Origin of the sequence: Mucilaginibacter sp. PAMC 26640 (assembly GCA_001596135.1) — a bacterium.
In the GTDB taxonomy this organism is placed as follows: domain Bacteria; phylum Bacteroidota; class Bacteroidia; order Sphingobacteriales; family Sphingobacteriaceae; genus Mucilaginibacter.
Genome location: CP014773.1, coordinates 5,534,284 through 5,591,954 on the forward strand (window position 1 = coordinate 5,534,284; position 57,671 = coordinate 5,591,954).

General features: G+C 43.6%; 49 protein-coding genes, 1 tRNA gene and 1 pseudogene (1 of these 51 running past the window's edge). 23 read left to right on the forward strand and 28 right to left on the reverse strand.

Annotated elements, in window-relative coordinates:
• The 5 genes and pseudogenes from A0256_24170 to A0256_24190 form a co-directional block, all read right to left on the reverse strand.
• Positions 1-1,963 carry the 5' portion of a hypothetical protein gene (locus tag A0256_24170; GenBank protein ID AMR34327.1) on the reverse strand. It extends 137 nt beyond the left edge of the window, so the window shows 1,963 of its 2,100 coding nt (coding positions 1-1,963); its start codon is at positions 1,961-1,963; its stop codon lies beyond the left edge, outside the window.
• Entirely contained in the window at positions 1,963-2,778 is an 816-nt protein-coding gene (locus tag A0256_24175) for a purine-nucleoside phosphorylase (protein ID AMR34328.1), read from the reverse strand. The genes A0256_24170 and A0256_24175 overlap by 1 nt, the downstream gene beginning before the upstream one ends.
• Positions 2,756-3,805 carry a tetraacyldisaccharide 4'-kinase gene (locus A0256_24180; GenBank protein AMR34329.1) on the reverse strand — a complete coding sequence of 350 codons (1,050 nt, stop codon included), beginning with the start codon at positions 3,803-3,805 and terminating at the stop codon, positions 2,756-2,758. Before A0256_24180 ends, A0256_24175 begins: the two co-directional genes overlap by 23 nt.
• Positions 3,806-3,838: 33 nt before the next feature.
• Positions 3,839-4,225: pseudogene (locus A0256_24185) on the reverse strand (PIN domain-containing protein).
• A complete protein-coding gene (locus A0256_24190) occupies positions 4,210-4,455 on the reverse strand; it encodes a hypothetical protein (protein ID AMR34330.1) in 246 nt (81 codons plus the stop codon). The pseudogene A0256_24185 and the gene A0256_24190 overlap by 16 nt, the downstream one beginning before the upstream one ends.
• Positions 4,456-4,510: 55 nt before the next feature.
• On the opposite strand from A0256_24190, the gene A0256_24195 reads away from it, so the two are divergent.
• Positions 4,511-5,422, forward strand: coding sequence for a serine hydrolase (locus tag A0256_24195; protein ID AMR34331.1), 912 nt, complete (start codon positions 4,511-4,513; stop codon positions 5,420-5,422).
• On the opposite strand, the gene A0256_24200 is transcribed toward A0256_24195, so the two are convergent.
• Complete coding sequence (locus A0256_24200; protein AMR34332.1) at positions 5,423-5,911, reverse strand: glyoxalase; 489 nt, start codon at positions 5,909-5,911, stop codon at positions 5,423-5,425. It abuts the gene before it with no gap.
• 156 nt (positions 5,912-6,067) lie between these two features.
• On the opposite strand from A0256_24200, the gene A0256_24205 reads away from it, so the two are divergent.
• The 4 genes from A0256_24205 to A0256_24220 all read left to right on the forward strand — a co-directional run bounded on the left by A0256_24205 (position 6,068) and on the right by A0256_24220 (position 8,971).
• On the forward strand, positions 6,068-6,712 hold the full coding sequence (locus tag A0256_24205) for a YihA family ribosome biogenesis GTP-binding protein (GenBank protein ID AMR34333.1): 645 nt from the start codon (positions 6,068-6,070) through the stop codon (positions 6,710-6,712).
• Between the two features lie 194 nt (positions 6,713-6,906).
• Positions 6,907-7,761, forward strand: coding sequence for a 4-hydroxybenzoate octaprenyltransferase (locus tag A0256_24210; GenBank protein AMR34334.1), 855 nt, complete (start codon positions 6,907-6,909; stop codon positions 7,759-7,761).
• Between the two features lie 148 nt (positions 7,762-7,909).
• The gene (locus A0256_24215) at positions 7,910-8,347 is read left to right on the forward strand and encodes a cyclophilin (protein ID AMR34335.1); all 438 of its coding nucleotides are present in this window, start codon (positions 7,910-7,912) and stop codon (positions 8,345-8,347) included.
• Between the two features lie 108 nt (positions 8,348-8,455).
• Positions 8,456-8,971 carry a hypothetical protein gene (locus A0256_24220; GenBank protein AMR34336.1) on the forward strand — a complete coding sequence of 172 codons (516 nt, stop codon included), beginning with the start codon at positions 8,456-8,458 and terminating at the stop codon, positions 8,969-8,971.
• A 175-nt stretch (positions 8,972-9,146) separates the two neighbouring features.
• Here the strand turns inward: A0256_24220 and A0256_24225 are convergent, their stop codons facing one another.
• The 5 genes from A0256_24225 to A0256_24245 form a co-directional block, all read right to left on the reverse strand.
• Complete coding sequence (locus tag A0256_24225) at positions 9,147-9,554, reverse strand: stress responsive alpha-beta barrel domain-containing protein (GenBank protein ID AMR34337.1); 408 nt, start codon at positions 9,552-9,554, stop codon at positions 9,147-9,149.
• 18 nt (positions 9,555-9,572) lie between these two features.
• Positions 9,573-10,496, reverse strand: coding sequence for a cation transporter (locus tag A0256_24230; protein AMR34338.1), 924 nt, complete (start codon positions 10,494-10,496; stop codon positions 9,573-9,575).
• An 84-nt stretch (positions 10,497-10,580) separates the two neighbouring features.
• On the reverse strand, positions 10,581-11,696 hold the full coding sequence (locus A0256_24235) for a UDP-galactopyranose mutase (GenBank protein ID AMR34666.1): 1,116 nt from the start codon (positions 11,694-11,696) through the stop codon (positions 10,581-10,583).
• Between the two features lie 14 nt (positions 11,697-11,710).
• Positions 11,711-12,622, reverse strand: coding sequence for a hypothetical protein (locus tag A0256_24240; protein AMR34339.1), 912 nt, complete (start codon positions 12,620-12,622; stop codon positions 11,711-11,713).
• A gap of 70 nt (positions 12,623-12,692) precedes the next feature.
• Positions 12,693-13,166, reverse strand: a complete 474-nt coding sequence (locus tag A0256_24245) for a 23S rRNA (pseudouridine(1915)-N(3))-methyltransferase RlmH (protein AMR34340.1) — start codon at positions 13,164-13,166, stop codon at positions 12,693-12,695.
• Between the two features lie 80 nt (positions 13,167-13,246).
• Between A0256_24245 and A0256_24250 the strand changes: the two genes are divergently transcribed.
• The gene (locus A0256_24250) at positions 13,247-15,061 is read left to right on the forward strand and encodes a hypothetical protein (GenBank protein AMR34341.1); all 1,815 of its coding nucleotides are present in this window, start codon (positions 13,247-13,249) and stop codon (positions 15,059-15,061) included.
• Positions 15,062-15,399: 338 nt separating this feature from the next.
• On the opposite strand, the gene A0256_24255 is transcribed toward A0256_24250, so the two are convergent.
• Both A0256_24255 and A0256_24260 read right to left on the reverse strand, forming a co-directional pair.
• Entirely contained in the window at positions 15,400-17,937 is a 2,538-nt protein-coding gene (locus A0256_24255; protein ID AMR34342.1) for a hypothetical protein, read from the reverse strand.
• A gap of 289 nt (positions 17,938-18,226) precedes the next feature.
• Positions 18,227-21,061, reverse strand: coding sequence for a leucine--tRNA ligase (locus A0256_24260; GenBank protein ID AMR34343.1), 2,835 nt, complete (start codon positions 21,059-21,061; stop codon positions 18,227-18,229).
• Positions 21,062-21,169: 108 nt separating this feature from the next.
• Here A0256_24260 and A0256_24265 point away from each other — a divergent pair, with 108 nt between their 5' ends.
• The 5 genes from A0256_24265 (at position 21,170) to A0256_24285 (ending at position 29,130) form a co-directional block, all read left to right on the forward strand.
• On the forward strand, positions 21,170-21,367 hold the full coding sequence (locus A0256_24265; protein AMR34344.1) for a hypothetical protein: 198 nt from the start codon (positions 21,170-21,172) through the stop codon (positions 21,365-21,367).
• An 83-nt stretch (positions 21,368-21,450) separates the two neighbouring features.
• Entirely contained in the window at positions 21,451-22,650 is a 1,200-nt protein-coding gene (locus A0256_24270; protein AMR34345.1) for an aminotransferase class III, read from the forward strand.
• A 249-nt stretch (positions 22,651-22,899) separates the two neighbouring features.
• Complete coding sequence (locus tag A0256_24275; GenBank protein AMR34346.1) at positions 22,900-25,176, forward strand: glycosyl transferase; 2,277 nt, start codon at positions 22,900-22,902, stop codon at positions 25,174-25,176.
• A 1-nt stretch (position 25,177) separates the two neighbouring features.
• Positions 25,178-26,182 carry a glycosyl transferase gene (locus A0256_24280; GenBank protein ID AMR34347.1) on the forward strand — a complete coding sequence of 335 codons (1,005 nt, stop codon included), beginning with the start codon at positions 25,178-25,180 and terminating at the stop codon, positions 26,180-26,182.
• Positions 26,183-26,379: 197 nt separating this feature from the next.
• Positions 26,380-29,130 (forward strand): hypothetical protein, encoded by a 2,751-nt coding sequence (locus A0256_24285; protein AMR34348.1) that lies wholly within the window; start codon positions 26,380-26,382, stop codon positions 29,128-29,130.
• Positions 29,131-29,197: 67 nt separating this feature from the next.
• Here the strand turns inward: A0256_24285 and A0256_24290 are convergent, their stop codons facing one another.
• The 6 genes from A0256_24290 to A0256_24315 all read right to left on the reverse strand — a co-directional run bounded on the left by A0256_24290 (position 29,198) and on the right by A0256_24315 (position 35,611).
• On the reverse strand, positions 29,198-30,667 hold the full coding sequence (locus A0256_24290) for a glycosidase (protein ID AMR34349.1): 1,470 nt from the start codon (positions 30,665-30,667) through the stop codon (positions 29,198-29,200).
• Positions 30,668-30,857: 190 nt separating this feature from the next.
• On the reverse strand, positions 30,858-31,778 hold the full coding sequence (locus A0256_24295; protein ID AMR34350.1) for a hypothetical protein: 921 nt from the start codon (positions 31,776-31,778) through the stop codon (positions 30,858-30,860).
• 61 nt (positions 31,779-31,839) lie between these two features.
• Positions 31,840-32,565, reverse strand: a complete 726-nt coding sequence (locus A0256_24300) for a hypothetical protein (GenBank protein ID AMR34351.1) — start codon at positions 32,563-32,565, stop codon at positions 31,840-31,842.
• 97 nt (positions 32,566-32,662) lie between these two features.
• Entirely contained in the window at positions 32,663-33,688 is a 1,026-nt protein-coding gene (locus A0256_24305) for a hypothetical protein (GenBank protein ID AMR34352.1), read from the reverse strand.
• 12 nt (positions 33,689-33,700) lie between these two features.
• Positions 33,701-35,422, reverse strand: coding sequence for a hypothetical protein (locus tag A0256_24310; GenBank protein ID AMR34353.1), 1,722 nt, complete (start codon positions 35,420-35,422; stop codon positions 33,701-33,703).
• Positions 35,423-35,535: 113 nt separating this feature from the next.
• Positions 35,536-35,611: transfer RNA gene (locus A0256_24315), tRNA-Gly, on the reverse strand.
• Between the two features lie 109 nt (positions 35,612-35,720).
• Here A0256_24315 and A0256_24320 point away from each other — a divergent pair.
• Together A0256_24320 and A0256_24325 are read left to right on the forward strand one after the other, a co-directional pair.
• Positions 35,721-36,179 (forward strand): hypothetical protein, encoded by a 459-nt coding sequence (locus A0256_24320; protein AMR34354.1) that lies wholly within the window; start codon positions 35,721-35,723, stop codon positions 36,177-36,179.
• A 291-nt stretch (positions 36,180-36,470) separates the two neighbouring features.
• The gene (locus A0256_24325) at positions 36,471-36,713 is read left to right on the forward strand and encodes a hypothetical protein (protein AMR34355.1); all 243 of its coding nucleotides are present in this window, start codon (positions 36,471-36,473) and stop codon (positions 36,711-36,713) included.
• Between the two features lie 354 nt (positions 36,714-37,067).
• Here A0256_24325 and A0256_24330 read toward each other — a convergent pair whose 3' ends face one another.
• The 3 genes from A0256_24330 to A0256_24340 all read right to left on the reverse strand — a co-directional run bounded on the left by A0256_24330 (position 37,068) and on the right by A0256_24340 (position 42,748).
• Positions 37,068-38,696, reverse strand: coding sequence for a dihydrolipoamide succinyltransferase (locus tag A0256_24330; protein AMR34356.1), 1,629 nt, complete (start codon positions 38,694-38,696; stop codon positions 37,068-37,070).
• 100 nt (positions 38,697-38,796) lie between these two features.
• Positions 38,797-41,613, reverse strand: coding sequence for a 2-oxoglutarate dehydrogenase subunit E1 (locus tag A0256_24335; protein ID AMR34357.1), 2,817 nt, complete (start codon positions 41,611-41,613; stop codon positions 38,797-38,799).
• A 187-nt stretch (positions 41,614-41,800) separates the two neighbouring features.
• Positions 41,801-42,748 carry a hypothetical protein gene (locus A0256_24340; protein ID AMR34358.1) on the reverse strand — a complete coding sequence of 316 codons (948 nt, stop codon included), beginning with the start codon at positions 42,746-42,748 and terminating at the stop codon, positions 41,801-41,803.
• Positions 42,749-42,897: 149 nt separating this feature from the next.
• Between A0256_24340 and A0256_24345 the strand changes: the two genes are divergently transcribed.
• Positions 42,898-43,254, forward strand: a complete 357-nt coding sequence (locus A0256_24345; protein AMR34359.1) for a hypothetical protein — start codon at positions 42,898-42,900, stop codon at positions 43,252-43,254.
• A 31-nt stretch (positions 43,255-43,285) separates the two neighbouring features.
• On the opposite strand, the gene A0256_24350 is transcribed toward A0256_24345, so the two are convergent.
• Positions 43,286-44,572, reverse strand: a complete 1,287-nt coding sequence (locus A0256_24350) for a deoxyribodipyrimidine photolyase (protein ID AMR34360.1) — start codon at positions 44,570-44,572, stop codon at positions 43,286-43,288.
• A 406-nt stretch (positions 44,573-44,978) separates the two neighbouring features.
• On the opposite strand from A0256_24350, the gene A0256_24355 reads away from it, so the two are divergent.
• From A0256_24355 to A0256_24370, 4 genes are all read left to right on the forward strand, one after another.
• Positions 44,979-45,695: an oxidoreductase gene (locus tag A0256_24355; GenBank protein AMR34361.1), complete on the forward strand. Its 717-nt coding sequence runs from the start codon at positions 44,979-44,981 to the stop codon at positions 45,693-45,695.
• Between the two features lie 79 nt (positions 45,696-45,774).
• Entirely contained in the window at positions 45,775-46,425 is a 651-nt protein-coding gene (locus A0256_24360) for a hypothetical protein (GenBank protein ID AMR34362.1), read from the forward strand.
• Positions 46,394-47,197, forward strand: coding sequence for a hypothetical protein (locus A0256_24365; GenBank protein AMR34363.1), 804 nt, complete (start codon positions 46,394-46,396; stop codon positions 47,195-47,197). Before A0256_24360 ends, A0256_24365 begins: the two co-directional genes overlap by 32 nt.
• Positions 47,198-47,200: 3 nt before the next feature.
• Complete coding sequence (locus tag A0256_24370; protein AMR34364.1) at positions 47,201-48,523, forward strand: ABC transporter; 1,323 nt, start codon at positions 47,201-47,203, stop codon at positions 48,521-48,523.
• A 75-nt stretch (positions 48,524-48,598) separates the two neighbouring features.
• Here A0256_24370 and A0256_24375 read toward each other — a convergent pair whose 3' ends face one another.
• Complete coding sequence (locus tag A0256_24375; protein AMR34365.1) at positions 48,599-48,808, reverse strand: hypothetical protein; 210 nt, start codon at positions 48,806-48,808, stop codon at positions 48,599-48,601.
• Between the two features lie 280 nt (positions 48,809-49,088).
• On the opposite strand from A0256_24375, the gene A0256_24380 reads away from it, so the two are divergent.
• The 4 genes from A0256_24380 to A0256_24395 are packed head-to-tail and all read left to right on the forward strand — an operon-like array spanning position 49,089 to position 53,159.
• On the forward strand, positions 49,089-49,400 hold the full coding sequence (locus A0256_24380; GenBank protein AMR34366.1) for a hypothetical protein: 312 nt from the start codon (positions 49,089-49,091) through the stop codon (positions 49,398-49,400).
• A 55-nt stretch (positions 49,401-49,455) separates the two neighbouring features.
• Complete coding sequence (locus A0256_24385; GenBank protein AMR34367.1) at positions 49,456-50,910, forward strand: epimerase; 1,455 nt, start codon at positions 49,456-49,458, stop codon at positions 50,908-50,910.
• Positions 50,911-50,950: 40 nt separating this feature from the next.
• Entirely contained in the window at positions 50,951-51,856 is a 906-nt protein-coding gene (locus A0256_24390; protein AMR34368.1) for a cell division inhibitor, read from the forward strand.
• Positions 51,849-53,159 (forward strand): deoxyribodipyrimidine photolyase, encoded by a 1,311-nt coding sequence (locus tag A0256_24395; protein AMR34369.1) that lies wholly within the window; start codon positions 51,849-51,851, stop codon positions 53,157-53,159. Before A0256_24390 ends, A0256_24395 begins: the two co-directional genes overlap by 8 nt.
• Here A0256_24395 and A0256_24400 read toward each other — a convergent pair whose 3' ends face one another.
• From A0256_24400 to A0256_24415, 4 genes are all read right to left on the reverse strand, one after another.
• Positions 53,160-54,119: a hypothetical protein gene (locus A0256_24400; protein AMR34370.1), complete on the reverse strand. Its 960-nt coding sequence runs from the start codon at positions 54,117-54,119 to the stop codon at positions 53,160-53,162.
• A gap of 7 nt (positions 54,120-54,126) precedes the next feature.
• Positions 54,127-54,621, reverse strand: coding sequence for a hypothetical protein (locus tag A0256_24405; GenBank protein AMR34371.1), 495 nt, complete (start codon positions 54,619-54,621; stop codon positions 54,127-54,129).
• A 92-nt stretch (positions 54,622-54,713) separates the two neighbouring features.
• Positions 54,714-55,154, reverse strand: coding sequence for a MarR family transcriptional regulator (locus A0256_24410; protein AMR34372.1), 441 nt, complete (start codon positions 55,152-55,154; stop codon positions 54,714-54,716).
• Positions 55,155-55,229: 75 nt separating this feature from the next.
• Positions 55,230-56,936, reverse strand: a complete 1,707-nt coding sequence (locus A0256_24415; GenBank protein AMR34373.1) for a gamma-glutamyltransferase — start codon at positions 56,934-56,936, stop codon at positions 55,230-55,232.
• A 171-nt stretch (positions 56,937-57,107) separates the two neighbouring features.
• On the opposite strand from A0256_24415, the gene A0256_24420 reads away from it, so the two are divergent.
• Positions 57,108-57,602 (forward strand): hypothetical protein, encoded by a 495-nt coding sequence (locus A0256_24420; GenBank protein ID AMR34374.1) that lies wholly within the window; start codon positions 57,108-57,110, stop codon positions 57,600-57,602.
• Positions 57,603-57,671: the final 69 nt, after the last annotated feature.

Sequence of the window (57,671 nt, forward strand, 5' to 3'; positions counted from 1 at the left end):
AAGTGGCTTTAAAAAATACACTGGCTACAGGGTATGATGAAAAATTCACGTTGGCCCCATTATAAAATTGCCCTAAGCCAACCGCATAAGATGGGGCGGTATATTCAGTATTGTAACGGGCACTTACGCCGTATTCCGATTTAAGAACACCAAACAAGGTAGAGCCGTGGTACAGGCTACTGTAGGTATAAATCTCCGGCGTACGCAACAGATTTTGGTTGTCTGTTTTTTGATAAACTACAAAATTATCAAAATGGAAATTGTGCCAGCTCAGATTTTTACCTACACTTACCTTAAGCATGTTGATGGCACCACTAAACTGATTCGGCGTAGCATCGTTTCCGCCTGTTGGTGAGGCAAAGTACAGGTAATCGGTAATCAAAAAATACTCAGCCTTGATATCCAGCTTTAGCAAGTCGTTTATATAATTAAATGACAGGTTAGTAGTCTTCTGGTTATTAAAACTATTATGAAAAATATAATGATTACTGATCCATTCATCATACACCAACCCCGGGGAGCTACTTTGCAAGTACGCGCCTAAAACTATTTTTCCGGCCTTTTTCCCCCCCGCCAGACTAAGCTTGGCATCATATAACAAATCACCAAAATTACGGCCCTGCACAATCTGGCGGATATCTCCGTCCAGGTTGATCCGGTCGCTGAACCTGTAACCCAGCCGTGCCTTTAAAGTGATATTTTGAAAACTTTCATTTTTAACACGGGATGGTAAAAGCACTTTACGGCCAAACTCATTCAGCACGGTATCACGTACATACTGGCTATATTTATAATAGTCTTGTACTAGTCCAACATCCAGCTTCAGCTCATTCTTTACCATTTTTAACGACCGGCCCCTGAGGTAAAAACTATAAGTAAATTCGTTTTGGATATGCGATACATTTAACGAATCGTGCGATTGCCCGGCACTGTAGTAATAGTCTGGGAAAACGCGGTATGCATCAAGGTCATTTTGCAAATAAGTGTACTTACGGGTATTATAATATAAGGTGTAAGTAACGCGCTGAGTTGGTAAAACACTGGTGCTGCCACTGCTTTTTTTAGCACTATCTATATGCCCTATGTAGTAGAACTGCTTAATATAAATACCGCTGTTTTTCCAATTGCTATAGCTCCCCGGCAGCTTAACCAACTCTGTCTTTTTATCAAACGATGATTGCGAACTTTTGAAGATGGTGTCTTTCACCAGGCCACCGGTTTCAGGGGCCTTCAGGTTGTTGAACAACACGTTAGCCAATAAATTGTATCGCTTATTTACAGAGTGATACCAGGTAAAAAAACCAGCATTAAGGCCGCTTACATTCTGTTTAAGCACATTGCTGCTGCTATAATAACCCCTGGAACCGTTGAAGTTAAGAATGAAGCCTACGTTCCAGTTAGGCTTAACGTTTTGCGTATGCAAAGCTTTGAAGTACTGTTCTTTAGTGCTTCCAAGGGTATTAGATAACGATAGTAACGTGTATGGTGCCCGTGCGTTAAAATAGTTCATATCCTGTGGATTTACCAGGTAGGCATCCAGTGCGTGCATCCCTTCATCAAACCCAATTGTTTTTCGTGGATTGAATAGCAGGTCGCGCTGTGGGGTACCGAGGTATCCAAGATGGATCTTGGGGTTTCGGGGCTGCGTAAGCGGACTGTAGTTTTCAAAGTTGACGAGCCCTGTATCCAGCGGGAAGAGTTGCGTGCTATCGCTCAGCAAACGTTCACTTGTTACCTTAATAAATTTGGAAGTGAATATGATCGAATCGTGTTTATTTTCCTCTCGCTTACGAATAGAATCAAGGTTTTGTGATGCATCGTTACGCCCGCGGGTTTTCAGGGTATCCCTGCTGTAAACGGGTTCTGTTTGCTGCCCGGGATAGGTAGTGCGGATTTGCCCAAACACGGATTGAACCGATGCACAGATCAATAAAAGAAGGAGATATTTAAGCTTGTTCGACATTAAAGCCCGGCAATTAATTCTGTAAGGATCTGGGTCATTTTTGGTTCGGCCTCCCGTGCAACTGTCAGTATTTCATCTAAGGATACAGGCGTAAGCTCTTCTAAAAAACCTTCGTCGGTTAAAACCGATATCGCAAAAACAGTTAAGCCCATGTGGTTAGCCACAATTACCTCGGGTACGGTGCTCATACCAACCGCATCTCCGCCAATAATGCGCAGGTACCGGTACTCTGCCCGCGTTTCCAAATTCGGCCCGGTCACCGCTACGTAAACCCCTTTATGGCAGGTAATGTTGTTGGCTTCGGCAATGGTCAATGCCTTTTGTATCAGGTCGCGCTTATAAGGCTGACTCATATCCGGAAAGCGTGGCCCCATTTCGGTATCATTGCGGCCAATCAGCGGGTTCATTGGCTGCAGGTTAATATGGTCATCAATAACCATCAGGTCGCCTTTTTTAAACGCCGGATTGAGAGATCCACTGGCATTAGATACTAGAAGCGTTTTTATACCCAGCAGCTTCATTACCCGTACCGGCAGGGTTATCTGCTGCATGTTATAACCTTCGTAATAATGCAGTCTTCCTTGCATAGCAACTACTTTTTTGCCAGCCAGTGTGCCAAAAATAAGTTTGCCCGAGTGAAACTCGAGTGTCGACATCGGAAAATCCGGAATATTACTGTACATCAGTTGTTTTTCAACCTCAATCTCATTAACAAGGCCACCAAGGCCAGTGCCTAAAATGATGCCTATCTCCGGCACAAAATCGCCAATACGCGTTTTGATATAGGTGGTACTATTCTGAATACTTTCTAACATAATCTGTTACTAATTCGTAAAATGCGGTTTCCGTGTCATCCAAAAAGCTCACCCCTATTGGCAGCGTCCAAAACGGCAGTTGCGCAACAGCGGCATGCAGGGCTTGTACCCCTAAACGCTGCGCATCCTTTTCTGTTGTAATGATCACCTTTTTTTGTGATTTACAAGCATTAAACTCTCCGGCAAGTTTAGCGATATTTTTCAAGCTAAACTGATGATGGTCGGGATAATCGTGATGAATGATATGTGAAGTTATCGTTTTGATATAGCTTACCAGCGGCGCCGGATTAGCAATGCCAGTGAGCAAGAACACTGTGGTATTATTATCCATATCGCAGCTGGCCTCATTTTGCTGCAAATGTTGCAAAGGCAAATATTGTATCGAGGTAAAAAACAAGGGCTGCCAGTGCTGCGGAGAAACGCGGTTATAGCAACGCGTTTTTTCATCGTGCGTTAGCATGGGAGGGCATTTAGTTACCACCATGATATCTGCCCGCCATTTGCCACTGAAAGGCTCGCGAAGGTTCCCGGCCGGTAAAAGCATTTGAGGTTCAAAAAGTTTGCTGTAATCGAACAGCAGAATACTTAAACCGGGCTCTACCGCGCGATGCTGGTATGCATCATCTAAAATAACCAAATCATGGTCATTTTTTAGCTGATTTATCCCCGCCACGCGGTCTTCACAAACGGCAACAGTTATCTCCGGGAATTTATGTTTAAACTGTGCGGGCTCATCGCCGGTCTCGGCAGCATTTGTGGTGGTTGTGGCGAGATGAAATCCTTTGGTTTTGCGGCCGTAACCACGACTAAGCGTGGCCAGTTTATATTCGCTTTTTAACAAGCGCACCAGGTATTCGGTCATCGGGCTTTTACCGGCACCGCCAACTTCCAGGTTACCAACCGAAATTACAGGCAGATCAAATTCGCGGCTTTTCAATAAACCCGCATCATAAAACCAGTTGCGGATGATTACAACCAGGCCGTACAACAGCGAAAAGGGGAATAACAACCAGCGCAGGTATTTCATGAATGAGCAAAGATAGGAAATTGAGGGAGAGACTTAATCGATGAGTACTAGGTTGTCTATACGTTCGAAGTGTTTACGGTTGAGCGTTGCCAGCGGCAAATTATTGCTTACAGCTATAGCGGCAATAAATAAGTCAGAATGTGCAATTTGTTTCCTTTTGATTTTTAACGTTCTATTTATTTTGACTGCTTCGGTTGCCGCAGCTATCAAAAGTTAATACTTCAAATCTTTCAAGAAATTCTTCCCAATAAGCTACCTGTGATGGTTTGTCCCCAGAATATATCTCATATTCTGTAATAACGCATATATGAAAAGTATATCCCCCCTGATTAAGGCTATAAGTTGTGAATTTAATTTGTCGGATTTTCTGAAGTAATCAATTAGAATCGAGGTGTCAACCAGAATTATTTTTTCCGCCATTTATTAACAGCTTTTTGGGTCTCTTCTATTATTTGAATTTGCTCTTCAGAAAAAGTAGGGCCTCTTAAAAGAAATGCCTCCAAATCCTCTGTGTCAGTCTTGATAGCGTTTTCTGTTAGTCTAATTTGGTTGGCATCCAGTTCGTTTTTAAAACGCAAGATTTGTTCCTTCGGAAGTTTTTTTACCCTTTCCAACAATTCATCAAAACCGATTTCTACCTGGAATTGCATACTCAAATTTACAAAATTTATTTAATTTAGTTTCCAACTTCACAATCGTCTATTTATGAAATATTTTCTCCCTGCTTTGTTCCTTTTGTTTATTACCGTAACCGCTTTTGCCCAGACCGATAAAAAACTAACCGCCCAAATAAACACAGCCATTAAAGGCTTTAACGGGAAAGTAGGCATCTATGTTCAAAATTTGAAAACCCGCAAAACGGTTGGAATTAATCAAGACACGCTCTTCCCCACCGCTAGCATGATCAAAGTGAGCATCCTTAGTGGGGTAATGGATAAAATAGAAAAGGGCGAATTAAAATACAACCAAAAATTAGGCTATCGCGATTCACTGTTATATGCCGGGGAAGATCTATTAGGGTCGTTTAAGGATAAGGATACCATTCAACTGAGCAAAGTGGCTATGCTGATGATCACCATGAGCGATAATACCGCCAGCCTGTGGCTGCAAAAACTGGTTACCGGCGAGCACATCAACAATTGGCTGGATCGTAACGGTTTCAAAAACATGCGCGTAAATTCCAGGACGCCGGGGCGGCAGGCCATGCAGAAGATTTATGGTTGGGGTGTAACCACACCTTATGAAATGTGCCGGCTGTTTACCCTAATCAGGAACGGGCAGGTGGTAAGCCCGGCCGCGAGCGAGCGCATGAGCAGAATGCTTAACCGCATCTACTGGGATAATACGGCCCTTTCCGAAATCCCGCCTTTCGTACAGGCATTATCCAAGCAAGGTGCGGTGGATGATTCACGATCAGAAACGTTGTTGGTGAACGCCCCGCATGGCGATTACGTTTTCTCCGTCATTACCAAAAACAATAAAGACCAGCGCTGGACACCCGAAAATGAAGCAGACCTGCTGATCAAAAAAGTGTCAGCACTGTTATGGCATTACTATGAACCAAAAAGCGACTGGAAACCTGCGCCGGGCATAGAAAAGTATATGCTCAACGAATAGTTATTTAAGCAAGGCCAGCAAACCTTCCACATCCAAACGGCGGGTATACATGGTGAGGTTACCGTGTTCATCCGTCGGCCATTCACTACGGGGGCGGTCCCAGTATAACTCCACGCCGTTACCGTCCGGGTCATCCAGGTAAAGCGCTTCTGATACACCATGGTCTGATGCGCCGGTCAGTGGATATTTTGCGTCTATGAGTCGCTGTAATATGGCAGCAAGATCTTTGCGTTCGGGGTATAATATTGCGGTATGATAAAGGCCGGGTGCACGTTCCGGTGCTGGGGCGGCACCTTTGCTATGCCAGGTATTAAGGCCAATATGGTGATGGTATCCACCTGCAGATATAAATGCCGCGTCGTTGCCGTACATTGTAATTAGTTCAAAGCCCAGCAAGCCACTGTAAAAATCTAAAGACTTTTGGATATCGCTCACCTTCAAATGCACATGACCAATGCGGGTTTGTGCGGGGATTTTATAATCGCTCATCTCAACTTATTTAGTAAAGTAAAGTTACCATGGATGCAGGATGATTTTGTTTGCCAGATGTAATTTAAATGTTCAAACAGTTAATCAAGCTATTGACTGTTGTCAACCAAAATCCACGTTACTACTAACTAGTCTGTATTTCGCTATCTTTGCAGCATGATCATTAAATCAGCAGACTTTATTTGCAGCAATACCCAGATCTCCAGGCTGCCCATACCTATCAAGGCCGAATTTGCTTTTATAGGCCGATCCAACGTGGGTAAATCCTCCCTGATCAATATGCTGGTTCAAAAAAAGGGGCTTGCTAAAACCTCGCAAACGCCGGGCAAAACGCAATTGATTAACCATTTTATGGTGAACGAAAGCTGGTATATAGTCGATTTGCCCGGTTATGGTTATGCCAAGATCTCAAAAAGTAAAAAAGAAGACTGGAATAAATTTATCCGCAGCTACCTGGACAAACGTGAAAGCCTACAATGCGTGATGGTATTGATAGACAGCCGGCTGGAACCGCAAAAGATCGACCTCGAGTTCTGCAACTGGCTGGGCGAAAAAGGCCTGTCGTTTGTGCTGGTATTTACTAAAGCTGACAAGCAAAGCAACATCAAAACAGATCAGAATATCGCCAAATTTAGAAAGGCCATCTTATTAACTTTTGAGGAGGCGCCGCAGCACTTTGTAACCTCATCAGAATTATTGACGGGCAGGGATGAGATCCTGGAATTTATAGACGGTATTAACCGCTCTTTTGAGCCGCCGGTATTTGATGAGGAATATTACAAAAGTCCACTGGATAAATAGTCCGGTGTTTTGTTAGGCACAGCCGATGGTGACCGGCCTGCAAGCTCATAATTTGACTGATTTAAAAGCTACCCGTAATCTTATCGCCATCTTTTTTGCCGCCTCCGCTGCAGGGCACTGCCTGCCTGTGTTTTATCAACGATAGCATGTATATTTGCACCGGCAAGCCGAAGCTAACCGGTTGCCGATGCTGAATGAAGAAATACCTTTCGCTCGTAACTTTCACCCATACCATATTTGCCATGCCATTTGCCTTCATCGGCTTCTTTTTGGCAGTAACTACTACAGACCATAAATTTGAATGGCAGAAACTGGTAATGATGCTTTTTTGCATGGTATTCGCCCGTAACTCGGCGATGGCCTTTAACCGCTATCTTGACAGAAACATCGACGCGAAAAACCCAAGAACCAAGCAGCGTGATATCCCTGCTGGAAGGATCAGTCCGGCAGCGGCTTTAACTTTCACCTTAACAAATTGCGGCTTATTTATTTTAACTACCTGGTTCATCAACCCGCTTTGCTTTTATCTTTCGCCAATTGCTCTGCTGGTGGTTCTGGGCTACAGTGCTACTAAAAGGTTTACGGCTTTATGTCACATGGTGTTGGGCCTGGGCTTGTCCCTCGCGCCAATTGGGGCCTATTTAGTGGTTACAGGGGCTTTCGCTATAACACCGGTATTCTTTTCCCTTTCGGTATTGTGCTGGGTGAGCGGGTTTGATATTATATACGCGTTACAGGACGAGGATTTTGACCGGGAAGAAAAACTCCACTCCATCCCTGCCTGGCTGGGCAAAGTAAATGCGCTGCGCCTTTCAACTGTGCTGCACGTGTTCTCGGCAATATTTATTACGATGCCTGTAATATATACAAACGTTGGTTTGTTATATTATATCGGCATTGCCTTCTTCTGCGCCATGCTTATCTATCAGCACCTGCTGGTAAAACCAAACGATCTGAGCAGGGTGAATATCGCTTTTATGACCACCAACGGTATTGCCAGCGTAGTGTTTGCAGCTTTCTTTTTGATGGACAGGGTATGGATGCGCTAACAAGTGCAGTGATGACCGACAGGTTTTCACTTCAATTTGTTAACCATTATTGCCGTCTTATTAACTTAGCAGGCCGCACTGATTTCAATCACTCACCCTTTCTGCTTTCACCTCAAATGATTAAGTTTGCACCCTATTTAAAATAATTATGAGCAAAGCAATTATAAAAACTGAAAAAGGCGACATGACTGTTGAGTTTTTCGATAAAGATGCCCCAAACACTGTTGCTAACTTTTTAGGATTAGCTAAATCGGGCTTTTACGATAACGTAACTTTCCACCGCGTTATCCCTAATTTTATGGTACAGGGTGGCGACCCAACTGGCACTGGTGCTGGTGGATCCGGTACACGTATCGACTGTGAATTAACCGGCGAAAACCAATACCATGATCGTGGTGTGTTATCGATGGCACACGCAGGCCGTAACACCGGCAGTTCACAATTCTTTATCTGCCACAGCCGTGCAAATACCGCTCACCTGGATCGTAACCACACCGTATTTGGCAAAGTGGTTGAAAACGTTGATGTTGTTGACGCAATTCGCCAGGGCGATAAAATCTTAGGAGTAGAAGTAATAGAGGATTAGTTATAAAGGGCATTGCTGTATAAAAGGTCGTAAAAGTTTTGATTCTCAACCTTAAAACTTTTACAACCTTTTTAGCACTTAAAACCTTTGAACATAATAACAATAAACATGAATTTACAGGGAATAGTTGCGGTATCGGGTAAACCGGGTTTATGGAAAGCGCTTGCGCAAAACAAAACCGGTTACGTTTTAGAAAGCCTTGATGCGCAAAAAACCAAGCTGATAGCTAACCTAAGCACTGCTAAGCTAGCCGCATTGAATGAGATCACTATCTTCGGATTGGAAGACGATATCAAACTGACTGACGTTTTCGAACGCATGAAAGCATCGGCAAGTGTGCCTTCCGCTAAGGATGATGGCAAAAAAATGCGCGATTTTTTCCGCGAAGTAGCACCGGATCATGATGAAGAAAAGGTGTACGCCAGCGATATGAAGAAAATCATTAACTGGTTCCTGATTCTGAAAGATCTGCCTTTATTTAATGAGGCCACAGCATCTGAACCTGTTACTGAAGATGAGCCTGCAGAAGAGCCGGTAAAAGAAGAAGCGGCTCCAGTTGCGGAAACGCCAACTGAAGAAGCTCCTACAGCCAAAGCTAAAAAGCCGGCTGCTAAGAAAGCATAAGTAAGTTTTTACAAAAAACAAGGCCCCGGTAATTATGTTACCGGGGCCTTGTTTTTTGTGGTCATATATCGTCATGCCTATATTTTGGCATCTTACAGGCTATACAAACAAACCTGTTAATTCCTCATCCTGTTCAATCGCGAAGCAAGTTTGAGATGACGAAAATTTAAACCAATTATACGTCTATCGCATCATACACAATCACCTTTTCCCAAAGGTGGCTATGCGTTTTGATGAATTCCTGATGAATGGGATGAGTTTGGTAGGCTGCCTGGCTAGCCAGATCTTTAAAGATCATCACCTCAGATACCGCCCAGATATTATCTACCACGTCGCGCTTTTCTGTACTGGCAACAATACCCACGCGCAATTCTTTTATAGATTCTATTTTTCCAAGTGATTTTACGCCGGCCACCAACTGATCCCGATCCTGGACAGATCCCGGGTTCTTCAACCAAAACAAAGCATGGTGAAGAATAGGATACTTTTTATCGAGTACTTCTCGTGGCGCTGCTGAAGCTACGGCTGTACCGGCAGCTACCGTTGCAGCGGTGGCTATGAATTTTCTGCGATTGGTTTTCATATAGATAGGTGGTTATAATTAATCACATTTAGGTTGCATGCACTCTTCATCTTCAAATTCGGGTTCAAATGTACTATGGCTGATAGAAAGATGTTCCAGCCGGTGGCGAAGATCAGTTTTGATATCATCAAATTTCACCATATCTTCCGGTTTCAGTACAAGGTGAGCGGTGAGTGCATTTTCTGTAGTACTTAGCGCCCACACGTGCATGTGGTGCACATCAACCACACCGCTGGCTTTTTTCAGTTCGGATTTTATCTTGGCCAAATCCATATCTTTAGGTACGCCATCCATCTCCAGGCGCAAACTATCACTTAACAAGCTCCAGGTACCTTTTAATATTACTATGGCAATAATTAAACTTACTACGCTGTCTATCCAATACCATTTGGTAAAGTAGATGATAACACCTGAGATCACTACGCCTAAAGAAACGATCGCATCCACTGCCATATGCAGGTAGGCGCCCTTTATGTTAAGGTCGGTATCCTTATCTTTCACAAACAACCATGCCGTGAAAGCATTGATTGCAATTCCGATAAAGGCTACCCAGGCCATTGTACCGCCCTCTACCGCCTCAACATGCATAAAACGAACGATAGCCTCGTAAACGATGAAGCCAATGGCCACAACCAGGATCACCGCATTAAAGAACGATACAATAATGGTTGAGCGCTTATAGCCATAAGTATAGCTGCTGTTTGATTTTGCTTTAGTAAGCTTAAATGCCAGCAAAGCCAAAGCAAGCGAGGCCACATCGCTTAAGTTATGACCGGCATCGGTTAGCAGCGAAAGGGAGTGAGTAGCAAGCCCGGCAATAACTTCAATAATTACAAAGGCAGAATTGAGGATGATGCCCCATATAAATGCAGCGTTCAGGTGATCCAGCTTGGGAGCGTGATCGTGATGATGGCCTGCGTGCGAGTGGTCGTGACTATGCATGCTACAAAATTAATAAAAAGCGTACAGACAAGGGCTATACAGTTTTGAAACACCCGCTTAAAGGTTTATAAATTTGTTTTTAAATTAAACTTGAGTGTCCGTCTTTAGATGCACAGCTGCTTTTTGCAATGCGGAGCCGATGATCTGGTGCATATCATAATATCGGTATTCGGCTAACCGGCCGCCAAAAATAACGTTCTTTTCTATCTCGGCCAATTGTTGATACCGGCAATAAATGGTACTATTCTTTTTATCGTTAATGGGGTAATAGGGCTCTGTACCGGCAACCCATTCCTGCGGATATTCCCGGGTAACAACAGTTTTCAGCTGCCTGCCGAACTCAAAGTGCTTGTGCTCTATACTGCGGGTAAATGGAACATCCTTATCCAGGTAATTTACAACAGCGTTGCCCTGGTAATTTCCTTGGTCGTATATGGTGTGTTCAAATTTCAGGCTGCGATACTCCAGCTGCCCAAACTGATAGTTATAATATTGATCTATATTGCCCGTAAATACCGTCTTGGCTGCAAGAGCATCCCAATAAGCCCTTTCATTAAAATAATCTGATTCAAGTTTCACTTCTATCCCTGCCAATAGCCCGTGTATAATTTTGTTGTAGCCACCCACCGGGATGCCCTGGTACCTGTCTGAGAAGTAATTATTATCAAAAGTAAAACGTACAGGCAACCTTTTAATGATAAACGCCGGAAGTTCGGTTGCTGGCCTGCCCCATTGTTTTTCCGGATATTCTTTAATCAGGGTTTCGTAAATATCCTTGCCAACAAGTAGTAGCGCCTGTTCTTCCAGATTCGTAGGTTCAACAAACTGTAGTTGTTCTATCTGGCTTTTGATAATTGCTTTGGCCTCATCGGGGGTTTTAACCTTCCAAAGCTGATAAAAGGTATTCATATTGAAAGGCAGGTTGTACAAATTGCCTTTACTAATTGCTACAGGAGAATTTACGTAATGATTAAATTCAGCAAAAGAATTTACATAGTCCCATATTTTTTTATCGTTGGTATGAAAGATATGGGCCCCATAGGTGTGCACGTTTATACCCGCTATCTGCTGGTTATATACATTACCACCTGCATGTTTCCTCTTATCAATCACCAGGCACTTCTTCCCCGCTTTTGTGGCTTCATGTGCGAATACGGCACCGAATAAGCCACTGCCTACAATTAAATAATCATATGCTATATTTGATCCCAAAACTAAAACGGATTAATTACCTGTAATACCCGCTTTATTCCGCGTGGCGTTAGTAACCTATCCCGGTAAAATCTCGACACGAGCCATTTAAAGGCGTTCCGTTTATCTTTTATGGCGGCAGCTGTTGTTATCGCCCTTGGCATTTTATCTTTTAAAAAATGCTCCAGTTCGGGGAAAAACTCTTCTTGCTTACAATCCTCAAAAATTATCCTCACACTCCTGTAATCATTATCCGCCCCCTGCATGCGTGATTGTGATGCTGTTACAATCCGGCACATTGCAGTGTATTCATACACCAGGTAAAATGGCATACCTAATCTGCCAAGCCTGAAACCGAAATAAAAATCTGTTGCTTTACCTGCCCTGCCGCCATCGGAATAGCCAACTGCTAATGCCTCTTTTCTTTTAACCAAAAACGCATTATTAGGAAACATGCCCAGCGCCCCGGCAAAAAAGCCATCTACCACTCCTGCCCTCGGTTTTGTTCTGAAGTAGTCTTCATTAACTTTTTCTGAATCGGATATTAAAACTCCTTCTTCATCTATTAAACGTTGCAGACCAAAACTGGCTATTATTTGCGGATGGGTTTCAAACGGCTTTTTTAATACCTCGAGGCATTGCGGATAAATGGGGTCGTCATCATGTAAATGCAAAATTAAATCGCCTGTAGCATGCCTGTACAGGAAATCTACATTAGCAACCTCCCGCATGGCAGGCTGATGATGGAAATAACGAATAGGAACGGGGCTTTGAGGGATCAGAACTTCATTTACCAGCTTTTCGGTAGCGTCATCATCAGAATCATCGCCAATGAGTATTTCATCTGGCAAAAGGGTTTGTTTGCAAACAGATAATATAGTTTCATTTAAAAAATAAGGGCGATGATAGGTGGGTATAATTACGGATACCTTCATAAATAATATTTTTTAAATATATAATTTATAGCTTATTATATATTTTTAAATATTAAATACTTAAGGGTTATTACTGATGATGGTAAGGCTCACCTTTAATGATGGTAAATGCCCGGTAAAGCTGCTCTACAAAAAACAATCGCACCATCTGGTGCGAGAACGTCATCCGGCTAAGCGAGATCTTATCGTTTGCCCGTTGGTAAACCGACTGATCAAACCCATACGGCCCGCCTACCACAAATACCAGGCTGCTTACCGAACTGATGGCGCGCTTATTTAAGTAATTGGCAAACTGTACCGAAGTGAACTCCTGCCCTGCTTCATCCAGTAAGATGAGGTGATCCTGCGTGGTTACTTTCTTCAGGATCAGCTCCGCTTCTTTCGTTTTTTGCTGTTCTTCGGTTAGCGCTTTGGTATTTTTCAATTCAGCTATTTCAACCAGTTCCAGTTTAGCGTAATGCTTCAGGCGCTTCACATACTTATCTATTCCATCTTTAAGGTAGGCATCTTCTGTTTTGCCAACGGTTATAAAAGTGATCTTCATTACAGGCCCTAAATGTTGGGTATTTGTTGTAAAATTGAAAGGTGGTAAAACTACCCAAAATACAGGCTTTACTAAAACGAATGGAACAAGATATTTTAAACGATTATAAGCAGGCAGCAATAGCGGCTCAGCAAGAAGTGGATAGCCTCGCCAAACAGGTGAATACCTATTCGCTTTACCGCCTTGGTGTTTTTGTACTCTTTGTGGTGTCTGTTTTTATAACGGTAAGCCAGGACAACCTTATCATCCTGGCAGCTGCTACATTTTTGCTGGCTTTTGTTTTTGTAAAGATAGTTAACAAGCAAAATGGATTTGAAACAGCCAAAAACTACTTCCTTGACCTGAAAAAAGTGAATGAGAACGAGGCCGCCAGCATGGGCGCCCATACCAATATGTACCATGATGGCAGCTGGTTTGCAGACGATAAACATCATTACACAGCAGACCTGGACATCTTCGGTAAAAGTTCTCTTTTTCAATTGATCAATCGCTCGGCTACCCTGGGGGGCAACACAAAATTGGCCGACTGGTTAGCCGGACCTGGCCAAAAAGACAAGATTTTAAAGCGTCAGGCTGCGGTGAAGGAATTGGCCACAAAACCCGAATGGAAACTCGCATTCCAAACAAACCTGCTTTTTTCGCTCAAGCAAAGCCCTACACAAATCAAGGACCTTATTTCTTTCCTAAAAACCCCTGTAGAACTTGATAAAGAAACATTCCTGAAGGTTTATACCCAAGCTGCGCCATTCGTGCTGCTGGCACTGGTGATAGGCAGTTATTTTTATCATCCGATAGGTTATTTAATATTACCCGCAGGATGGTTCAACTACCGGCAGGCATCAACCCGCGAGAAGATCATTAAAAAAACCGACCTGATTGCAGGCAAAATAGACCAGTCGCTTAGCCATTTTGTACTGGCTTTCAAAAATATTGAGGAGCAGGAATGGTCAACTGCACATTGCGCAGCATTTGCTCAACAGCTTACAGATACAAACGGGCAGCACGTGTCAGGTAAGATCAAGGAATTATCCATTTTACTGAATAAACTTAACTACCGTCTTAATATGATCATGATGGTGCTGCTTAATGCGCTATTCATCTGGGACATCCGGCAGCTGATGGCCATTGAAAAATGGAAAAAAGAGAACCACGAGAATTTCGAAACCGCTTTTAATGTAATTGCCGAGTTCGAGGCGCTCATCAGTCTTACCGTGCCTGCAATGAATTATCCGGATTGGACCTACCCTGTCATCGCTGATACGGAAGGTTATACACTCACCGCCCAAAACATTGCCCACCCGCTCATTCGCGGGGCAAGGGTTGATAATAATTATGAACTGAAGGACGCTTTTAGCATCGACATCATAACAGGCAGCAACATGGCAGGCAAAAGCACCTTCCTTCGTACCATTGGTATCAACACTGTTTTAGCGCTGGCAGGGGCACCGGTTTGCGCGGCGGCTATGGAAGTCTCGGTCATCTCCCTCGTCAGTTATATGCGCATTAAAGACTCCCTAAATGAAAGCACCTCTACCTTTAAGGCTGAGCTCGACCGCCTCCAAATGCTGCTGGCGGCCGTTGAAAAAGATAGCCGTGTATTTTTCCTGATCGATGAGATGCTGCGCGGCACTAACTCGGTAGACAAGTACCTTGGCAGTAAAGCGGTAATTGAACAGCTTATCAGCAAACGCGGAGTAGGAATGGTAGCCACACACGACCTGCAGATTGCCAGGCTGGAAGACAAGTATCCCAACTACGTGCGTAATTTTTATTTCGATATCCAGGTAGTAATTGGCGAAATGCTTTTCGACTACAAAATGAAACACGGGGAGTGCAAAACCTTTAATGCCTCCCTGCTGCTGAAGCAAATTGGCATCAATGTGGAAGAGCAGTAGATGATCGGGACTGTTGTGCAGATATGCGGATGTGCAGATGTGCAGATTTCGGATGTGTAAATAATTAAAACAGCCTGATGCAACCGGGATAGTCTAGTCCGATCAACAATCCTAAAAGTGATAATTCAGACTTCTTTAACATGTTCGTGTTCGCGGTGTCGCCCGACAAAAACAAGCCCGAACAAGCCCGAACAGACCCGAACAGACCCGAACAAGACTGTTGAAGCGGTCCTGGAACCTCATTGAGCAGGATTTATTTTAACAAAAAGGAGCAGGACGATAATCGCGCCCTGCTCCTTACTTTATTTTAATTCCTGACTATTACAGTCCGGATTTTATTACTGACGGGCTCCGCCGGCTGGTGCAGCACCACCGCTTTGATCTCCACCCTGAATCTGATCGTCGTTGTTTACACCCTTTTTCTTTTGGGTTGGGTTGCTAAAGCTTATTTTACCGAAGCTGTAGCTAAACGTTATACCGAACGATTGGAATGGGAACTGCGTCCGCACATTCTGTGTAAAGCCAGGGCTCGAAATACTTTGATTAAATGATTTGTTAACCGCAAAAGGCTGCACTGTGTTGAAACCGATCGATGCTTTCTTGTTATCAAACTGTTTTTTAATTCCAAAGGCGTAAATTCCAAAGGCCGGGCTAACACCCTGTATGGTTCTGCGGGCAGAGTTGGAAAAACCAAAGGCTTCTACTACAAAATCTTTAGGAAGGTTGTAAGTAGCACTACCAAAAAGGGTAGACATCAGTCTGGTTTTTAAAGCGTCCGGATTGATAAAGTTTGCATACTGGGCATATACCGTAGGGTTATAAGTAAATACGTTGATACTTCCACGAATGGTTAAGGGCTTAATTGGGTTAAGTGAACCAAAGAAACTTGCACCTACAGAATTATTTACTGCTACGTTAGCCTGTACAGTACGGTTAATAACAATACCGTTATCAACAACCGGGTTAGCAATACCTTCTATTAAATCACTGGTTTTTTTGTAGTAAACAGATAGGTTGACTACCGAAGACTTGATAAATGCATTATAATTTAATTCCACTGTTTGTGAAATCTCCGGTGATAAATTCGGATTACCTACCGTTTGGCTCTGGATATTGCTCCTGTTGATAAAAGGGTTCAATACCTGGAGGCTTGGCCGTTGGATCCGTTTGCTGTAAGATACTTTGATGGTGTTGGCACCTATTACCTTTTGCAGCGTTAAGCTGGGGATATAGGTATTATAACTTGCGGTAAATGGCTGCAATTGCTGAGAATTACTTCCTGTTGCATAAGGTGTTTGCGGATCACCGGTAATCTGGGTGTTTTCGAAACGAGAACCTGCAAGTATGGAGTAATTTTTAGGCAAAGTAATAGTGAACACACCATAACCAGCATAAACATTCTGTGTATAATCGTACAGATTTGAGTTTTGCGTATCCAAAATTGGGTTATTGCCGGTGATATCCAAAGCATAAATATCATAAACACTGTTTATGCGGCGCTGGATAGTTTTACCGCCTGCCTCAAGTTTTAATACTTTATTAATAGGCAAAGTATAATCTAACTGACCGGTATACTCATTGTTTTTACCATTGTTATTAGCCAGCTGGCTTGCATAACGGGTATCGCTGAAAACGTTGTTGTAATCGGTTTTGATAATGGCATGCGTCCATTGGCCAGAAACGATTAATTCATGGCCCGTTGTGTTAAACTTATGGGTATAATCCACATTCCAGTCAAATCCGCTGAATTTGTTATGTGATGTTGACTTACCGATGTAAGAAAAAGTTTTGGTTGCATCTATCAGATCCACGTGATTATAAGTACCACCACCATCTGCGTTGAAGCCACCATCGTTCAACGTTAAAGTACTGTTAATACTGTTAAATCCATTAAACTGGTACCCTGCGCTAAGCGATCCTCTGATACCATGACGTTTAATTTGATTGCTCGTATTATTAAAGTTGTGCTCATCCGTAGTGGCTGTAGTCAATGTTTGGTCGAAAACAGTTTGAGAAGTTTGTGGCCAGGTAAGGTTCCCTCCAACGTTCGCGGAGAAATTGAAACGGTTTTTATTGTAGTTGAAGTTAACATTACCGTTATTCTGGCGTGTACCTACACCACCACTAACAGAACCGCTTACACCTGAAGCATTTTTTTGCTTGGTAATAATATTGATGATACCGCCCGATCCTTCCGCATCGTACTTTGCGCTCGGAGAAGTTATTACTTCAATCGTTTTGATCTGGCTGGCAGGGATGGTTTTCAAAACATCACTTAAGCTGGCTGCTGTTGCACCCGATGGTTTCCCGTTGATGAGTACTCTTACATTCTGATCACCGCGCAAAGCCACGTTTCCATTCATGTCTACCGATACCAATGGTACTTTTTGCAAAATATCAGTAGCATTACCACCTGCAGAGGTTAAATCTTTTTCGGCGTTGTAAACTATCTTATCTATTTTATTTTCTATAAGCGCCGCCTGCCCAACTACTTGCACTTCCTTTAAAGCCTGAGCGCTTGGTGATAATATAACACTACCCATATTAGCATCTGGCTTTGCTGCCGTGGTAGTAACCGGATCTATAGTTTTTGCTTTGTAACCAATGAAAGAAACTACTAGTTTATAATTGCCGGCCTTGATATTGTCAAATCTGAAATTGCCTTTGGCGTCTGTAAGTACACCATTAACAGGAATTTTTGCGCCGCTTTTGAACAAGCTGATGGTGGCATAGTCCACCGGTTTTTTGGTGATCGAATCGACAACCGTACCCGCGATCTTGCCAACGATGGAGGCCCCCCCTCCTCCGCCAAACCCCTGGGCATTGGCTGCAAATGAAGCACAGATTGTTATTAAAAGTAAAAGTATTCGTCTCATATAAGTTAATATTTGGTGTTTGGAGGCAAAATTGATTAAAATGTTACAAGTCAATCTCGCTTTAATGTAAAATCTTCGTAACTGTAATGTATATGTTACACTAAGTTAAGCGGTTATAAGTGAATTATGAAAATTGAAGTAATTTGAGATCGTAATATCAACCTCCTTTAATTCTGAGGAACGGAGGATCTGTTAAATGCTGAGCAGGTTGGCTGCAAAGCGCTTAACAAATCCTTCGTTCCCCGGAATGACAAGCGGGAGGAAAAACACGTATGATAGCGGGCGGACCTTAGATCACAATATTGACTATCCGGCCTTTTACTACGATCAGCTTTTTAGGTGCTGCCCCGTTTAAGTATTTCTGCACATCAGCATGGGCCAAAATGGCTTGTTCTATATCCTTAACTTCCATACTTAGCGACAGGCTCACATTGGTTTTCATTTTACCGTTGATAGATACCGGGTAGCTGAACTCATCCTCCACCAAATACGCAGGATTAAACGCGGGATAGCTCGCATAGGATAATGTGCCGGCCTCATTACCTAACAGCACCCAAAGCTCCTCGCAAATATGTGGTGCATAAGGCTCCAGTATAATGACCATGTTTTGCAGAATGGCGCGTTTGTTACATTTTAATTCCGTTAACTCGTTAACCGCTATCATAAAGCTGGAAACGGAAGTATTGAAAGAGAACCGCTCCACATCCTGCTCCACCTTCTGAATGATCTTGTGCAACGATTTTAATTCTGCTTTAGATGGTTCGGCATTGCTTACGTTAAAGTTCCAGTCGGCATCATGGAACAAACGCCAGAATTTCCGCAGGAATTTAAATACGCCTTCAATACCATTAGTATTCCAGGGCTTGCTTTGCTCTAACGGACCAAGAAACATCTCATACATACGTAAGGTATCTGCACCGTAACGCTCTATCAGATCATCCGGATTAACCACATTGTATTTGGATTTGGACATTTTTTCCACTTCCACGCCACAGATATATTTGCCGTTCTCTAAAATAAATTCAGCATCAGCATACTCAGGCCGCCATTGTTTAAACTTGTTAAGGTTAAGCACTTCGTTGTCTACAATGTTTACATCCACATGAAAGGGCGAAGTTTTATAGTCTTTGATCAAACCGTGAGAAACAAAGGTGTTTGTTGGTTTACCCTCATCATCAACAAGCCGGTACACAAAGTTACTTCTACCCTGGATCATCCCCTGGTTAATCAGTTTTTTGAAAGGCTCTTCCTCCGAAGTTTTGCCGATATCCTTCAAAAATTTGTTCCAGAAGCGGCTATACAGCAAGTGGCCGGTAGCATGTTCGCTGCCGCCTATATATAAGTCAACCGCTTTCCAGTAGGCTATTGCGTCTGTAGATGCAAATTCAGCATCGTTTTGGGCATCCATGTAGCGGTACCAGTACCAGCTGCTGCCAGCCCAGCCCGGCATAGTGCTGAGTTCATATTCTCCTTCCGGGTGCTTCCAGTCAGTAGCGCGGGCCAATGGTGGTTCGCCGCTTTCGGTTGGCAGGTACTTATCAATTTCGGGTAATACTAACGGCAGTTCGCTCTCCTCAATTAAGTAAGGCAAGCCATCCTTAAAGTAAACCGGTACGGGTTCTCCCCAATAACGCTGGCGGCCAAAAATAGCATCGCGCATCCTGAAGTTTACTTTCGCTTTCCCCGACCCAATTTCTTCCAGTTTGGCTATTACGGCAGCGGTACCCGCTTTGTAATCCAAGCCGTTCATAAATTCCGAATTAATGTATTTACCTTCCTTGGTTGGGTCGGCTTCGCTTTCAATTTGCTGGGTATCCAGAATACTGATCACCGGTAAGTCGAAATGCCTGGCAAACAAGTAATCGCGCTGATCGCCGCTCGGTACAGCCATTACTGCGCCCGTACCATATCCCGCCAACACGTAGTCGGCAATCCAAAGCTGAATTTTTTCGCCATTCAGCGGGTTCAGCACATAGCTGCCCGTAAATGCGCCCGAAACCGTTTTGGTATCCGCCATACGGTCCAGTTCGCTTTTCTTTTTAGTTTGGGCAATATAAGCTTCTACTGTAGCTTTTTGCTCAGGCGTTGTCAAACTGGCTACCAGTTCGTGCTCCGGTGCCAGTACTACAAACGTAACACCAAAAATAGTGTCAACGCGCGTGGTAAAAACTTCTATGTAAGGCGCGGTGTGGGACGTTACCGGCGCGTCAGCTGTAGACGCTGCCTGCTCCTCGCCCGCCGCTCCAGCTATCGGGAATTTCACACTTGCTCCCACACTCTTGCCAATCCAGTTGCGCTGCATTTCTTTCAACGGTTCGGGCCAGTCAATCGCATCCAAACCGGTAAGCAACCGCTGTGCGTAGGCAGTAATGCGCATACTCCACTGCATCATTTTCTTTTGCTCCACAGGGTAGCCACCACGCTCGCTAAAGCCGTCTTTTACCTCGTCGTTAGCCAATACCGTACCCAATGCCGCACACCAGTTTACGGTACTTTCGCGCAGGTAAGTTAACCGGTATTTCAATAGTTCAGCCTGTTGTTCCTGCTCGGTAAAGGCATTCCATTCATCGGCAGTAAAGCTTAGTATCTCTTCGTCGCACACGGCACTGATACCGGCGCTGCCCTTAGTTTCGAAATGCGAAACCAGATCGGCGATAGCATTCGCTTTATCGGCATCCTTATTATACCAGCTGTTAAACAGCTGCATAAAGATCCATTGCGTCCATTTATAATAACCGGCATTACTGGTGCGCACTTCGCGGCTCCAGTCGAATGAGAAACCAATCTGATCCAGCTGCCTGCGGTAAGTAGCAATATTATCTTCGGTAGTAACCGATGGATGCTGCCCGGTTTGTATGGCATACTGTTCGGCCGGTAAGCCAAAGCTATCGTAACCCATCGGGTGCAGCACGTTAAATCCTTTCAGGCGTTTGTAACGCGCAAAAATGTCTGATGCGATATAGCCAAGCGGATGGCCCACATGCAGCCCTGCACCACTAGGGTAAGGGAACATATCCAGCACATAGTACTTGGGTTTGTCGCTTTTATTCTCGGCTTTAAAAGTATTATTAGCGGCCCAAAATTGCTGCCATTTTTTTTCTATTTCCTTAAATTGATAGTCCATTTTTTTATTTGCGCGGGTGAGGGTGCGAAATTAATAAAAAAATTAGCCCCCTAACCCCCTGAAGGGTAATTATGTTTGCCTGGAGATTAGCGACACCTCGTCGCTGGATTGTTCCAAATGCTGCAAATCCCTATTCCGACCACTATGGCGCCCCCTCCGGACCGGGCTTTGCAGGGCTGCGCTTTGCTCCGGCCCTCCGGGCTAAATCCTTACAATCCCTGGCGCAAATTTCAAACCATGCTTTTGAGCGAATTTGATTGCCTTAAAAAATCAACGCTCGCTTCCGTAGATCGAGATCAGCATTGAAGCATTAAGAAATGATTTTAGCCAGATCTCCACCAAGGGCTTTAGCCAAGACTTAGTTTTTTAAGATTCACTATATTTGCACCATGCTCACCCTCCGCCAGTTATTTTTAAACAACAATGCACAAACCACTCATTTCCCCCTGTTGCTGGAGTTTGAGCGTGCAGAAGGCGTTTATATGTATGATAGGGATGGCAAAGGTTTTATTGATCTGATATCAGGCATCGGCGTTAGCAATCTGGGGCATAGTAATCCGCAAGTGATCCAGGCCATAAAAGACCAGGTAGACAAATACATGCACCTGATGGTATATGGCGAATACATACAAACGCCACAGGTTCGCTTTGCAGAAAAATTGGTTACTATACTGCCAGAAAGTTTAAACTCAGTTTACTTTACCAACTCGGGTGGGGAAGCAGTAGAAGGTGCCTTGAAGTTGGCTAAGCGTTTTACCGGCAGGCAGCAGATTGTATCTATGCATAACTCTTATCATGGCAGCACACACGGTGCTTTAAGTGTAATGGGTAACGAAGAATTTAAGCAGGCTTACCGCCCCCTGTTGCCGGGAATAAATTTCATCCAATTTAATAACCCGATAGATCTGCAGCAGATCACTACCGAAACAGCCTGCGTTATCCTGGAAACTATCCAGGGAGAAGCGGGCATCCGGGTACCCGATGCTGCTTATATGCAAGCCCTGCGTTCCCGGTGTACCGAAGTGGGTGCGCTGCTCATATTAGACGAAATCCAGGCCGCCTTTGGCCGTACGGGTAAATTGTTCGCCTTTGAGCACTTCGGTATCATGCCAGATATATTATTGCTGGCCAAAGCGCTGGGCGGCGGCATGCCCGTTGGGGCCTTCATCTCTTCGGCAGAGATAATGTCGGTATTTAAGGAGAACCCTATCCTGGGCCACATCACCACTTTTGGCGGTCACCCGGTTTGCTGTGCAGCAGGGCTGGCAGCCTTAGAGGTTTTACTAAATGAAAATCTGATAGCTACCGTAGCCGAAAAAGAAGCTTTACTGCGCAGTTTGCTGGTCCACCCGGCTATCAAAGGGATTCGCGGCAAGGGACTGATGCTGGCGATCGAGTTCGACAGCTTTGAACTGAATAAAAAAATAATCGACCGCTGTATAGAAAATGGTATAATTGCCGATTGGTTCCTGCACTGCAGTAACAGCATGCGCATAGCCCCTCCACTGATTATTACCAATGTGCAAATTACAAATGCCTGCAACGTAATTATAGAGGCGATTGATTTTCATTACCGTATGAAAATCTAAGTTCAAATTTTTACAGATTATTTAATTCTATAGGGCAATTTGTGTGTAAAAACGCAGCCACCTATTTTTTTTACGAGTTAATTGGTATAATTTGTGCTTCACTAACTAAACCTGATACCATTATGCAAACAAAGCCTGCTATTATGCCTTGTATAGCCTGGCGCTGCATACTTTTCAAGTCAGGGTTACTAATTTGCGAACAAAAATTCAGGGTGCCACAATTAAACTAAAATAGATCTTTCTTAAAATATGAAAATCGCCTACATATCAACCTATCCTCCCCGCGAGTGCGGCATAGCTACGTTCAACAAAAACCTGATGCTGGCCATCAATTCAAATTTCCCAAAGAGGAAATCATTGCTTGAAGGCGGTTTTGTTGTTGCAATGAATGATTCCGAGAATTTGCAGGAATACGAGTATCCGGAAGATGTGAAATATATTATCCGCCAAAATCATCAAAAGGACTATATCCGTGCTGCTAATTATATTAATACCAGCACCGTTGATGCGGTTATTCTGGAACATGAGTTTGGTATTTTTGGCGGCGAGAGCGGCATTTATATCCTTCCGCTGATCAACAGGCTGGAGAAACCCCTCATCTCTATTCTGCATACTATTTTAAAAGATCCTAGTTATGTGCAAAAGATCATCATCCGTGAGATAGCCGAGCAGTCATCCAAGATCATTGTAATGAGTAAAAGGGCGGTTGAGTTCTTAACCACCATTTATGATATCCCAGCTGAAAAAATACAGATCATCGAACACGGCGTTCCTGATTTGGAAGCACCGGAACAAAACCCGGTAAAAAGTATCACACCGTTTAAAAATCACCGCGTGTTATTAACGTTCGGCTTGATTAGCCGTAACAAGGGCCTCGAAACCGTGGTACGTGCACTGCCAAAAATAGTTGAAAAGCATCCCGATGTAATGTACGTGGTATTGGGTAATACACACCCGGGCGTAGTAAAACACTCCGGCGAGGAATATCGCGACCACCTTAAGAGCCTGGCGGTACAATTAAAAGTGTCACAGCACCTTTCTTTCATCAATAAGTTTGTAGCCGAGGATGAACTGATAGATTATCTGACCGCCGCTGAAGTTTACGTTACCCCTTATCTGAACGAAGCACAGATTACCAGCGGTACGCTGTCTTATGCAGTAGGCGCCGGCGCTGCAGTGGTATCTACACCATACTGGCATGCTACCGAACTGCTTGACGATAACCGCGGCCGTTTGTTCGATTTTAAAAATGCGGAAATGCTGGCTGATATTGTTAACGAATTACTTGATAATGACGATACCCTGCAGGAACTGAAAGAGAACGCTTATGAATATGGCTTGCACCTGCGCTGGCCGGTAACTGGTGCAGAGTTCATTAAAGTTGCCCAGGAAGCTGCTGCTAAACATGATTTTAGTGATAAGATTCTAAAGAACAGCATTGTAGATCCGGAGGTATTACCAACATTTAGCCTTGCCCACGTTACGCGCTTAACAGATGATACCGGTATTGTACAACACGCAAAATACGGTATACCCAATTTAAAAGAAGGTTATTGTGTTGATGATAACTCACGCGCGCTCATCATGGCGCTAATGGCCTATCAACGTAACGGCAGCCAGGAAGCATATAGATTGCTACCAATCTATCTGAGCTATATTCACTATATGCAAACTGAGGATGGTAACTTCCGCAATTTCCTCAGCTTTAACAGGTCATACCTGGATGAGGTGGGTACCGAAGATTCATTTGGCCGTACTATTTGGGCGCTGGGGCATTTAATTAGTTGCGCAGCGAGCAATTCTTACAGGGAATTTGCCCTGGAGCTGTTTCACCGTTCGTTCCCGCATTTTAAAGATTTAAGATACCTGCGCGGTATGGGTAATACCATTATCGGTATCAGTCTTTACCTGCAGGCCTACCCTACTGATGAAGGCATGGTACAGGAATTAAAACAGATGACACAGCCTTTGATTGATGCTTACAACAAAACACGCAGCGACGATTGGGAATGGTTTGAAGAAAGCATGACTTATGATAATGCTATTTTACCATTGGCCCTTCTTCATTCCTGCGAGATCACCGGTGATGAAAATGCGAAAAGAATTGCATTGATCACTATGGGTTTCCTGGATAAGTTAACCCTCTCCAACGGTTATCTAAGTCCGGTAGGTAATGATGGCTGGTATCATCGTGGTGGTAAATTCCCAACTTTTGATCAGCAGGCTATAGAAACCATGGCTATGGTACTGATGCATTACCAGGCCTATCAAATATTCAGAAAACCACAGTATATTGAAAAGATGTTCTTGTGTTATAAATGGTTCCTCGGCGAAAATACCCTGCGTGCACCATTATATGACCATGAAACAAAAGGTTGCTGTGATGGCTTGCTGCCAACAGGTATCAATCGTAACCAGGGTGCAGAAAGTACATTAGCCTACCTAATATCCCATTTAACGGTATTAAGGGCATTCGAACTGGAATACGAGTACAATAAAGCTGATCAGCAGATCAAAGTTTGCTAATATGAGAGCGGCTATATTATCCCCCGTTGCCTGGCGTACACCGCCCAGGCACTACGGGCCTTGGGAGCAGGTTGCCTCTAACATTGCTGAAGGTTTAATTAAACTTGGCGTTGAAGTTACCCTTTTCGCTACCGGCGATTCGATCACCGAAGGTAAGTTGGAATCAGTTTGCGAGCAAGGCTACGAGGAAGACCGTACTCAGGATGCTAAAGTTCTGGAATGCCTGCACATCAGTAACCTAATGGAAAAGGCTGGTGAGTTTGACATTATCCACAACAATTTTGATTTTTTACCGCTTAGTTATACCGGCTTAATTAATACGCCGGTCATTACCACTATTCATGGCTTTTCATCGCCCCGGATCGTTCCGGTTTATAAAAAGTACAATGAGCGCGGTCACTATGTATCGATAAGTAATGCCGACCGTAGTCCGGAATTAGCATACATCGGTACAGTATATAATGGATTAAACACCGCCGAATTTATATTTACCGAGCAGTCCAAAGATTACCTGGTATATTTCGGTCGCATTCACCATGATAAAGGTGCCGCCGAAGCCATCCAGATCGCTAAGCAAGCGAATAAGAAACTACTTATTGCAGGTATTATCCAGGATGAAAATTACTGGCGCGAAAAGGTTGAGCCGTTTTTAGATGAGCAGATCCAATATGTAGGCCATGCCGGCCCTGATAAACGGAATGAGCTCTTAGGCAATGCTATTGCACTTTTGCACCCTATTAATTTTAAAGAGCCGTTTGGAATGAGTGTTGCCGAGGCGATGCTTTGCGGCACGCCGGTAATTGCTTTTAATAAGGGTTCGATGCCTGAATTGATTAAGGATGCGCAAACAGGATTTTTAGTTAATACAGTTGAGGAAGCCGTTACTGCGGTGGGCAAGTTAAACCAGATTAATCGAAAAGATTGCAGGGATTGGGCTAAATCGCAATTTTCAGCAGAGAAAATGGCAGGTGATTATTATAAGCTATATCAGCAGATTTTAGGGTAGTTATCTCAATTTTGTTTTTTGCGGCCTAGAACTATAAGAATATTAATTCAATCGTATTCTTTTAATTTAGGCCGCAATTGCATTTAAATCACCATGCCATGGATAATATATAGTTGGTATAGGCCTATTTTGGATAAATAAAACAGTGCCAAAAGCCTATTTTTACAGTGGTGATCATCCCTTACCACTGTCCAGATATGCTGAAACTTGATTTTACCCAAAAGAATAAGCGATTCTCCCTGATCATTTGTGCAATTTCATTTTTCGCAATACAGCATGGCCAGCTTGCATTGGCCCAGGATCCATGGAAAAACCTTGAAAAGCGGCCCGCCACCCTGGGATTGGAAAAAGGATATATTGACTTAACCGCTCCCGGTTTCAGGCTCAAACTCGTGAGGGCTTCGCAAACAGTAGCCGCCCTGCAACCAATAACCGAAAAGAATTTTGATTATACGCCAGCCGACCGCTTGAAAGTGCGCGCCAGCAATGGCATGTATCAATTAGGAGATTTAAACCTGCGGCTAAAAATAGCCGGCGAAAGCACATATAGCAAATATTCTACCGCCGCTAACCGTTCGGCGATTAAACCGCTGGTTAAGAATATGCCAGGCGTACTCGCGGCTGCCGACCTATCACCTACATTACCTTTAAATACACCTCTAAACATACAGCGTCAGTGGAAACTTGTTGACGGTACACTGGCGCTTGTTTTTAAGTTAAAGAACATCACTGCTAAAAATGTGGAGATCGGCTCCCTTGGCATGCCGATGATCTTCAACAATGTATTACAAGGCAAATCTCTGGAAGAAGCCCACGCTCAAAATGTGTTCTATGACCCTTATATTGGTAAGGATGCGGGCTACCTGCAGGTTACCCGTTTAAGTGGCAAAGGGCCGGTTTTATTGGTCACTCCCTACGGCAAATCACCTTTTGAAGCTTACAACCCTTTATTGGATGACCCTACCCCCAAGGGTATAGACTTTGAAGGCTTTTATGAGTGGATGGTTTACAGCAAAGCCTATGCAGATGATGATTGGAAAAAAGCCGATCCATGGAACACGCCTACTTCATGCATCCTAAAACCGGGTGAGACAAAAGAATTTGGCGTAAAATTTTCGCTTGCTCCGTCGATCAGAGGAATCGAACAGAAATTAGTGGAACAACATCGCCCTGTGGCTATTGGCATTCCTGGTTATGTGCTACCGCAGGATGTAGAAGCTAAACTATTTTTGAAGTACAACAAAAGTGTTAATTCTATACAGGTGGAACCGGCCGGGGCGCTTAGCATTTCTGCTATATCATCTACCAACAAAACTTTGAAAACTTACTTGGTAAAAGGTATGAAGTGGGGTCGCGCACGCCTAACAGTTACCTACGCCGATGGACTATCACAAACAATCAGCTATAAAGTTATCAAGCCCGAGGCAGAGGTATTAAAAGACTTTGGCAGTTTCCTTACCCATCAGCAATGGTACGAGAACAAAGCCGATCCCTTCGGTCGCGACCAATCGGTGATCACCTACGATTATGATAAAAAACAACAGGTAGCGCAGGATAGCCGCGTGTGGATCTCGGGCCTGAGCGACGAGGGCGGCGCAGGCAGCTGGCTGGGGGCCATGATGAAGGAATTTGCCCAGCCAGACAAAGCGGAGGTAGCCAAACTGCAGAATTTTACCGACCACACTTTATTTGGCAACATACAGCACAGCGAAGGCCCGCAAAAATATGGGGTTAAGAAAAGCGTATTTTATTACCAGCCAGACTCATTACCAAAAGGCACTTACAGCGACAGCTTAAATTGGAAGACTTGGGCCGCCTGGAGCCATAAGGACGCCAATGACGTTGGGCGAAGCTATAATTATCCGCACGTTGCCGCTGCGCATTGGGTAATGTACCGAATTGCACGTAATCATCCGGGCATGGTTAAGGGCAAAAATTGGGATTTCTATTTGAATAACTCTTATGAAACCGCCATGGCAATGGTTAAACAAGCGCCTTATTATGCTCAATTCGGGCAAATGGAAGGCACCATTTTTGTATTGCTGCTGATGGATCTGAAAGCTGAAGGGTGGCAGGATAAAGCTGCCCTCCTGGAAAAGGAAATGAAAACCCGAGCGGACCATTGGGATACGCTGCAATATCCTTTTGGTAGCGAAATGCCCTGGGACTCCACAGGGCAGGAAGAAGTTTACGCATGGTCGCAGTATTTTGGATATGGTGATAAAGCTTTGGTAACGATCAACGCTATATTGGGCTACATGCCTACCGTTCCGCATTGGGGCTATAATGGCTCTGCCCGCAGGTATTGGGATTTTCTTTATGGTGGCAAACTCTCCCGCATAGAGCGGCAGTTACACCATTACGGCTCGGGACTGAATGCTATCCCGGTATTGAGCGAGTACAGGCAACACCCGAATGATCTTTATTTGTTGCGTGTGGGCTACGGCGGCCTGATGGGTTCCATCTCAAACATTACTGAAGACGGCTTTGGTCCGGCAGCCTTCCACTCCTACCCATCAACGCTTAAAATAGACGGCCTGAGCGGAGATTACGGACCGAACTTTTTTGGTTATGCAGTAAATGCAGCCACGTATATCACCCACGATAAAGAGTTGGGGTGGCTGGCTTTCGGTGGTAATTTGAAGCAGTCGGGAAATTTGGTCAAGGTAGATATCACCAACGGCAAAAAAACTAACGTATTTATCGCCCCGGCAGGCTTGTGGCTTACGCTGGATGCGGGCACATTCAAGACGATCACTTATAATGCCCTTTCCGGCAAAGTTATTTGCACACTGAATGCAAGTGACGAATTCACACCGAAGGCATATCTAAGGATTCAATCGGGGGCTAAAGGCGTATCCTACACCATAAAAAACGCCGAAACAGCACGTGGTGCTTATGTACTCCCTTTAACTGAAAAGACACTCGATTTTGAACTGACCAAGTAATTTCAGAAAACCACTAAACAAGAAAAGACTGCCCTAGTGCAGTCTTTTCTTGTTTAGTGCGAAAAGATTATTCTATCCCGTCACTTTTTAATTTGTTGAGTAATTCCTCCAGATCTACCTCAGCAAACGCGGTTGAAGAGTCGGATACGCCATATGGAACAATCAGTTTATTGTTATGGATGAGCGCACCGCAGGAATACAATACGTTCGGCACATAACCTTCCCGTTCGTCGCTATTAGGAATCAGCAAAGGCTCTTTCAAACGACCGATCTCTATAGAAGGATCATCCAGCTTAAGCAGGCTTGCACCCAACACATAGCGGCGCATAGGGCCTACGCCATGCGTAATCACTATCCAGCCGTCCTTTGTTTCTATTGGCGACCCGCAATTTCCTATCTGCACAAACTCCCAGCTAAATTTAGGGGTTTGCAACAGTACCGGTTTTTCCCAGATATTGATCTTATCAGAATACATGATATAATTATTGCAGCCATCAATCCGGCTGATCATCATGTATTTGCCATTTACCTTCCGCGGGAATAACGCCAGATTTTTATTCTGTGCACCGGCACCGTATAAAGGCATAATTTTAAAATTATAAAAATCGGTTGTTTGCAGCAATTTCGGCATAATGAGTGCACCGTCATATGCCGTATAGGTTGCATAATAAACCGAACTTCCATCCTCATTTTGGAACTGCACAAATCGCGCATCCTCAATTCCTTTACGCTCGTATTCGGAGATCGGGAAAATTACCCTATCGGAGATATCGGTATCCAGTGAAAAAACGATCTCATAGTAAGAATCTGCCAGCCAAAGTACTTTATCATACTCCAGGCGTTTCATATCGCTCTCCTGCAATTTTTGCGAATCGAGGATGATGCGGCGCAGGTTTGAATATTCAAAATGATGATCCAGTTTACTTTCCAGTTCATTCAGAATATTCATATCAATCTGCGTAATGGCAGCTTTATCAAAAAACAATTTCTTGTTATAAACCGCATTCCGAACAATTTCAGCCTCATCTATATAACTACCTGCAGGCAACACAGTAATATTATTGAATTTATCAATCAGCGCACGGCGGAAAGTAATTGAAGAGATGTGCCCCTCTCCTACCGCTCTAAAACTAATAATAACACGGCGTTGGCCATCTTCCAGCTCCGTCTGATCCGGATCTTCTACAATAGAAGGATTAAAAAACGCCGCAGATTCGATGGAGTATTCATGCGTAAAATAGGAACCTACAAGAAGCTTACGGTAAACGGTAAGCGTATCAAAATCAATTCCCAGTTCTTCAAAAAGCGGCTTCAACTTACTGCAATGCCGGTTTAAAACCCGGGTAATATTACGGTGGCGTTTAGAATATTCCTGTAATATCGGAGAAACTATACCAAATGCAGTCTCTTCACTTATTCCCATTACCCGTTGTAAAACCTCTTTAGCCCTATCGTTCCCGTTAAAAAAGAATCTTGCTATAACGCGTTTCGGATCTGGATTTACTCTTACTGGTTTTCTTTCTATGGAAAGTCTCATCTAAAAATAGTTTAGTTTGATAACACCTTTAGCGTTAAATTGATTTGAGCATTTTAAAAAACTTCAATCAGGGGTGTATACTTAATTAGCTACAGCAGCCAGGCAAACATCGCCTTTTTGTTCGTGCTTTTTTAATAACTCAGTTGCTTTATTGATGTTTGTTTATTTAAAAGGTTTAATATGATAATGGTTAAGCCATCCTTTTGCGCTTAATAAGGTATTCTTTAAGAATGTTATAATAATCCCCTTCAATATCTGCATCAATGATATCAATGTGGTATTGTGCGCATTTCAACGCCAACTGCTGGCGATATTGATGCACAGAAGCCCGGTAACTGTCCCGGATCTTATTTGGATGTACCCGCACCTCATCGCCGGTTTCAATATCTACAAAATGATGCGGGCGGTTATCGAAATTAAAATCAACTTCCGCATTCCTGCTAGTTACGTTGAATATAACCACCTCATGTTTCTTGTACTTAAGGTGCTGTATGGCTGCAAAAAGGCCCTGCATTTTTTGCGGATTGAGGCTATTCTCCAGCATATCGCTGAATATGATCACCATTGATCGCTGGTGAATTTCACCTGCAATGTGATGTAACACCTGCGAAATATTAGTGGATGTATTTGCCTTTGGACTATTGTAAGCCAGTTCCAACTGCGCATACAGATAAAATAAGTGTGCAGACGTAGAGCGCGCCGGGCTCATCCAGTCCATTTTATCAGAAAATAAACACAAGCCGAACGCATCCCTCTGTTTTTTAAACAGGTACATGAGCGATGCAATAGCGTAGACTGAAAACTGTAGTTTGCTGATTCCATCAGCAGGGAAATTCATAGAGGAAGACGTATCCAACAGGAGGTAACAGCGCAGGTTGGTTTCTTCCTCAAACTGCTTAACAAATAATTTATCAGTACGGGCCAGCAGTTTCCAATCAACATTCTTAACAGATTCTCCGTTATTGTAAAGACGGTGCTCCGCAAATTCAACTGAAAATCCATGAAACGGACTTTGGTGTAAGCCCGTAATAAAGCCCTCCACTACCTGTCTGGCCAGCAATTCCAGGTTGGCCAGCTGGCGTATCTGTTGGTTACTATTTAACTGGGGCATTTTGCCAAGGTAGTAATTTAGCTAAACAAACCTAACGTGATTTATTGCGCCTTATTACCATTTAAAACCTGGTATATAAAGCCAATTGCAATACGTGGTTAACCGTATGGCTTTCTGCTGCTTTAACATACTGATTAAGATAGCCCACTTCGGTATCAAACTTTTTGCTGAAACGATAACCAAATGCCCCGTAGGCCCGGTTTTGATCAAAGAGGTGAGTATTTACCTTGTCTTTATTTTGAACATTAGCAAAAATCTCGTTCTGCACTGCAAAGAAGGGGCCTTTGGCAAAAACCGAATCGCCTTTGAAAGGAATTACCGCTCTCGCAAAATAGCGCAATCGCTGAGAAAAAAAATGATCGTTTCGCTCAACGCCAGCCACAGCAGTATTACCTAAAAAACGTTGCTCCAATCTGAAACGGTGTTGCAGCATAGCGCCTTTACCGAGCTTTTGGTTGATAATGAATTGCTGCCAGATACGGCTTTCGGGCCGAAAGGTTTTGCTTTCGCCGGCCCGGCCATTAGCGGTAACATAAGCGTAGCCTAATGCACCAATTTTGTTATTCGCGAAATAGTAGTTAACCGATGGGCGCAAAAGAATGTTCCGCAAATAGTCATATTGATCTGCCGATCTAAATTGCCCGTCGAAAGAAGCTCCCCAGCGTTTGGAAAAACGCTGTGTGTGAAATAAGGCCCCCCAGCCGGTAAATTGGTTATCCTGCGCTAATAACTTAACAGGAGCCAACAATGTAAAAAGCAGCATAAGCTGCATGAATTTATTTTTCATAAAAAATAATGGTGATGATAAACTCATGGCAGCATACCGTGGGGGGCACAGCGTTATAGCTACCAAGCAACAAATTTATAAATTTCAGCCTAAAACACTAATCTTTAAACTTAGCGATCGGCTTTCGGCCCAAATCATAAATTAAACGAAAAGCTTCTTGGTTGCTCCCGCTACTTAACGGTGTTTGATGAAAACTGAGAATAAACTGGCCGGTTAAACCTTTGTATAAAAATGGCGTGTAAATAATATCTAAACGATTGTAGGTTTTATATTGGTAGTAAGCATCGCCGTATGTCACATCGTGCCCATCTCCTTTATAAAATTCATCGTACAAAGCAAAACGCTTGTAACTGGCATAGGCGTTGGCCACAAACCCGGTAGGCTTCCTAAATCCGGACACATTACGGGTACGCTCTAACGACATCATACCGCCTGCTTCTATATTTAGTGAATCGAGGAAAGTTTTGTGACTAAAGTTGGCCCCAAGTTTCACCTGTATAGCACCGTTATCACGGATATGATCATCCGGAATAGGGACTGCCGGGCCAGCATCGTGCAATAGAAAGAAGTAATGTGCAAGGTAAAGAGGCCCTTTTAAAAATGGCTGATACTTGCCCGAAAAACCAAAGAGGAATTGCTCACGTTCGGTATCAGTCTGGCGGCTCACCCAATCTATCCAAACGGTTTCACTAAAGTTTTTCGTGTGGTAGGTGGTAAGCAGGCCCTCAATGTTTGGCCTGAAGTACCGCAGCGTGTCGTTCAGCAATGCCCGCGGGTAATTGGTCAATAAGTTTTCACGGGGAAACTCACCACCGAAAAAAGACCAATTTTTGCCGGTATGCTGAAAATAAGCCACCGGGTTTACTTTTAAAAAATAAGGCTTGGCTCCAAACTCGTGCAGGCCGTTGGCTCCAAACACAAAGCGGTTTGCGCTATCCAGGTTAAGGCCAACATCCAGGGCCAGGCGGGTGCCCGAATAGGTGCGTGAGCGGATCAGCGACTCTTTGTATTCCCGGTTGTCAAAAAATACCGAGCCGTTAAAATGCAGATCTACCGTTTGGGCAGATGCTAATCGGTTTATTAAAATGGCGAATAGCAGTAGGGGGAGTATTTTTTTAAACATGCGATGAATGTTTTATTCAACTAAAAATTTAATCAGCGGGCTGTTTTTACTTCCGCTAAACGGTTCGGTACGGATAGAAAACACCAGATAATATTTGCCCTTTACGGGCGGTGTGGTAACCGTCATTTTATATGTGGCAGTGGCACCCTTTTTTAAAGCAATACCGTTAAATGTACTATCAGCCTGCTGTAAAGCAACCAAATCTGTTTTCCCTTTAAAAAAACAAGCTTCTAAAAATGCCTTGTGTTTGTAACCCTCATTGGCAAAAGTAATATCAAATGGGTATGGGTTGGTTAGTTTGAGGTCAAATTGTATTTTTTGTCCGGGTCGCGCGGCGATAGCTTCCGGTGATGCTTCAATAGCTACTTTTTGATACGTGCGCGCATCCTCTATCCAACCGCCGTAATAAATGTTATGCCCACCCGGTATCATATCTGTTGTTACCCCTTTTATTGGCCCTGTAAATACGCCGTAAACCCGCTTGTGCTGCAGGCTGTCCTCAAAAGGCCAGATATCGTACATGGTACGGCCATAATAACGGGAATCGTAGGAGAAACCCTTTAGCGTGTGGTTGTAGAAATTATATTTCGATGGATTTTGGAAACCATCATCCATCACCATATAAGCATTACCTGCTTTTTTATGAATTTCCATTGCCCACTTTTTGTACCCAAAGTAAGTATCCAGCGCCTGGATCTTTTGCATAACGGGCCATTGGAACAGCAGCGCTACCCTCAGTAATAATACCAGCCCGATATTGATCAATAGCAGCCGTTGGTACCAAACCGGAAACAGATTTCCTTTACTGAAATTAATAAGTGCAAGAGCCGTCAGCGGGCCAAACGCTATCAAGGTGTAGTGAGGCTGCACATCCGCATTAAGCGTATTCACTAAAAAAAAAGCGAACGTGCCGATAGCATTGAACATTAAAGTTCGTGTAAAGGCGTCGGAAACTTTTGCCGTAAACCCTTTATAAAACAGGTACCAGCTGCTTAAAACGCCGCCAAGCAACAATTGCCCGGATAGGTATTCAATACTATCCCCAATTTTATAGGTACGGTCTGTAGAGCGTTCAAACAACTGGTAATTCACCGCAGGAAATCCATGGTGCATTTGCCATAAAATATGCGGGACGAGTATAATTAACGCCGTTAACATAGCTAGGTAAAACGAGCCCCGCTTGAATAACTTAAAGTTGGACAATACCGTAAAGCCGATCACCAATACACCATGATACTTACTGTAAAGCAGGCAAGCTGCAATTACGCCCATTAAAAGTCCGGTTAAAAAACCATCCTTGGTAATGTAACGCTGGTATACGTAGTAAAAAAGCACAGCAAAAAAGAATAGGGGTGCATCTGGCGTAGTGGTGAAACCATAAACATGAAAAACCAACACGCTGCTTATCGCCAGGATAAACCAATGAGGGCTTACCCTATACGGTTTAAGAATGAGCCTTAACAGGTAAATTGCTGCACTGTTGGTAAATACAGCCATCAGCCGAATGCCCAATTCATTATGTAGCAAAGTGTAGCCAATTTTGATGAAGAGCGCCATCATTGGCGGGTGATAAAAATAGCCCCAATCGAGCTTCTGTGCATAAACCCAGTAATAGGCCTCGTCGCCGTGCAATTCAAGGGTATAAGCCTGCACAAGGTTGAGCAATGTCCAGCACAAAATAAAATACCAAACGGGCTTGTCGGACTTACTTGTATCAGCGGCAGTGTTGGTCATTTATGCAATTATGCTGCAAAGGTAAAATATTTGAAGTTAGCGAGGTATAAATTACCGGGCTGAATGTAGGCACAAATTGCCCAAAAAAAGAAATCCTGCCGTTTGGGCAGGATTTGAGCGAAAGACGAGATTCGAACTCGCGACCCCGACCTTGGCAAGGTCGTGCTCTACCAACTGAGCTACTTTCGCATTGGGGTGGCAAAAGTAAGCTAATTATTTATTTGTCAAAAAATATTTTGAAAAAAAATGATCCTTTGAAAAGACATGAGCATTCAATAAAAAATTCAATATTTGGAGTATGATCGAAAAATACACTAACATCATCAAACAGCCGCGTTTAAAGATCCTCGACATTTTGGATCAGTTCACGCTGGACCAACTCAATACCATCCCGGTAAGATTTAACAATAATATCATCTGGAATCTTGGCCACATGGTGGCCACACAACAAGGCATTTGTTACAAGCGTGCAGGTTTATCAACCCGTGTGAGCGAAACTTTTTTTGAGACGTACAAACCAGATACTAAACCCGTTGGCCCTGCCAACCAGCAGCAATTTGCCGAAATTAAGGAGTTAATGATATCAACGCTGGAGCAGTTTGAGAAAGATTATAATGCAAATCTGTTCGGCAACTACCCTACCTGGACTACCCGCTACGGAGTGGAAATAACAAGTATTGACGACGCTATCGCGTTTCTACCCTTTCACGAAGGATTGCACGTTGGCTATATTATGGCGATGAGGAAGCTGGTGTAGAGCGAAATAGTACAATACTAGTTCTATTCAAGGCGCAATTGGAGTGGGCACAATAACCATCGATACTAAAGTAAATTCCAAAGGCATACTTACTCATGATCATTGGTCTCATTCTTTTAGGCAATTTGCCAAATTTATGTCAAACTTTAGGCGCGTGAAATTTTTGTTCCCTTTATTGTTTTCCTGTAAGCAATGTAAGCTTTCCGCAAAGTAAATTTTTCTGATGACTCATAGAGGATTGTTTAATAAATTTTATTAGTAAATTTAATTAAAGGCACTAAATTAAATATTATGAATCTTCAATTCATTCATGACACGAAAGGAAATACGACCGGTGTATTTATACCTATTGAAGAATGGCAATTACTAACAGAAAAATATACTGAACTACAAGAAGAAGAATTATCAAATCAGGTAAAGTTAAATTCATGGCAAACTGAGCTTATTGATGAGAGACTTAACGATTATTATGCTAATTCTGCTCGTACAGAAAGTTTTGACGACATGCTCACTGATATTGCAAAAACTTTGTGAGCTACGCTTTTATTAACAGACCCTATGTTCGTACGGATGTTAAAAACGCAGTGGATTATTATAAAGAAATCTCCCCAAAACTTGCCAAACAATTTCTTTATAGAATTAGGGAAGCTTAGGTGCATATAGAACGAACTCCGTTAAGCTTTCAAATTAAATACAAAAATGTTAGAACTTTAATGCTAAAACAATTTCCTTTCCATATCCACTATTTAGTCGACAACGAAAACAGGAAAATAATTATTCTTGCAATCATTCACGCTCATCGAAATCCAAATGATTACACAGCAAGATAACACGCAAAAAAGCCCGGCTATTGCCAGGCTTATTCTATAATTTAATACCGAACGCTAATTACACGCCCAGCAACAACCTTGTAGGGTCTTCTAATAACTGTTTTACTCGCACCAGGAAGCTTACCGATTCGCGACCGTCAATAATACGGTGGTCGTAAGATAATGCAAGGTACATCATCGGGCGGATCACCACTTGTCCATTTACGGCAACCGGGCGCTCTATGATATTGTGCATGCCTAAAATAGCACTTTGTGGTGAGTTAATGATTGGGGTAGACATCATGGAACCAAATACACCACCGTTGGTGATTGTAAAGGTGCCGCCTGTCATTTCTTCAATTGTAAGCTTACTTTCACGGGCTTTACCAGCCAATACAACAATAGCTTTTTCAATTTCGGCCAGGCTCATGCTTTCTGCGTTGCGAATAACCGGAACTACCAATCCTTTTGGTGCAGAAACCGCGATAGAGATATCGGCAAAATTACTGTACACCACTTCTTCTCCTTCAATCCGCGCATTTACGGCAGGCCATTCTTTCAAAGCCTCGGTAACCGCTTTGGTAAAAAACGACATGAAACCTAAGCCTACACCATGTTTCTCTTTAAATTTATCTTTGTATTTGCTGCGCACTTCCATGATTGGTGCCATATCCACTTCGTTGAAAGTGGTTAACATGGCCGTCTCATTTTTAACCGCAACCAAACGCCTTGCAACGGTTTTGCGTAGTGATGACATCTTTTCACGCTTATCTGTGCGTGAACCCGCAGGCGGAGCCGGTGTTGCAGCGGCAGGTGCAGATTTAGCAGGAGCAGCCGGAGTTGGTGCAACGGCAGGCTTTTGAGCTGATAAGGCATCACCTTTTGTGATACGACCATCAACACCGGTACCATTTATCGATGACGATTCTACGCCTTTTTCAGCCAATATTTTTGCAGCAGCCGGTGATGGAACGCCCGATGCATAAGTGGTTCCTTTTGATGGAGCAGCCTGAGGTGATTCGTTCACGGCATCTGCAACCGTAGGGGTAACATGCGCAGGAGCTCCGGCGCCCGAAGCACTACCGCCTTCTATTGTGCAAACTACAGCTCCAATCGGAAGGGTGTCGCCTTCTTTAGCTATCGTTTTTAAGGTTCCCGCTTTTTCGGCCGTTAATTCGAATGTGGCCTTGTCTGATTCCAGTTCTGCGATAGCCTCATCCATTTCAACAGTATCGCCATCTTTTTTCATCCAGCGGGATAGGGTAACCTCGGTGATCGACTCGCCTACTGTTGGCACTTTGATCTCTAACGATGATGAACCGCTTTGATCAGGTGCTGGTGCGTAACCGTTGGCAGGCACTTCCGGACTAACCGCTTTACCGGGCTCCTCAGTTTTAGCAGTCACGGGAGTTGATTCCTTTTCTGCAACAGGGGCAGCAGGTGCCTGATCTGCGGCAGCGGCAGGTGTACCAGTACCTTCTTCAATACTTGCTACTACAGCGCCAATGGCTAATGTATCACCTTCGCTTGCTTTGGTAGTTAAAGTCCCGGCCTTTTCGGCAGTAAGCTCAAAAGTAGCCTTGTCTGATTCCAGCTCGGCTATCACTTCGTCCATTTCCACATGGTCGCCGTCTTTTTTCTTCCAGGCTGATAATGTTACTTCGGTAATGGATTCGCCTACCGGCGGAACTTTTATTTCTAAACTCATATAATAGTAGTTGTAGTTGATATCGTGAATTTAAATGATAACTGGAAGATTGATCAGTAGTGAATCCCATAACGTTCATTCACTACTGCACTTCAACAAATCAATCCGCTCCGGCGTTAGCCATTTTTTCTGTCGTTTTCTTAATACTTTCTTTAACCGTTTTACCTGCTGGGGTATCAAATGCTTTAGCAACAATGTGAGCCTGTTGGGCCGCATGCTGTTTCGCAAAACCGGTTGCCGTGCTGGCACCTTCCAAACGGGAGATCACCTGCAGGTTAAAGTGTTTATCGTTATGGAACTTGCGGCAAATGTATGGCCAAGCACCCATGTTCTCCGGTTCTTCCTGCACCCAGATAAACTCAGTTGCTTTTTCGTATTTGGCCTTAATTTTTATGATCTGCTGAATAGGAGTTGGGTACAATTGTTCAACTCTTACTATCGCTACATCCTTCCGTTTATCTACCTGTTGCTTTTCCTGCAGATCATAATAAATCTTACCGGTACATAACAACACGCGTTTCACCTTTTTAGGCTCAGCGTAATTGTCATCTATCAGCTCAAGGAATTTACCATTTGTAAATTCTTCCAATGGCGAAACGCACTTAGGGCTGCGCAATAGACTTTTCGGTGTGAAGATGATGAGCGGCTTGCGAAAATCGCGGCGCATTTGCCTTCTTAATATATGAAAGAAGTTGGCAGGCGTTGTGCAATTAGCCACCTGGATATTATCATCAGCACAAAGCTCTAAAAAGCGCTCTACGCGGGCTGATGAATGCTCAGGGCCCTGGCCTTCATAACCGTGTGGCAACAGCATCACCAAGCCATTACCACGCTGCCATTTTGTTTCGGCACTGGCAATATACTGGTCAATAATGATCTGTGCACCGTTGAAGAAATCACCAAACTGTGCTTCCCATATGGTTAATGCATTGGGGTTAGCCATAGCGTAGCCATACTCAAAACCCAATACCCCGTATTCAGAAAGTAAAGAATTGAATATGCTTAATCTTGCTTCTTCGTTAATGGTTCCTAATGGCGTATATTCATCCTCCGATTCCGCCAGAGTTAACACAGCATGGCGGTGTGAAAAAGTACCGCGCTTAACATCTTCTCCGCTCAACCTTACCGGTGTGCCTTCTTTTAACAAGGTACCGTAAGCCAGCAGTTCGCCCATTGCCCAATCAAAAACGCCGGTTTTGTTAACCATCGCATTGCGGTCTTCAAATAACTTCTCAATCTTTTTGAAAAACTGTTTGTCCTTCGGCAATACGGTCAGTTTGTTTCCTATTTCAACAATATCTTCCTTGCTAACAGCGGTATCTATTGCAGAGATCAGTTCTTTATGGTTAGCCAAATGCAGGCCGCTCCAGGCGCCCTCAAACATGGCTATGGTATCGGTAAACCTGTCTTCCGCTTTCGACTCGTCCAGCATTTGCTGTAGCTCCGCACGAAAATCTTTTTCCAGGCCTTTTACAAAAGCATCATCAACAGAACCCTCGGCAATTAATTTTTTACTGTAGATCTGTAGTGGGTTCGGGTGAGCCTCTATCGCTTTGTACAATACCGGCTGCGTGAATTTTGGCTCATCCGCCTCGTTGTGGCCGTAGCGGCGGTAACAAAGGATATCGATAAATACATCCTCGTTAAATACCTGGCGGTATTCCATTGCAAGGTTAACTACATAAGCCAATGCTTCAACATCATCACCATTTACGTGGAAAACAGGCGAAAGCACAGTTTTTGCCACATCTGTACAATAAGTACTCGAACGGGCATCCTTATAGTTGGTGGTAAAACCAATTTGATTATTAATAACCAGGTGAATGGTACCACCTGTACGGTAACCATCAAGTTTCTCCATCTGCAGTACCTCGTACACAATGCCCTGGCCTGCTACAGAGGCATCGCCATGGATCAGTATCGGTGCAATTTTAGAATGGTCGCCGTTGTATTTAAAATCTATTTTAGACCGGGTGATACCTTCTACAACCGGATCTACCGCCTCTAAGTGCGATGGATTAGGGCAAAGGCTCAGGTGAACGTTTTTACCCTTTTTAGTCGTAATATCGGTTGAGAACCCTAAGTGATATTTTACGTCGCCGCCAAATGGAGACTCGCTGTCATAGTTTTTACCTTCGAACTCAGAGAACACCTCTTTATAGGTTTTCTCCATGATGTTGGTAAGCACATTTAAACGGCCACGGTGAGCCATACCGATGATAAATTCTTCGATACCCAGATCTGAACCCTGTTTGATTACGGAATCCAGCGCGGGAATAAGTGCCTCAGCACCCTCCAGTGAAAAACGTTTTTGACCAAGAAATTTTGTACCAAGGAAGTTTTCAAAAACAACGGCTTCGTTTAATTTCGAAAGCATCATCTTTTTATCCTCAATACCAAACTTTGGTGTATTGCGCCTCGTTTCCATCCTGTCCTCAAACCATTTCAGTTTGATAGGATTACGCAGATAGCGATACTCGGCACCAATAGTTTGGCAATACGTATCTTCCAGCAACTGGCGAATATCACGCAATTTAGCGGGGCCTAAACCAACTTCAACGCCGGCGTTAAACACCGTATCCATATCTGCATCGCTTAAACCAAATGTTTCCAGTTCCTTGCCCGGAAAGTATTTGCGGCGTTCGCGCACAGGGTTAGTTTTGGTAAATAAGTGGCCGCGCGTGCGGTACCCATTTATCATATTCATTACGTTGATCTCCTTCAGCAGGTTATCAGGCGTAGCTTGGGCAGTTGCAGTTGCCGCACCCTTTGCAGGCTGCGTGTCTCTACCAAAATCAAAGCCTTCAAAAAACTTTTGCCAACCAAAATCTACCGATTCCGGGTCTTGTTTATATGCTTCGTATAGGGAGTCAATGTAGGCAGCGTTGCCGCTATCAATGTAATTTAGGCGATCCATGAGAAACCAATATTGTAAAACAGTGCAAAATTAAGCATAATACTACAATATGCCCCAAATTATATGTTATAACTTTTGAGGCAAACCAATGTTTGTGACTTAAGGATTTCTTTTGGGAACAAAATTGCTGTTTACGACCATAGAATTACCATTTCGAGTCAATAAGATTTAACCTTTAATAAACTATCTATTGCTGGCTCATCAATTCGATCTCATCACTAACTACTTTCAGCAATGACAGGTCACCTTCAGCATCCTGCAATAGTTGCCACATCATTACGCCGCCTGCTTTGGAGATGGCAAGCTTCGTTTTCTTCTTGATAGTAAGTGCGCCGTTGTAATAAATAGTACCGCCGCTACTTACGCTAACCTGATCGGTATCTGCAGCATCAGGATATTTGTTAACGATATTTTTGTACGCCATATCAGTGGGCGCATCCTTGCCAAAGCCATACCCATAAAAAGGTAAGCCCAAATTTAACTTTGCTTTTGGGATACCCCGCTCAATAGTCCAATAATCCAAATCCTGCACGGCCATATCGTAGGGTGCATGCTGTCCCGGTTTATCCATGTCCCAAGGGCCTGTTTTATCGTAACTCATTTCGTTTACAAAATCAAACTGGGCCAGGGCTCTGTCTGTATACCTTTTGGCATAATAAGTTGCAATGGCTGCCGTCATCAGCTTTTGTTTGGCTTTCAAAGCTACGCCCAGGTGAATAACAAAGGATTCATAATTGCTATCGATCATACGCCCTTCCAGATCCACATCGATCCCATCCACTTTATTATCAACAACCATTTTTAACAGCGAACTGATCAGGACTTCCTGCTTATCTCCTGCCAGCATACCCGACAGATATTTTGGCGGCGCACCGCCAGCAATTGACAACAAAACCTGCACATGTTTTTTGTGAGCATACCGGCATACTTTCTTGAGATCAGTTGGCGTGCTAAATTTCCCTGCAGAATCCGGATTGAGGAAGGCGATATTGAGGTGAGTGAGTTTCTCTAATTGAAATTTCTTTACTTCAGCCAGCAAATTGATGTGATTGCGTGTATAGCCAACAACCATAAACCGAGTAGACTGCAAGTTGTGCCCAGACTGCGCCAGGGCCCTGCCACAAACAAACGCCATTAAACTACATAAAACAATCATACCCCTCATAATGTCAAAGCTATAATTGTTTTTGAGGTTGACTAAATTCATCTGGTAAAAAATTATATTCGAGATTAAACCAATTGATGTTTACCTTGGTCCAACCGCAAACCTACCCTTAATTTATAATGAAAATTCTAAAACCATATCTACTAACGGGTTTATTCTTCTGCCTGTTGTTCGGTGCCTGCGAAACGGTTGCCTACTTGCGCAAAAGGTTCCCTCGCCATCATGATGTTAGTGTATATTATGCTGCACGCGATGTAAAGCGGGAATACAAAGTAACGGGCCATTTTAGCAATGTACTACACGGAAATGAAGAGAACTCAAAAACCCAAATAATCGACGAAGCGAAAACTGTTGGTGCTGATGCCGTAATATTTACCAGCTTTGCAAATATTGCCGGTAAGGATCGCAGTGATACCATAACAGCAGATGCCATCAAATATACCGATGCACCAAAAACTGAAGAAGCAAAAAAGTAATAGAATTTGTAAAAGAGGTTAAATCAACCTATTAAACGGAAACAGGCAGCCAGGTTGAGATAAAATCGCTTTTACTATCTAGCTGGTTAGCCGGTTTGGCGGCATTAAAATAGCGATTGCTTTTGGTATCGTTACCTACCCCTGCAACAAAGGCCCAGTTACCCCAGTTACTGGCAGGCGAATAGTCTATCAGTTTTTCTTCAAAATATAAAGCCCCTCTCGTCCAGTCAACTTGCAGATCTTTCGTAAGATAAGTAGCCACTGCCTGCCTGCTATAATTGCTGATATAGCCCGTTGCATTTAACTCGTGCATAGCGGCATCTATAAAAGGCACACCTGTTGCACCGGCTCTCCATTGTTCAAAAAGCTCATCCTGGTTGGTAGCTGCTTCCGGTGCGGTGCTGCTAAAACCTTCGGCCCGAAAATATTTCTGCCCGTGTTTCTTAAACATAAAACGGAAATAATCACGCCATAACAATTCAAGCATCAACGCATCGGCATTTTGCATGGCCTGGCGGTTTTTCACCACCTCCCAATATACCTGCCTTGGCGAAATGCAACCCAATGCCAACCAGGGCGATAGGCCGGATGAGCATGGCCCCGTAGTACGTGCACTCTTGTGAACCGTGGTTTGCTGCCCGGTAAGATACTTTTCCAACTGCACCAATGCAGCGTTTTCGCCACCCGTGAAATGGTTGGTGCAACGCGGATCGTCTACCGGATCCGGCACGCCCAGATCTGTAAGGGCAGGCATGGCTCCGGCATCACTAATTTGGGGCGTTAAGATATGATCAGGCGAAACAACACACTGCCGCACGCTGCTATCGCGTTCTACTTTCTTTTTAAAAGCCACGAAGCTATCCGGGATATCTTTTATAGGGAAAGGCAGATCTTCTTTATGGTACATGGTATGGCCAATGAAGTGCTTTAGATTCAGCTTCATTTTCCACAAGGCAGCTTCCACCCGCTCGGAGGCATCCGTTTCTTCTGGTGCTACTTCCCGGTGGTGATAAACCTCGCTGATCTGGTATTCTTCGGCCAGTTGCGTTAACACTTCGGCAGGATCTCCCATGCGAACAATGAGATCAGCCCCAAAACTTTTTAAATTTTTACGGAGATCTGCCACTGATTCAAGCAGAAATCTGGCCCGGAAACTCCCGGTTTTTAACACACCGGAATCGCTGGTTTTAAAGTAATACGGATCAAAAACATATACCGGTAAAACTCTATCAGCCTTGCGTACAGCTTCTGATAATATCTCATTATCATGAATTCGCAAGTCATTTCTAAACCAAACCAGTATTGTTTTTTCACTCATAGGAACACCTAATCCAAACTTATTTAGATTAATTACAAAAATGCTAATTATTTATTTGAGCGGCACCGGTCGCTGCAATATTTGACATCGTCCCAACATTTTGCCCATTTTTTGCGCCAGCTGAAAGGTCGTTTGCAAGTCTCACAAATTTTCGATGGCAGGTTTTCTTTATTACCCTTGTGCATAGTTTCTTTAACTATTAAAGCCCTGATATGTTCGAAAATAAGAAATCTTAACTAACTACAATCAGTATTCAAAGGTACGGCTAAAGCGGGATAATTTAAATTTTAACTTGTGAGCAGCTTTTAGAGAACGAACAGACAATGGTTGTGGCTATAATTAATGCAATTGTCAAATTTTATAGCACATGAACAATGCGCTATGCAGAATGTTATTTGACTAATATATGAGCTTAAAAAACAAAAACATTCTAATAGTAGGCGGTAGTTCTGGAATAGGCCTGTCGCTAATCAAGCATCTTGCCATACAAGAAGCCAACATTTTCAATATATCACGTAATCCGTCAGCCGAATGGCCGGAAGGAATAAATCATATTCAGGCAGATATCCTTGGAGATCTCAGTGCTGTGGTGGACCAATTGCCTGATCAATTGCACGGCTTGGTTTACTCGGCTGGCAGTATCAACCTAAAGCCGTTTCAGCGGTTAACCAACGACGATTTTTTAAACGACTATAAAATAAACGTACTGGGGGCAACAGAGATCATTCGTATGGCCCTAAAAGGACTCAAAAATGCAGGTGGCGCCAGTATAGTGCTATATAGTTCTGTGGCTGCAAAAGCGGGTATGCCTTTTCATGCCAGTATTGCCGCAGCTAAAGGAGCTATTGAAGGTTTAACGGTATCATTAGCAGCGGAACTTTCTACCAGCCAGATCAGGGTAAATGCAATTGCGCCTTCGCTTACGGATACACCGCTTGCACAAAGCCTCCTGAGTACTGAAGAAAAGCGTTCATCATCTGCAAAAAGACACCCACTAGGGAAAATCGGCAAGCCGGATGATATAGCCTTTGCAACTCAATTTTTATTAAGCGAACATAGCGGCTGGATCACCGGGCAAATTATCGGGATTGACGGCGGACTCGGCGCATTAAGGCCTTTGTAACCTGCCGTAAAGGCTTTACACAAGTATGATATTTTCGTCCCTCATTAGTGGTAACTTTAACACATAAAATCAATTCATTATGGCCAGTACCGAAAGCATTCAGACAGCGTATATAGATTTTGTTTTAACAGAAGGGCACCAGCCCAAATCCGTTTACATTTTTTCAAAGAAAAATGAAATGGCCGAAGAGGAGTTCTATCGTTTCTTTGGTTCTTTTTATGCGGTAGAGCAAAGCATCTGGGCAGATCTTACCCGCAAAACGCTTGGCGAAATCCGCACACAGGAAATATGGGCGCAGTATGCAGCACGCGAAAAAGCATTGTCCTTTTTTTATAGCTTTTTTGAGTTGCTCAAAAGCAACCGAAGTTTTGCTGTATATAGCTTAAAAAAGGAACGCGGAATGGGCACTCCAAAAGTATTGCAGCCAACTAAAGAGATATTTGAAAACTTTGCCGAAAGTATTTTGGCAGAGGGTATTGAATCGCAGGAACTGACGGATCGTAAGTTTTTCAGTAAGCGATATAAAGATGCGCTTTGGGTGCAGTTTGGTTTTGTGCTTAATTTCTGGATCAACGATGATTCGGCAGGCTTTGAAAAAACCGATGAAGCTATAGAGAAAGGTGTTAACGTAACATTCGATCTTTTCCAGCGCTCACCAATTGACAACTTGTTTGAATATGGAAAATTCCTGGCTAAAAATGGCGGGATCAAGGAAAAGTTGGGTTTCTAAGAGTTCTCCAAATCAACTGGAAAAGGAGAATAAAATAGATAACAAGATATTGAACGATAACCGTCTGTTAAACAAAAAGAAAGCTGCTTTTGTGGGAGAAAGTTTAAAAGGTGCTAATTTTGCCGCTGTATTTGACATGGATGGTACGCTTGTAGATAACACTCCCTTCCACTATAAAGCCTGGCAGTTGCTGTTTGAAAAACACAATATGCCCGAGTTGAGCAGGGAAACTTACAAAGCAGAGATTAGTGGAGTTCCAATTTTAAATACAATTCAAAAATATTTCCCCAATGCCGGCAAGGCAGAGCAAGATCTTCTTGTTGATCAGAAACAGCAATTGTATCAACAGCAATATTTGCCGTTTTTAAGGCCAATAAATGGCCTGGAAAATTTTCTTCGGGAACTAAGCCAATCAGGTATTAAAGTAGCCCTGGCTACGTCGTCTGAAATGGCGGATGTTGATTTTATCTTCGACAAAATTCCTATCCGACAATATTTTGATACCATTGTTATTGGCAGCATGGTTAACCAACCTAAACCTAGTCCGCAGATATTTTTAAAAGCAGCCGAACAGTTAAATACTCCGCCCGGAAAGTGCGTAGTTTTTGAAGACTCAATGGCGGGGCTTCAAGCCGGCAACAATGCAGGTATGAAAGTTGTTGGAATCACTACCGCCCACCCTGCTTCCGTTATTAATAAAATAGCCGGGCTGGCAATAAATGACTACGCTGACATTGACATTCATCAATTGGCGGCACTATTTAATGATTAGATCATGAGCGATAACGCATCGAACGAACAAAACAGCATACCTACTACTAAAGTTGAACGCAGTGCAAAGTTTGTAAAAACCGGTTTTAAAATTGGTGGCAACTACATAAAACATTACTCCAAGAAACTTTTCAATCCGGAGTTAGATCGTTCGGAATTGAATGAGGATAATGCCGCCGACATATATCAATCCTTAAGCGAATTAAAAGGTAGTGCATTAAAAGTAGCTCAGATGCTAAGCATGGATAAAAATCTGCTGCCACAAGCCTATGTAGACAAATTCACCCAATCTCAGTACAATGCGCCACCGCTTTCGGGCCCGCTGATTGTTCAGACCTTTAATAAGTATTTCGGCAAAAATCCCGACCAGATCTACGATAAATTCAATATCCGCTCAACTAATGCCGCGTCTATCGGGCAAGTACATGAGGCCGAACTGAACGGTAAAAAACTGGCTGTTAAAATCCAGTACCCGGGAGTAGGTGATTCTATTTCATCAGACCTAAAACTCATCAAGCCTTTTGCATTCAGAATGCTCGGCATGAGCGAAAAGGAATTGAATATTTATATGATGGAAGTAGAGGAGCGCCTGCTGGAGGAAACTGATTATGAACTGGAAGTACGCCGCTCCATTGAGTTTTCTGAAGCATGCTCTAATCTGGATAATGTGGTGTTTCCTAAATATTACCCGGAATTATCCACCAAACGCATTATTACTATGGACTGGCTGGAGGGTAAACACCTGCGGGAGTTTTTAGCAACCGATCCGTCGCAGGAATTGCGCGACCAGATTGGCCAGGCCCTGTGGGACTTTTACAACTTTCAGCAGCATGAACTCCGAGCGGTTCACGCCGACCCTCATCCGGGTAATTTCATGATCACACCGGAAGGTAAGCTGGGTGCGATAGATTTCGGCTGTATTAAAGTGATGCCCGAAGACTTTTATTATCCATTTTTCGCGCTTACTTCTACTAACCTATTTGATAGCAAAGATGAAACTATAAAGGCGTTCCGTAAGCTGGAAATGATACTGCCGAATGACACTCCGGCTCAAATAGAGTTTTATTACAAAATATTCAGCCAAATGATCGGTCTGTTTGCGAAGCCTTATATAACAGATCACTTTGATTTTGGGGAGAAATCCTTTTTTGATGAACTCTTTAGTTTTGGTGAAAAAGTAGCTAAAATGCCCGAGTTTAAGCAAGCCCGGGGCGTGAAACACTTTATATATGTAAACAGGACAAACTTCGGCCTGTATAACATTTTGCACGAATTAAAAGCGAAAGTGAAAACCGACACTTTTAAACCACATATTGAAATGGTTTAACTTAGAGTGAACAGGCAGTTAACCACGGTTCTCAACGTAAGCATTGCTACGGAATTGTAGAACTGGTTTGGGGAATTAAAAATACATTACCCCTACTATAAACATACTAAATGTAAGTATCCAGGTGAGGACTTGTTTAAAATACCAAATCTCCATTTCTGCAACCCTACCGGTACCTTCAAATGAGTGTAACTTTCTCCGGCAGTAAATGCCGTAGATTACTAAGCCGATAAAAATGATTACAAATAAGCCTGTAACAATTCTTTGAAAATCATGTGTTAGCATCCTATAATTGGTAATAAGATATAAATACGATTAACTATTTCATTTAGTTTTTTAAATTTCACGAAAACGCATTTTTAATAATGCCATCAAAATGCTTACCAGAATTTAGTACTAAAACTATTAAAGTATTTTAATAATTAGTTAGCTGTTTTACAGATATTTAACTATTGAGACGCATTGTGGAGATTTGATCAATAATAGGAATAACTACAACAAATCGGGGTGCTTTTTGCAAACGATTTTATTTCCCCACATTAGCAAATAACTTATATATTGCCTTATGCTTTTACAAAACACCTTTACCCACCACGTACATTTCTGGCTCAAAAACAAAGAAGATAAAGCCAGGTTAATTGATGGCTTGCACACGCTTACCACAATTAAGCAAATTCGTAATATGCACATCGGCGTACCCGCCCAAACCTTTAGGGACGTGGTAGACCGCTCCTATGATGTGTCGCTACTATTGTTGTTTGACGGGCCTGCAGAGCAGGAGGCTTACCAGGCTCACCCTACACATCAGCTTTTTGCCGATAATTATGCAAAAGTTTTATGCAGCAAGGTAGTTGTGCAGGATAGCGTGAATATTTAGCATACACCTTTTAGGAGTGCCTGAAACACAGAGGGGATAATGTTGTTGATCATTTATGAAAGTATTGCTCGCGGGTGCAAATGGTTACATAGGTACAAGGCTCATCCCTGTATTGTTGGAGAAGGGCTGCAACGTAGTATGCCTTGTTCGCGATAAAAGGCGCTTTCACGAACAAAGCGATTATGCCGACCGAGTTACGCTAATCACCGGCGATCTTCTTAAAGAAGATATCGAGCCTTTCCCCCAGGATATCGATGCGGCGTGTTACCTGGTACATTCTATGGCCCAGGCGGCAGACTTCGCCAATCTGGAGGCTCAATCGGCACACAATTTTGCAACAGAACTAAATAAAACTAACTGCAAGCAGGTTGTTTATCTGAGCGGGATAACGAACGATACCGACCTGTCAAATCATTTATTATCCCGAAAGCATGTAGAAGATGTCTTAAAGGAATGCAAGGCCGCTGTAACCGTGCTGCGGGCGGCTATCATCATTGGTTCGGGCAGTTCTTCGTTCGAGATCATCCGCGATCTCACTGAAAAGCTCCCGGTGATGACCGTACCACGCTGGGTAAATACCAAATGCCAGCCCATTGCCATACGGGATGTATTGGGCTATCTGGATGGGGTATTACTAAATGAAAATGCGTTTAATAAAACATTTGATATCGGCGGGCCGGATATTCTTAGCTTTAAACAGATGATGCTTACGTACGCTAAAGTGCGTAAGTTAAAAAGGCACATCATCACACTGCCGTTTCTATCCCCTAAGATTTCATCTTACTGGCTCTATTTTGTTACATCTACCAGTTACTCGCTTGCACAAAGCCTGGTAGATAGTATGAAGAATGAAACCATCATGAAAAACCACGATATCGATAATGTGGTAAAACGTGAGTGCCTTAGTTATGAGGAGGCATTACAACTGGCCTTTAATAAAATTGAACAAAATTCTATAGTAAGCAGCTGGAAAGATGCCCTAAACAATGGCTATCTCACCGGCAGTTTTATGGATCAGATAAAAGTGCCGCAAAAGGGAACAAAAGAGTATAAGGTAAAGCAGCCTTTTAAAAGGGATAGCGCCGAAGTGCTCAAAAACATAATGGCCATAGGGGGCAGCCGTGGTTGGTATTATTGGGATTGGATCTGGAGCATCCGCGGGTTTTTAGATAAATTATTTGGCGGTGTAGGTTCCAGGAGGGGGCGCACCAGTAATATTTCGATCTCGGCAGGCGATGTAATAGATTTTTGGCGTGTATTGCTTGCCGATAATGCAAACCGTCGCTTATTGCTCTACGCGGAAATGAAGTTGCCTGGCGAAGCCTGGCTGGAATTTAAAATTGTAGAGCGCAACCATACCACCTTTTTAAGCCAGGTGGCTACTTTTAGGCCAAGGGGCCTTTGGGGCAGGTTATATTGGTATTTAATGTGGCCTTTCCATCTTTTCATTTTTAAAGGGATGGCTAAACGGATAGTGGATTTTTCTGAAGATGCGAGTGGCAACCAATAACGCTGGAGCGTGGAAATAAACCAATATTGAATTCTTTAACATGAAAAAAAACATACTCATTACCGGCGGCTCTGGATTACTGGGCAAACAACTAACACAAGCACTACTAAATCGCGGATATTTAGTGAGCCATCTGAGCCGCAGCCGGGGCAAAGATCCTAAGGTAAAAACCTTTCTATGGGATGTAGATAAAGAAGAAATTGACGAGCATTGTATCGATGGTGTAGATGTGATCATTCACCTGGCAGGTGCAGGCATTGCCGATAAGCGCTGGAGTGACGAACGCAAAGCACAGATATTGGATAGTCGCACAAAATCAATAGCGCTCATTTATGCCCTCATGCGCACAAAAGCCAACAGGATAAATACCGTAATTTCTGCATCCGGCGTAGGCTATTACAGCGACCGCGGCGATGAATTGCTAACAGAAAGCAGTCGCCCGGCAGATGATTTCATTGGCTCTTGCTGTGTAGCATGGGAAAAAGCCGTAGATGAGGGAACAGAGTTTGATCTCCGCATTGTTAAGTACCGTACCGGTGTGGTATTATCTTTGGGCGGCGGAGCCTTGCCGCAATTGGCCGCACCCGTAAAATTTGCAGTAGGCTCACCTTTGGGTACCGGCAAACAATGGATCTCTTGGATCCATGAGCAGGACGTAGTTGACATGTACCTGCTGGGTCTCGAGGATGATAAAATATCAGGCGTTTATAACATGGCAGCTCCACACCCTGTCACCAATTCGGAATTAACTAAGGCTGTTGCCAAACAATTACACCGGCCCCTGTGGGCACCAAACGTACCGGCCTTTATTATCAAAATGCTTTTCGGTGAAATGGCATCACTGGTATTAGGCAGCACAAAAGTATCGGCACAGAAAATTACAGCTGCCGGGTTTGAATTTAAATACCCCGATGTAGCATCGGCACTACAAGAAATTTATGGATAACAATACGCCCGTAACCGTATTTTGGTTTCGCCGGGATCTACGATTAGAAGACAACGCTGGGCTATATCATGCGCTAAAAAGCGGCAATCCGGTACTCCCCTTTTTTATTTTTGATAGAGAGATCCTCGATGAACTGGAAGACAAGGACGATGCCCGCGTAAGCTTTATTTACAAAGCGATAGAAGAAGTACAGAAAGCTTGCCACGCTCAGCATAGCGATTTGCTGGTGGTATATGATAAACCAGAACATGCCTGGGCAAAACTCATCAAAGAACACAAGGTGGCAGCGGTATATACTAATCTTGACTACGAACCTTATGCCAAACACCGTGATGAGGCAATTAAAGGATTTTTGGCTGAACATGCTATTGAATTTAAAACCTTTAAAGATCAGGTTATATTTGAGCGGGAAGAAGTAACAAAAGACGATGGCAAGCCCTATACGGTATATACGCCCTATAAAAACAAATGGTACCAAAAGCTAAAACCCTTTTACTTAAAAGCCTACCCTACCGAAAAATATTTTAAAAACCTGCTTAAATTTAAAGCAGATGGCATACCTACTCTGAAGGCGATGGGCTTTGTTAAAAGCGAGATCACCTATCCCGAAAAAGAATACGACAAAGTAATTGCCGAATATGCCAAAAACCGGGACTTCCCAGCCATAACGGGCACCTCCCATGTTGGGGTACACTTACGGTTTGGTACGGTAAGCATTCGGCGTTGCGCGCGGGATGCATATGAGTCGAACGAGAAAACCTGGCTAAATGAGTTGATCTGGCGAGAGTTTTACATGATGGTGCTTTACCATTTCCCACAAACAATGGACCATGCCTTTAAGCCGGACTATGATAACATCAAATGGATAAACGACGAAAGACAGTTTAAAGCCTGGTGCGATGGCGACACCGGTTTCCCGATGGTGGATGCCGGCATGCGCGAACTGAATGCCACCGGCTACATGCATAACCGCGTACGAATGGTTGTAGCTAGTTTTTTAAGTAAGGACCTGCTGATAGACTGGCGCTGGGGTGAGCGTTACTTTGCACGTAAGCTACTGGATTATGAAATGGCCAGCAATGTTGGCGGCTGGCAATGGGCGGCGGGTAGTGGCACCGATGCCGCCCCTTATTTCCGCATTTTTAATCCCGATTCGCAATTGAAAAAATTCGATCCCAAATTTGAATACATAAAAAAATGGGTTCCGGAATATGCCGACTTCAGCAAATATCCAAAACCCATTGTAGACCATGCATTCGCACGGGAACGCTGCCTTAAAGTCTTTAAGGAAGCGTTAAAATAATTATTCGAACGGGACTACTGTGGTTATCTGAAACTCGAACCTAATAGCCGAATTAGCAGGAATTCCCGTTTGTGTAGAGGTGGAATAACCCAAGTGTGATGGCATGATCAATGAAATGGATGTACCAGCAGCAGCATGTTGTTTAAGGCCCTCAGCAACGCCCGGAACTAGTCCGCCTACCCCTGTCGTAGCCGGACTAAATACCGTTGCCGTGGTTTTGTAACCATTATCGAAATCAGTACCATTTAATAACGATCCCACATAAGTAGTTGACACGACAGAAAAATCATTGATCTCCCCTACCGTACCTGTACCTGGTGTAATTACTTTATAATATAAACCCGATGCAGTTTTGGTATAGCCGGATAAGCTGTTAGCCGTCAGATAACTTCTGATTACCTGATCGTCATAGGCCAATTGATTATCCACTACACGCACATAATAATCCAGGCACTGGTTACCGGCAATATTTGTATTGGAATTGGTTACGCTACCAACTATAAAGCCTTTTTTACCATAGGCCAAATGCGATGGAATGAGCAAACGTATACTCCCACCCTTAGCTTTAAGCAGGTTTTTTATACCTAATTGTAAGCCTTTTGGTAAGCCCGCTGTTGCCAGGTGCCCTACAAAGTCGTAAAAGTGATTTTTAATTGTATCGGTGGCGATGTATTTACCATCAAAACTTTTGATAGTGTAAACCAAAGAAACCTGGTCTGAATACTGAATAGGGGCGCCGGTTGGCGCCTGTAATATCTTATAATAGATCCCGGAGGTATCCGCACCGGCGGTGTCAGTTACGGGATTGTCACGGGTGAAACCGGTAAGTGCGTTAGCACCTATATAGCTTTGGATCTGTTGCTCGTCAAATTGATTAATGGTTGGATCTACACCATCTTTTTTGCATGCGGATAAGCCTGCTGCGGCGAGCAATAGTAAAGTAAAAATCTTTTGTTTCATCTAATAATTAGTTCGTTACATCTAAAAGTTGTATATCAAAATCAACCACCGAGTTCTTTGGCAAGCCTATCGCCGGTTGATCGTAAGGGCCGTATGCATAACGCGATGGTATTAACAATCGTACCGTGCCGCCTTTCTTAATTTGTGGTATCCCCAGTTGCCAGCCTTTAATTACCTCACCCAGCGAAAACGACGGGTGAAAGTTGTTACTCTGCGTAAATTCTTTACCGCTGCTCAGGATGCGCCCTGTGTAATCAACCGTAACCCGGGTGGAGTTGGTATACAGGTCATTCCCGTCTCCGGGGTTGATCACTATATAATAAACGCCGGTAGTATCTATTTGGTGCGCTACGTTTGCCAGGCCCTTGCCGGCAATAAAATCCTGTACCTCTTTATCATCGATCACGGCCTGCGCCTTTACCTCTGCTACGGCATCAAACCCTTTTTTACAGGAACTGAGGCCGGCAATAAATAATAAAATGATGAGCAGTAGCTTGTTCATTCGCTTAACAATCCGCAAATTTATTCTTTTATAATTCAAAAACAGCAGCTTAACACTTTTTAACACTTTGAGGGGTGCAATTATTGTGTTGGTTAGGGTTTATAATTAATGGTCAGCTGGTTTATCTTCTTAAGCATTTCGGTTAAATACAGTTTATCTGCCTCACTGATATGGGCATTAAGATAGTTATTAAACTGTTTTACAACATCTTTGGCCATTTGCCTTTTTTCTTTTCCCAGATCAGTTAAAAAGATCTTTACCGAACGTTTATCGCCTTTGTTTGACTGGCGGTAGATGAGCCCGGTTTCTTCCAATTGATTAAGCATGCGCGAAAGACTGGTAGACTTAAGCCCAAGCAAAGCAGCAGCCTGTGATACGGTTGTGCCTTCCTCCTCGATATTGATCAGCAGGTAACCAATGGATTGGGTAATACCAAATTCAGTAACGATCTGGTTATACCGGTTGGCCACGGTTTGCCATACTATCTTTAAAAAATAGTCGATAGTCTCCTGGTGTTTAACACTGCTTCTCATAACGGACAAACATAAGTTTTTAAGTTCATACTTTTTTTCCGTAGCGGATGGGTCATAGGCTATGTACAGCCTATGCTACCAACCCATTTTGGTATCATCCCCGCGCGGGTCTGCACCACCTTCATAGTAGCCCCATTGGGTTTTCAGGATGCCGTCTACGCGGCCTATAGCACCACGTTTGGTAAATTTATAGCCTTTTTTGCTAAGCTTATCTACGGTTAGGCTATCCAGGGCATCGGGTTCGGCAGCCACTTCATCCGGCAGCCACTGGTGGTGGAAACGTTTTGCTGCTACAGCTCCCTGCATGCTCTTATCAAATTCTATCACATTTAATATCGTTTGAAAAACCGAGGTAATGATCGTTGCGCCGCCGGGTGTGCCTACCACCATATACAGGTCGCCATTTTTTTCCACTATCGTTGGGGTCATGGCAGAAAGCATCCGTTTGTTGGGCTGGATGCTGTTTGCTTTGCCACCCACAAGGCCGTACATATTAGGCACACCGGGTTTGGAGCTAAAATCGTCCATCTCGTTATTCAGTAAAAACCCGGCCCCGCCAACAAACACGTGCGAGCCAAAAGTATCATTGAGGGTAGTGGTAATAGATACCGCATTGCCATCTTTATCTACAATAGAAAAGTGCGTGGTTTGGTCGCTTTCGTAACCGGTAATAATGCCCGGTTGTATGCTGGTGCTTGGCGTGGCGGCATCCCAGTTGAAAGTTTTCATTCTGTTTAGCAGGTAGGCAGAATTCAGCATGCTGTCAACCGGTACCTTGAAGAAATCCGGGTCGCCCATGTATTTGGACCGGTCGGCATACACCCTCCGTTCGGCCTCCACCATTACTTGTACCGTAGAATCTTTATTAAAACCCCAACGGTGTAGCGGATACTTTTCTACCAGTTTTAAAAGCTGCATCAGGGCCACTCCCCCGCTGCTAGGCGGCGGCATGGTAATAATCTTAAAACCCTTGTACACGCCAACGATCGGTTTGCGCCAAACGGAGTGGTAGTTCGCCAGGTCAGACTTCGTCATAATGCCACCTCCGGCCTTCATTTCGGCTACGATCAGATCAGCAGTTTTACCGTCGTAAAACCCATCTCGGCCCTTATCGCGAATCAGCTCCAGCGTTTTCCCCAGATCGGTCTGCACTAAAATATCGCCTTCTTTCCAATCCTTGCTTACAAGGTAAGTTTTTCCGGGGTTCAGCTTCGTAAATTTTGCTTTGCTGCGATTAATGTCGCTAGCTAAACGTGCCGTCATTTTAAACCCGTTCAATGCCAGGTTGATAGCGGGCTGTACCAAATCCTCCCATTTAAGCTTACCATACTTCTTGTGCGCGCTTATCATGCCATCCACGGCGCCCGGTACACCAGCAGCAAAATGAGTGTACAGGCTCTTATCTTTGATCACATTGCCGGCGCTATCCAGGTACATGTTGGTACTGGCAGCCGCGGGCGCTTTTTCCCTAAAATCCAAAGTATTTGTTTTGCCCGATGCCGAGCGGTAAACCATAAACCCGCCGCCGCCAATATTCCCTGCCTGCGGATGGGTTACCGCCAAAGCAAACTGTACCGCTACGGCAGCATCCACCGCGTTACCGCCTCTCTTCAGCACATCCAGCCCTGCCTGCGAGGCATCGGGGTAGGCACAAACAACCATACCATTACGATATTGCCCGCTTACGTTCTGGCCAAGTTGCCCTTTAACGCATCCGGCAGAAAAACATAATAAAAAGCATGCTACAGCCAATTTATTGTACAACGAGATTTTTTGGGTCATGGGGGATTAGCGCTATATTTGGGGCCAATTTAAGCTATTTGGGATAAAAACAACTCACGGAAAAATTGATTTTTATTGTTGTACACCTGCGAAATGTAACTATTTGCAATTCCGACAGTCCCAGCCAAAGCATAAATCCGAAATTGTACCGTTATATTTTAAAATGTAAACATGAAAAAAATTACACTTATTGCACTGATACTAGGATCGTTCTTATTAATTGCTAACCGTGCTGCCGCCCAGGACTACAAAACCGCCGTTGGTTTAAAGTTTGGGGCATATGAAAACGGCCCTTCTATCAAATATTTTCTGGATGAGGGCACCGCGCTGGAAGCTATTATTGGCCTGCGCTCGCATGGCGCCGTGCTTACCGGCCTGTACGAATTGCATAAACCCGCATTCAATGTAACTGCTCTGAAATTCTACTACGGTTTTGGAGCGCACCTGGGTGCTGTAGGTGCCGGTAATTATCGCACCTTTGGTGGTGACGACCGGTTATATACCAACAATCGCCTTCTTTTGGGCGCAGATGGCGTAATTGGGTTGGAATATAAGATTCAGGATGCACCAATTGCCATTAGCCTGGATCTCAATCCCCGGGTGGAAATTGCCACAGGTCCTTTCTTTGATCTCGCACCCGGGCTGGGCCTAAAATATACTTTTTAGCAAATGCTGCATCCTGTAATTTAAGGATCATGAGAAATCAAATTGAAATGCCGGATATGCTCTATTTGT

Coding starts and splice junctions, on each gene's coding strand:
- A0256_24175 (AMR34328.1), bottom strand. CDS start 2,778: ATGTTAGAAAGTATTCAGAATAGTACCACCTATATCAAAACGCGTATT.
- A0256_24180 (AMR34329.1), bottom strand. CDS start 3,805: ATGAAATACCTGCGCTGGTTGTTATTCCCCTTTTCGCTGTTGTACGGC.
- A0256_24190 (AMR34330.1), bottom strand. CDS start 4,455: ATGCAATTCCAGGTAGAAATCGGTTTTGATGAATTGTTGGAAAGGGTA.
- A0256_24195 (AMR34331.1), top strand. CDS start 4,511: ATGAAATATTTTCTCCCTGCTTTGTTCCTTTTGTTTATTACCGTAACC.
- A0256_24200 (AMR34332.1), bottom strand. CDS start 5,911: ATGAGCGATTATAAAATCCCCGCACAAACCCGCATTGGTCATGTGCAT.
- A0256_24205 (AMR34333.1), top strand. CDS start 6,068: ATGATCATTAAATCAGCAGACTTTATTTGCAGCAATACCCAGATCTCC.
- A0256_24210 (AMR34334.1), top strand. CDS start 6,907: ATGAAGAAATACCTTTCGCTCGTAACTTTCACCCATACCATATTTGCC.
- A0256_24215 (AMR34335.1), top strand. CDS start 7,910: ATGAGCAAAGCAATTATAAAAACTGAAAAAGGCGACATGACTGTTGAG.
- A0256_24220 (AMR34336.1), top strand. CDS start 8,456: ATGAATTTACAGGGAATAGTTGCGGTATCGGGTAAACCGGGTTTATGG.
- A0256_24225 (AMR34337.1), bottom strand. CDS start 9,554: ATGAAAACCAATCGCAGAAAATTCATAGCCACCGCTGCAACGGTAGCT.
- A0256_24230 (AMR34338.1), bottom strand. CDS start 10,496: ATGCATAGTCACGACCACTCGCACGCAGGCCATCATCACGATCACGCT.
- A0256_24240 (AMR34339.1), bottom strand. CDS start 12,622: ATGAAGGTATCCGTAATTATACCCACCTATCATCGCCCTTATTTTTTA.
- A0256_24245 (AMR34340.1), bottom strand. CDS start 13,166: ATGAAGATCACTTTTATAACCGTTGGCAAAACAGAAGATGCCTACCTT.
- A0256_24250 (AMR34341.1), top strand. CDS start 13,247: ATGGAACAAGATATTTTAAACGATTATAAGCAGGCAGCAATAGCGGCT.
- A0256_24255 (AMR34342.1), bottom strand. CDS start 17,937: ATGAGACGAATACTTTTACTTTTAATAACAATCTGTGCTTCATTTGCA.
- A0256_24260 (AMR34343.1), bottom strand. CDS start 21,061: ATGGACTATCAATTTAAGGAAATAGAAAAAAAATGGCAGCAATTTTGG.
- A0256_24270 (AMR34345.1), top strand. CDS start 21,451: ATGCTCACCCTCCGCCAGTTATTTTTAAACAACAATGCACAAACCACT.
- A0256_24275 (AMR34346.1), top strand. CDS start 22,900: ATGAAAATCGCCTACATATCAACCTATCCTCCCCGCGAGTGCGGCATA.
- A0256_24280 (AMR34347.1), top strand. CDS start 25,178: ATGAGAGCGGCTATATTATCCCCCGTTGCCTGGCGTACACCGCCCAGG.
- A0256_24285 (AMR34348.1), top strand. CDS start 26,380: ATGCTGAAACTTGATTTTACCCAAAAGAATAAGCGATTCTCCCTGATC.
- A0256_24290 (AMR34349.1), bottom strand. CDS start 30,667: ATGAGACTTTCCATAGAAAGAAAACCAGTAAGAGTAAATCCAGATCCG.
- A0256_24295 (AMR34350.1), bottom strand. CDS start 31,778: ATGCCCCAGTTAAATAGTAACCAACAGATACGCCAGCTGGCCAACCTG.
- A0256_24300 (AMR34351.1), bottom strand. CDS start 32,565: ATGAAAAATAAATTCATGCAGCTTATGCTGCTTTTTACATTGTTGGCT.
- A0256_24305 (AMR34352.1), bottom strand. CDS start 33,688: ATGTTTAAAAAAATACTCCCCCTACTGCTATTCGCCATTTTAATAAAC.
- A0256_24310 (AMR34353.1), bottom strand. CDS start 35,422: ATGACCAACACTGCCGCTGATACAAGTAAGTCCGACAAGCCCGTTTGG.
- A0256_24320 (AMR34354.1), top strand. CDS start 35,721: ATGATCGAAAAATACACTAACATCATCAAACAGCCGCGTTTAAAGATC.
- A0256_24325 (AMR34355.1), top strand. CDS start 36,471: ATGAATCTTCAATTCATTCATGACACGAAAGGAAATACGACCGGTGTA.
- A0256_24330 (AMR34356.1), bottom strand. CDS start 38,696: ATGAGTTTAGAAATAAAAGTTCCGCCGGTAGGCGAATCCATTACCGAA.
- A0256_24335 (AMR34357.1), bottom strand. CDS start 41,613: ATGGATCGCCTAAATTACATTGATAGCGGCAACGCTGCCTACATTGAC.
- A0256_24340 (AMR34358.1), bottom strand. CDS start 42,748: ATGGCGTTTGTTTGTGGCAGGGCCCTGGCGCAGTCTGGGCACAACTTG.
- A0256_24345 (AMR34359.1), top strand. CDS start 42,898: ATGAAAATTCTAAAACCATATCTACTAACGGGTTTATTCTTCTGCCTG.
- A0256_24350 (AMR34360.1), bottom strand. CDS start 44,572: ATGAGTGAAAAAACAATACTGGTTTGGTTTAGAAATGACTTGCGAATT.
- A0256_24355 (AMR34361.1), top strand. CDS start 44,979: ATGAGCTTAAAAAACAAAAACATTCTAATAGTAGGCGGTAGTTCTGGA.
- A0256_24360 (AMR34362.1), top strand. CDS start 45,775: ATGGCCAGTACCGAAAGCATTCAGACAGCGTATATAGATTTTGTTTTA.
- A0256_24365 (AMR34363.1), top strand. CDS start 46,394: ATGGCGGGATCAAGGAAAAGTTGGGTTTCTAAGAGTTCTCCAAATCAA.
- A0256_24370 (AMR34364.1), top strand. CDS start 47,201: ATGAGCGATAACGCATCGAACGAACAAAACAGCATACCTACTACTAAA.
- A0256_24375 (AMR34365.1), bottom strand. CDS start 48,808: ATGCTAACACATGATTTTCAAAGAATTGTTACAGGCTTATTTGTAATC.
- A0256_24380 (AMR34366.1), top strand. CDS start 49,089: ATGCTTTTACAAAACACCTTTACCCACCACGTACATTTCTGGCTCAAA.
- A0256_24385 (AMR34367.1), top strand. CDS start 49,456: ATGAAAGTATTGCTCGCGGGTGCAAATGGTTACATAGGTACAAGGCTC.
- A0256_24390 (AMR34368.1), top strand. CDS start 50,951: ATGAAAAAAAACATACTCATTACCGGCGGCTCTGGATTACTGGGCAAA.
- A0256_24395 (AMR34369.1), top strand. CDS start 51,849: ATGGATAACAATACGCCCGTAACCGTATTTTGGTTTCGCCGGGATCTA.
- A0256_24400 (AMR34370.1), bottom strand. CDS start 54,119: ATGAAACAAAAGATTTTTACTTTACTATTGCTCGCCGCAGCAGGCTTA.
- A0256_24405 (AMR34371.1), bottom strand. CDS start 54,621: ATGAACAAGCTACTGCTCATCATTTTATTATTTATTGCCGGCCTCAGT.
- A0256_24410 (AMR34372.1), bottom strand. CDS start 55,154: ATGAGAAGCAGTGTTAAACACCAGGAGACTATCGACTATTTTTTAAAG.
- A0256_24415 (AMR34373.1), bottom strand. CDS start 56,936: ATGACCCAAAAAATCTCGTTGTACAATAAATTGGCTGTAGCATGCTTT.
- A0256_24420 (AMR34374.1), top strand. CDS start 57,108: ATGAAAAAAATTACACTTATTGCACTGATACTAGGATCGTTCTTATTA.